General features: G+C 55.8%; 49 protein-coding genes, 1 tRNA gene and 1 other RNA gene (1 of these 51 only partly in view). 29 read left to right on the forward strand and 22 right to left on the reverse strand.

Going from position 1 to position 56,504, the window contains the following annotated elements; genetic code table 11:
• Both AC1RSM_RS11490 and hda read right to left on the reverse strand, forming a co-directional pair.
• A protein-coding gene (locus AC1RSM_RS11490; RefSeq protein WP_492932601.1) for an HAD family hydrolase crosses the window boundary here: on the reverse strand, positions 1-188 show its 5' end (the start). Its footprint begins 514 nt before the window's first position; 188 of the gene's 702 nt are visible here — the first part of the coding sequence; the start codon lies at positions 186-188; its stop codon lies off the left edge, out of view.
• A 3-nt stretch (positions 189-191) separates the two neighbouring features.
• Positions 192-890, reverse strand: a complete 699-nt coding sequence (hda, locus tag AC1RSM_RS11495) for a DnaA regulatory inactivator Hda (RefSeq protein ID WP_492932603.1) — start codon at positions 888-890, stop codon at positions 192-194.
• Positions 891-944: 54 nt separating this feature from the next.
• On the opposite strand from hda, the gene purM reads away from it, so the two are divergent.
• Positions 945-1,994, forward strand: a complete 1,050-nt coding sequence (gene purM, locus AC1RSM_RS11500; protein WP_492932605.1) for a phosphoribosylformylglycinamidine cyclo-ligase — start codon at positions 945-947, stop codon at positions 1,992-1,994.
• 337 nt (positions 1,995-2,331) lie between these two features.
• Positions 2,332-3,792 (forward strand): NCS1 family nucleobase:cation symporter-1, encoded by a 1,461-nt coding sequence (locus tag AC1RSM_RS11505; RefSeq protein WP_492932607.1) that lies wholly within the window; start codon positions 2,332-2,334, stop codon positions 3,790-3,792.
• Between the two features lie 62 nt (positions 3,793-3,854).
• Here AC1RSM_RS11505 and miaA read toward each other — a convergent pair whose 3' ends face one another.
• Positions 3,855-4,793, reverse strand: coding sequence for a tRNA (adenosine(37)-N6)-dimethylallyltransferase MiaA (gene miaA / locus AC1RSM_RS11510; protein WP_492932609.1), 939 nt, complete (start codon positions 4,791-4,793; stop codon positions 3,855-3,857).
• On the reverse strand, positions 4,790-6,658 hold the full coding sequence (gene mutL / locus AC1RSM_RS11515; RefSeq protein WP_492932611.1) for a DNA mismatch repair endonuclease MutL: 1,869 nt from the start codon (positions 6,656-6,658) through the stop codon (positions 4,790-4,792). The genes miaA and mutL overlap by 4 nt, the downstream gene beginning before the upstream one ends.
• A gap of 145 nt (positions 6,659-6,803) precedes the next feature.
• Here mutL and AC1RSM_RS11520 point away from each other — a divergent pair, with 145 nt between their 5' ends.
• Positions 6,804-7,454, forward strand: coding sequence for a VTT domain-containing protein (locus AC1RSM_RS11520; protein WP_492932613.1), 651 nt, complete (start codon positions 6,804-6,806; stop codon positions 7,452-7,454).
• 138 nt (positions 7,455-7,592) lie between these two features.
• Here the strand turns inward: AC1RSM_RS11520 and AC1RSM_RS11525 are convergent, their stop codons facing one another.
• From AC1RSM_RS11525 to AC1RSM_RS11535, 3 genes are read right to left on the reverse strand one after another with little or no spacing between them, the layout of a single operon-like run.
• Positions 7,593-8,957 (reverse strand): N-acetylmuramoyl-L-alanine amidase, encoded by a 1,365-nt coding sequence (locus AC1RSM_RS11525; protein ID WP_492932615.1) that lies wholly within the window; start codon positions 8,955-8,957, stop codon positions 7,593-7,595.
• The gene (gene tsaE, locus AC1RSM_RS11530; RefSeq protein WP_492932617.1) at positions 8,921-9,421 is read right to left on the reverse strand and encodes a tRNA (adenosine(37)-N6)-threonylcarbamoyltransferase complex ATPase subunit type 1 TsaE; all 501 of its coding nucleotides are present in this window, start codon (positions 9,419-9,421) and stop codon (positions 8,921-8,923) included. The genes AC1RSM_RS11525 and tsaE overlap by 37 nt, the downstream gene beginning before the upstream one ends.
• A 10-nt stretch (positions 9,422-9,431) precedes the next feature.
• On the reverse strand, positions 9,432-10,328 hold the full coding sequence (locus AC1RSM_RS11535; RefSeq protein ID WP_492932619.1) for an AEC family transporter: 897 nt from the start codon (positions 10,326-10,328) through the stop codon (positions 9,432-9,434).
• A 208-nt stretch (positions 10,329-10,536) separates the two neighbouring features.
• Between AC1RSM_RS11535 and AC1RSM_RS11540 the strand changes: the two genes are divergently transcribed.
• On the forward strand, positions 10,537-11,469 hold the full coding sequence (locus AC1RSM_RS11540; protein ID WP_492932621.1) for a tripartite tricarboxylate transporter substrate binding protein BugE: 933 nt from the start codon (positions 10,537-10,539) through the stop codon (positions 11,467-11,469).
• Between the two features lie 71 nt (positions 11,470-11,540).
• Here AC1RSM_RS11540 and AC1RSM_RS11545 read toward each other — a convergent pair whose 3' ends face one another.
• Positions 11,541-13,829 carry an NADP-dependent malic enzyme gene (locus tag AC1RSM_RS11545; protein ID WP_492932623.1) on the reverse strand — a complete coding sequence of 763 codons (2,289 nt, stop codon included), beginning with the start codon at positions 13,827-13,829 and terminating at the stop codon, positions 11,541-11,543.
• Positions 13,830-13,996: 167 nt separating this feature from the next.
• Here AC1RSM_RS11545 and AC1RSM_RS11550 point away from each other — a divergent pair, with 167 nt between their 5' ends.
• Positions 13,997-14,974: a LysR substrate-binding domain-containing protein gene (locus tag AC1RSM_RS11550; RefSeq protein ID WP_492932625.1), complete on the forward strand. Its 978-nt coding sequence runs from the start codon at positions 13,997-13,999 to the stop codon at positions 14,972-14,974.
• 1,052 nt (positions 14,975-16,026) lie between these two features.
• A tRNA-Arg gene (locus AC1RSM_RS11555) sits at positions 16,027-16,101 on the forward strand.
• A 65-nt stretch (positions 16,102-16,166) separates the two neighbouring features.
• Here the strand turns inward: AC1RSM_RS11555 and AC1RSM_RS11560 are convergent.
• From AC1RSM_RS11560 to AC1RSM_RS11590, 7 genes are all read right to left on the reverse strand, one after another.
• Entirely contained in the window at positions 16,167-17,651 is a 1,485-nt protein-coding gene (locus AC1RSM_RS11560; protein WP_492932627.1) for an aldehyde dehydrogenase, read from the reverse strand.
• Positions 17,652-18,539: a 4-hydroxy-tetrahydrodipicolinate synthase gene (dapA, locus tag AC1RSM_RS11565; protein ID WP_492932629.1), complete on the reverse strand. Its 888-nt coding sequence runs from the start codon at positions 18,537-18,539 to the stop codon at positions 17,652-17,654.
• Between the two features lie 35 nt (positions 18,540-18,574).
• On the reverse strand, positions 18,575-19,225 hold the full coding sequence (locus tag AC1RSM_RS11570; RefSeq protein ID WP_492932631.1) for a GntR family transcriptional regulator: 651 nt from the start codon (positions 19,223-19,225) through the stop codon (positions 18,575-18,577).
• A 24-nt stretch (positions 19,226-19,249) separates the two neighbouring features.
• Positions 19,250-20,569: a TRAP transporter large permease gene (locus AC1RSM_RS11575; RefSeq protein WP_492932633.1), complete on the reverse strand. Its 1,320-nt coding sequence runs from the start codon at positions 20,567-20,569 to the stop codon at positions 19,250-19,252.
• Complete coding sequence (locus tag AC1RSM_RS11580) at positions 20,566-21,087, reverse strand: TRAP transporter small permease subunit (RefSeq protein ID WP_492932635.1); 522 nt, start codon at positions 21,085-21,087, stop codon at positions 20,566-20,568. Before AC1RSM_RS11580 ends, AC1RSM_RS11575 begins: the two co-directional genes overlap by 4 nt.
• A gap of 27 nt (positions 21,088-21,114) precedes the next feature.
• The gene (dctP, locus tag AC1RSM_RS11585) at positions 21,115-22,173 is read right to left on the reverse strand and encodes a TRAP transporter substrate-binding protein DctP (protein ID WP_492932637.1); all 1,059 of its coding nucleotides are present in this window, start codon (positions 22,171-22,173) and stop codon (positions 21,115-21,117) included.
• Positions 22,174-22,742: 569 nt separating this feature from the next.
• A complete protein-coding gene (locus tag AC1RSM_RS11590) occupies positions 22,743-23,015 on the reverse strand; it encodes a hypothetical protein (protein ID WP_492932639.1) in 273 nt (90 codons plus the stop codon).
• Between the two features lie 585 nt (positions 23,016-23,600).
• Here AC1RSM_RS11590 and AC1RSM_RS11595 point away from each other — a divergent pair.
• Together AC1RSM_RS11595 and AC1RSM_RS11600 are read left to right on the forward strand one after the other, a co-directional pair.
• Positions 23,601-24,080, forward strand: a complete 480-nt coding sequence (locus tag AC1RSM_RS11595; protein ID WP_492932641.1) for a low affinity iron permease family protein — start codon at positions 23,601-23,603, stop codon at positions 24,078-24,080.
• 267 nt (positions 24,081-24,347) lie between these two features.
• Positions 24,348-24,773 carry a PACE efflux transporter gene (locus AC1RSM_RS11600; protein ID WP_492932643.1) on the forward strand — a complete coding sequence of 142 codons (426 nt, stop codon included), beginning with the start codon at positions 24,348-24,350 and terminating at the stop codon, positions 24,771-24,773.
• A gap of 138 nt (positions 24,774-24,911) precedes the next feature.
• Here AC1RSM_RS11600 and AC1RSM_RS11605 read toward each other — a convergent pair whose 3' ends face one another.
• Entirely contained in the window at positions 24,912-25,298 is a 387-nt protein-coding gene (locus AC1RSM_RS11605; protein WP_492932645.1) for a winged helix-turn-helix transcriptional regulator, read from the reverse strand.
• A 153-nt stretch (positions 25,299-25,451) separates the two neighbouring features.
• Here AC1RSM_RS11605 and AC1RSM_RS11610 point away from each other — a divergent pair, with 153 nt between their 5' ends.
• Together AC1RSM_RS11610 and AC1RSM_RS11615 are read left to right on the forward strand one after the other, a co-directional pair.
• Complete coding sequence (locus tag AC1RSM_RS11610) at positions 25,452-26,063, forward strand: NAD(P)-dependent oxidoreductase (protein WP_492932647.1); 612 nt, start codon at positions 25,452-25,454, stop codon at positions 26,061-26,063.
• Positions 26,064-26,131: 68 nt separating this feature from the next.
• The gene (locus AC1RSM_RS11615) at positions 26,132-26,557 is read left to right on the forward strand and encodes a nuclear transport factor 2 family protein (RefSeq protein ID WP_492932975.1); all 426 of its coding nucleotides are present in this window, start codon (positions 26,132-26,134) and stop codon (positions 26,555-26,557) included.
• A 164-nt stretch (positions 26,558-26,721) separates the two neighbouring features.
• Here the strand turns inward: AC1RSM_RS11615 and AC1RSM_RS11620 are convergent, their stop codons facing one another.
• The 3 genes from AC1RSM_RS11620 to xerD all read right to left on the reverse strand — a co-directional run bounded on the left by AC1RSM_RS11620 (position 26,722) and on the right by xerD (position 29,646).
• Positions 26,722-27,945: an MFS transporter gene (locus AC1RSM_RS11620; RefSeq protein WP_492932649.1), complete on the reverse strand. Its 1,224-nt coding sequence runs from the start codon at positions 27,943-27,945 to the stop codon at positions 26,722-26,724.
• 295 nt (positions 27,946-28,240) lie between these two features.
• Positions 28,241-28,735: a Cys-tRNA(Pro) deacylase gene (gene ybaK / locus AC1RSM_RS11625; protein ID WP_492932651.1), complete on the reverse strand. Its 495-nt coding sequence runs from the start codon at positions 28,733-28,735 to the stop codon at positions 28,241-28,243.
• A gap of 14 nt (positions 28,736-28,749) precedes the next feature.
• Positions 28,750-29,646: a site-specific tyrosine recombinase XerD gene (gene xerD / locus AC1RSM_RS11630; protein WP_492932653.1), complete on the reverse strand. Its 897-nt coding sequence runs from the start codon at positions 29,644-29,646 to the stop codon at positions 28,750-28,752.
• Positions 29,647-29,807: 161 nt separating this feature from the next.
• On the opposite strand from xerD, the gene modA reads away from it, so the two are divergent.
• The 3 genes from modA to AC1RSM_RS11645 are packed head-to-tail and all read left to right on the forward strand — an operon-like array spanning position 29,808 to position 31,951.
• Positions 29,808-30,557: a molybdate ABC transporter substrate-binding protein gene (gene modA, locus AC1RSM_RS11635; RefSeq protein ID WP_492932655.1), complete on the forward strand. Its 750-nt coding sequence runs from the start codon at positions 29,808-29,810 to the stop codon at positions 30,555-30,557.
• 18 nt (positions 30,558-30,575) lie between these two features.
• Positions 30,576-31,256, forward strand: coding sequence for a molybdate ABC transporter permease subunit (gene modB, locus AC1RSM_RS11640; RefSeq protein WP_492932657.1), 681 nt, complete (start codon positions 30,576-30,578; stop codon positions 31,254-31,256).
• Positions 31,253-31,951 carry a sulfate/molybdate ABC transporter ATP-binding protein gene (locus AC1RSM_RS11645; RefSeq protein ID WP_492932659.1) on the forward strand — a complete coding sequence of 233 codons (699 nt, stop codon included), beginning with the start codon at positions 31,253-31,255 and terminating at the stop codon, positions 31,949-31,951. Before modB ends, AC1RSM_RS11645 begins: the two co-directional genes overlap by 4 nt.
• Here AC1RSM_RS11645 and AC1RSM_RS11650 read toward each other — a convergent pair.
• Positions 31,941-32,753, reverse strand: a complete 813-nt coding sequence (locus AC1RSM_RS11650; RefSeq protein WP_492932976.1) for a TOBE domain-containing protein — start codon at positions 32,751-32,753, stop codon at positions 31,941-31,943. The two genes, AC1RSM_RS11645 and AC1RSM_RS11650, sit on opposite strands and share 11 nt — an antisense overlap.
• Positions 32,754-32,861: 108 nt before the next feature.
• Between AC1RSM_RS11650 and AC1RSM_RS11655 the strand changes: the two genes are divergently transcribed.
• From AC1RSM_RS11655 to AC1RSM_RS11695, 9 genes are all read left to right on the forward strand, one after another.
• Positions 32,862-35,510, forward strand: coding sequence for a PD-(D/E)XK nuclease family protein (locus tag AC1RSM_RS11655; protein ID WP_492932661.1), 2,649 nt, complete (start codon positions 32,862-32,864; stop codon positions 35,508-35,510).
• On the forward strand, positions 35,510-38,812 hold the full coding sequence (locus tag AC1RSM_RS11660; RefSeq protein WP_492932663.1) for a UvrD-helicase domain-containing protein: 3,303 nt from the start codon (positions 35,510-35,512) through the stop codon (positions 38,810-38,812). Before AC1RSM_RS11655 ends, AC1RSM_RS11660 begins: the two co-directional genes overlap by 1 nt.
• Positions 38,813-38,828: 16 nt before the next feature.
• An RNA gene (gene ffs / locus AC1RSM_RS11665) (signal recognition particle sRNA small type) lies at positions 38,829-38,926 on the forward strand.
• 115 nt (positions 38,927-39,041) lie between these two features.
• Positions 39,042-41,306 (forward strand): DNA polymerase III subunit gamma/tau, encoded by a 2,265-nt coding sequence (locus AC1RSM_RS11670; RefSeq protein WP_492932665.1) that lies wholly within the window; start codon positions 39,042-39,044, stop codon positions 41,304-41,306.
• 41 nt (positions 41,307-41,347) lie between these two features.
• A complete protein-coding gene (locus tag AC1RSM_RS11675) occupies positions 41,348-41,674 on the forward strand; it encodes a YbaB/EbfC family nucleoid-associated protein (RefSeq protein ID WP_492932667.1) in 327 nt (108 codons plus the stop codon).
• Positions 41,674-42,285 (forward strand): recombination mediator RecR, encoded by a 612-nt coding sequence (recR, locus tag AC1RSM_RS11680; protein WP_492932669.1) that lies wholly within the window; start codon positions 41,674-41,676, stop codon positions 42,283-42,285. The genes AC1RSM_RS11675 and recR overlap by 1 nt, the downstream gene beginning before the upstream one ends.
• A 103-nt stretch (positions 42,286-42,388) precedes the next feature.
• Complete coding sequence (locus AC1RSM_RS11685) at positions 42,389-43,429, forward strand: ABC transporter substrate-binding protein (protein WP_492932671.1); 1,041 nt, start codon at positions 42,389-42,391, stop codon at positions 43,427-43,429.
• Positions 43,422-44,228 carry an ABC transporter ATP-binding protein gene (locus AC1RSM_RS11690; protein ID WP_492932673.1) on the forward strand — a complete coding sequence of 269 codons (807 nt, stop codon included), beginning with the start codon at positions 43,422-43,424 and terminating at the stop codon, positions 44,226-44,228. Before AC1RSM_RS11685 ends, AC1RSM_RS11690 begins: the two co-directional genes overlap by 8 nt.
• A 1-nt stretch (position 44,229) precedes the next feature.
• Complete coding sequence (locus AC1RSM_RS11695) at positions 44,230-45,024, forward strand: ABC transporter permease (RefSeq protein ID WP_492932675.1); 795 nt, start codon at positions 44,230-44,232, stop codon at positions 45,022-45,024.
• A 195-nt stretch (positions 45,025-45,219) separates the two neighbouring features.
• Here the strand turns inward: AC1RSM_RS11695 and tal are convergent, their stop codons facing one another.
• The gene (gene tal, locus AC1RSM_RS11700; RefSeq protein ID WP_492932677.1) at positions 45,220-46,182 is read right to left on the reverse strand and encodes a transaldolase; all 963 of its coding nucleotides are present in this window, start codon (positions 46,180-46,182) and stop codon (positions 45,220-45,222) included.
• Positions 46,183-46,350: 168 nt separating this feature from the next.
• Here tal and carA point away from each other — a divergent pair, with 168 nt between their 5' ends.
• The 5 genes from carA to AC1RSM_RS11725 all read left to right on the forward strand — a co-directional run bounded on the left by carA (position 46,351) and on the right by AC1RSM_RS11725 (position 53,240).
• Positions 46,351-47,520 carry a glutamine-hydrolyzing carbamoyl-phosphate synthase small subunit gene (carA, locus tag AC1RSM_RS11705; protein WP_492932679.1) on the forward strand — a complete coding sequence of 390 codons (1,170 nt, stop codon included), beginning with the start codon at positions 46,351-46,353 and terminating at the stop codon, positions 47,518-47,520.
• Between the two features lie 14 nt (positions 47,521-47,534).
• Positions 47,535-50,777 carry a carbamoyl-phosphate synthase large subunit gene (gene carB, locus AC1RSM_RS11710; protein WP_492932681.1) on the forward strand — a complete coding sequence of 1,081 codons (3,243 nt, stop codon included), beginning with the start codon at positions 47,535-47,537 and terminating at the stop codon, positions 50,775-50,777.
• Positions 50,778-50,919: 142 nt separating this feature from the next.
• Entirely contained in the window at positions 50,920-51,816 is an 897-nt protein-coding gene (gene lpxO, locus AC1RSM_RS11715) for a lipid A hydroxylase LpxO (RefSeq protein ID WP_492932683.1), read from the forward strand.
• Positions 51,817-51,830: 14 nt separating this feature from the next.
• On the forward strand, positions 51,831-52,601 hold the full coding sequence (locus AC1RSM_RS11720) for an SDR family oxidoreductase (RefSeq protein WP_492932685.1): 771 nt from the start codon (positions 51,831-51,833) through the stop codon (positions 52,599-52,601).
• Positions 52,602-52,607: 6 nt separating this feature from the next.
• Positions 52,608-53,240: a LysE/ArgO family amino acid transporter gene (locus tag AC1RSM_RS11725; protein ID WP_492932687.1), complete on the forward strand. Its 633-nt coding sequence runs from the start codon at positions 52,608-52,610 to the stop codon at positions 53,238-53,240.
• A 10-nt stretch (positions 53,241-53,250) separates the two neighbouring features.
• Here AC1RSM_RS11725 and AC1RSM_RS11730 read toward each other — a convergent pair whose 3' ends face one another.
• The gene (locus AC1RSM_RS11730) at positions 53,251-53,889 is read right to left on the reverse strand and encodes a histidine phosphatase family protein (RefSeq protein WP_492932689.1); all 639 of its coding nucleotides are present in this window, start codon (positions 53,887-53,889) and stop codon (positions 53,251-53,253) included.
• Between the two features lie 319 nt (positions 53,890-54,208).
• On the opposite strand from AC1RSM_RS11730, the gene AC1RSM_RS11735 reads away from it, so the two are divergent.
• Entirely contained in the window at positions 54,209-55,534 is a 1,326-nt protein-coding gene (locus AC1RSM_RS11735; protein WP_492932691.1) for a solute carrier family 23 protein, read from the forward strand.
• Positions 55,535-55,931: 397 nt separating this feature from the next.
• Entirely contained in the window at positions 55,932-56,408 is a 477-nt protein-coding gene (gene greA, locus AC1RSM_RS11740; RefSeq protein ID WP_492932693.1) for a transcription elongation factor GreA, read from the forward strand.
• The last annotated feature ends 96 nt before the right edge of the window (positions 56,409-56,504 follow it).

Consider the following 56,504-nt stretch of genomic DNA (forward strand, 5'->3'; position numbering starts at 1 on the left):
GCCGATTCCTCGGCCGTCAACAATCCCTGGTTATATCGGTCCATCAGCTCTTCATTCAGGCGGACGGCTTCGGCCGGATCGCCGACACGGCCAGTACGAGCCAGAAAGTCAGCCCACTGGTAGTCGCTGTCTAAAGGAAGCAGGGTGTGGTCGAGATCAAAAAGGGCAATAAAAGAGGAAGCAGTCATGACTCAGCTAGAAGATTGGGTCTGGCTGTTGGCCAGAAGTTCTTTGAGCAGGGGTAAAGTGATGGGGCGTTTCTTTACCAGTGAAAAATTGTCCAGCGCATCGATCAGTGCGCTCAAGCGGTTCATATCGCGATCGTAGTGAGTCAGTATCCAGCTGAGCACTTCGGTTTGCAATTGCAGGCCTCGGGCGGCGGCCCGTTGCTGCATGGCCTCGGCCCGGTGGGCGTCGGACAGGTATTCCAGTCTGAATACCAGATCCCAGCCCAGTCGTGTGCGCAGGTCCTCGCGTACGGACATGGTTTTGGGGGCTCGGTCGCCGGAGACAAGCAAAGTAAAGGCGTCTGGCCGGGTGGCTGACTCGCGCCAGCGATTGTACAGCGCAAATACGGCAGCCTGTCCTTGCGGGTCAAAACGTTCTATATCGTCGATGGCCAGCAGGCTGGGAGGGGCCTTGTCATCCGTGGCAATGTCAAAGATGGGCTTGGAGGGAGTATCTGAACTAAAATAGCGGCTGTCGTCTCGACTGGCCATCGCCCGCAGCAGATGCGTTCGTCCTGCGCCGGGCGGTCCCCACAGGTAAACCGCGCGTCCTGGACTGCACTGACGCAGAGCCTGCAACGCAGCCTGATTCGCTCCGGCAACAAAGTTGTCCAAAGAGGCAGGCGGTGCTGGAGATATATCCAGAATCAGTTGCTCGGTCATGTGTCGTACAATTTCGTCCAACTCGCAATTTTTACATATCCCACGGCTTTTCCCATGAAAAACACTACTTCTGTTTCCTTGACCTACCGCGATGCAGGCGTGGATATCGACGCGGGCGATGCCCTGGTCGATCGTATTAAACCACTGGCTGCCAAAACCATGCGTGCAGGCGTCATGGCTGGAATCGGAGGCTTTGGCGCTTTGTTCGAAGTGCCTACCCACCTTAAAGAGCCCGTTCTGGTGTCCGGCACCGACGGTGTTGGTACCAAACTACGCCTGGCCTTTGACTGGCAGCGTCATGACACTGTGGGTATAGACCTGGTGGCCATGAGTGTCAACGACATTCTAGTCCAGGGCGCTGAACCCTTGTACTTTCTGGATTATTTTGCCTGCGGCAAGCTGTCGGTGGACACTGCAGCCCAGGTTGTTGGCGGTATTGCCAAAGGCTGTGAGCTTTCCGGCTGCGCCCTGATTGGCGGCGAAACGGCAGAAATGCCCGGCATGTACCCCGAAGGCGAATACGATCTGGCCGGTTTTGCAGTTGGTGCGGTTGAAAAAGCACGCATCATCGACGGCAAATCCATTGTTCCCGGCGACGTGGTACTGGGTCTGGCCTCCAGCGGTGCGCACTCCAACGGTTACTCGCTGATCCGCAAGGTTTTGAAGCACGCCAATGCCAAGCCAACTGACGAGCTGGATGGCCGTCCTTTGGCTGACGTGGTCATGGAACCCACTCGCATCTACGTGAAATCCGTATTGGCCGCCTTGACTGCCCACGGTGCGGACATCAAGGGCCTGGCTCACATCACGGGTGGTGGCTTGCTGGAAAACGTGCCCCGTATTCTGCAAAAGCACTTGAGCGCACGTTTGAAGCGTGACTCCTGGACCATGCCTGCCCTGTTCCAGTGGCTGCAAGAAAATGGCAATGTGGCCGACGAAGAAATGTACCGTGTCTTTAACTGCGGTATCGGCATGATCATCATTGTTCCTGCTGATAAAGCAGAAGCCATCAGTGCGACCTTGTCCGAGCAAGGCGAGACGGTTTACTCCCTGGGTGAGATCGTTGAGCGTCAGGAAGGCCAGGCGCAGACTGAAGTGGTCTAAGACCCCGATCCTGTCGTCATGAAAAAGCCAGCTCAATGAGCTGGCTTTTTTTATGTCCGGACCCCACAGATTCGAGCCGAAGCAGCTTTGTTTTTTTGCAGAATCCCTAAGAGTTTCAGACCTGATCTGCCATGTGGTATTGCCATAGCGAATTCACTGTATTTGATTTTCAAATAAAGGTTATATCAATCTTCTTATATTGATTTTCGAGGCCATCCGAACTTGGATATTACTCGTACATTCCATGATGTTCCTTGTCCCGTAAGGCTCCTACATTAAAGGCAGAAGCGTAGAAATATCAGCTGAAATGTTAGAAGCAATTTCTGAGGGGAAGGACATGGAGCATTTGGATTTATCGTTAAAAGACCCACACCCGTCTTTACACAATGAAGACTTGGCACCTTTGCCACGTAAAAAGCGTTTGTGGGGTTGGTTTGAGATTTTCAATGTGTGGTCCAACGACATACAAAGCCTGTTCGGCTATACCTTGGCCGCCACCTTGTTTATCTCGTATGGGCTAAATGGTTGGGCGGTATTTGCCGGGATTTTGCTGGCTGGTTTTATTGTGATGGGGCTGGTCAATTTAAGTGGCAAGCCCAGTGTCTTGTATGGCGTGCCTTACCCCGTTATTGCCCGTATCAGCATGGGCGTGAAGGGGGCCAAGTTTCCTGCGCTGGTGCGTGGGATTGTGGCTATTTTCTGGTACGGCGTGCAGACCTACTTTGCCTCTACTGCCTTGGCGCTGTTATTCAATGCCCTGCTGGATCACCCAGGGGGAGCACTGTTTCTAGGTCTGGACTGGGTGGGTTGGCTGTCTTACGTGCTGGTCTGCGTGATGCAATTGGGCATTTTTTTGATGGGCATGAAGTGGATTACCCGTTTTCTGAACTGGGCCGGTCCTTTGGTGTATCTGGTGATGTTCGCGCTGCTGGCCGTCATCTGGTACAAGGCGGGCGGTGGCCTGCTGGACAAGGTGGGCGAGATTTTTGCTGGTAAAGGTACGTACGAAGGCGGGCCATTGATGGCCTTTGGCGCTGTGGTCGGGACAATGGTGGCGTACTTTGCCGCGGTCGTGATCAATTACGGAGACTTCTCGCGTTTTGTAAAAGACGAGCGCAGCATGCGGATCGGTAACTTCATGGGTCTGCCTGTCAGCTTGGCCATATTCTCTTTCCTGGCTTTGTTCATTACCGCCGGCACTGCCGTGCTGTTTGGCGAGACCTTGACCAATCCCACTGATATTGTGGATCGCGTCGATAGTCTGGCGCTGACCGTGATTGCGGCTCTGACCTTTTTTGCGGCCACTGTCGGCATCAACCTGGTAGCGAACTTTATCCCTCCCGCTTTTGACCTGGCCAATCTGAAGCCTGAGCTTATTTCCGCCAAGATGGGAGGCATTTTGACCGCCGTAATTGCATTTTTCATTGGTGCCTTGTGGCTGCCTTTGATCAGCGCGATTGGCATTACCGGCTTTGTAGATACCTTGGGGGCGTTGCTGGCCCCGCTATACGGCATCATGATTGTGGACTTTTATCTGATCCGTAAGCAGCGCGTGGTGGTAGCGGATCTGTTCAGCCTAGAGGAAAGTGGTACTTACTACTTCCAGAATGGCTGGAACAAGCGTGCGATGGCGGCTTTTTTCCTGGCTGCCGTGTTCTCGGTAGCCACCGTGTGGGTGCCTGCCTTGGCCAAGCTGGCTGGCTACGGCTGGCTGATTGGTGCGTTGCTGGGCGGTACCTTCCAGTATCTGGCGATGCGTGCCCAGATAATGCCTAAGCTGGGTGGCGCCTCCGCTTAGTTTCAGAAATAAGCTGAACAAAAAGGCCGCCTTTTACGGGCGGCCTTTTCTGTGGGGGCGTATCAGCGGGGCCAGTATTGCCCTGCGGCCTGCACAATCTGCTCGGCAGCCTGTGGGTCTTGGCAATTAAACTGCAGCCGTTCAGGTTCTGAGCGCAGCCAGGTCAACTGGCGCTTCGCTAACTGTCGAGTGGCGGCAATGGCTTGCTCGACTGCTTCGTCCAGCTTCACTTGTCCCTCCAGATACGACCACAACTGCCGGTAGCCCACACAGCGGATAGAGGGCAGGCCGGTATGCAAGTCAGGGCGTTGGTGCAGTTTTTCCACCTCGTGCAGCAGCCCTTGCTCGATCATGTCGCGATAGCGAGCCGCAATGCGTTGGTGCAGCCAGGACCGGTTCTCAGGTTCCAGGCTTAGGGTGATGTAGCGATGACTGCCTTCTTGCGGCTGCGCCTTCTCTTTTAGCCAGTCGCTCATGGTCTTGCCGCTGATGTGAAAAATCTCCAGGGCGCGTTGAATGCGCTGGCTATCGCGGGGGGCCAAACGGGCAGCAGTAGTCGGATCGATACGGGCCAGCTCTTCGTGCATGCCTGGCCAGCCAATCTCCTGCGCCCGCTCGTCCAGTTGCTGGCGGATAGCAGGATCAGCCTGCGGCAAGTCATTCAAGCCTTCACGCAGGGCCTTGTAATACAGCATGGTGCCACCGCACAACACCGGGTAATGCCCGCGCGACTGGATTTCTTGAATCAGGCGAGTAGCGTCCGTGGCAAACTCGGCGGCTGAATAGCTTTCCGCCGGGTCACGTATATCGAGCAAATGGTGGGGGATGGCGGCCTGCTCCTGGGCGCTGGGCTTGGCGGTGCCTATGTCCATGCCCCGGTAAATAGTGGCCGAGTCCATCACAATCACTTCAATAGGCCAGTGTTGAGCCAGGGAGTGCGTGGTCGCGCTTTTGCCGCTGGCGGTTGGGCCCGCCAGACACAGTATGGGTAAATCGTTCATTGTCCACGCATAAAAAGTTTGTCCAGCTCGCTCAGCTTCCATTGGAACCAGGTGGGTCGGCCGTGGTTGCACAGGTCGGCCCGGTCGGTTTGCTCCATTTTGCGCAGCAAAGCGTTCATCTCGGGAATACTTAGGCGGCGGTTGGCACGAACGGCACCGTGGCAGGCCATGGTGGAAAGCAGCTCGTTGCGCTGTTCGTCCAGATGGCGTGACGAGCCCACTTGAGACAGATCGCGCAGCACAGCACGGGCCAGCGATTCTATATCGCCTTGGGCTAACAGGGCGGGGACAGCCCGTACTGCCATGGTGGTAGGCCCAGCGGGGTTCAAGCTTAGACCCAAATCGGCCAGTGTTTCTTGATGCTCATCCAGCAGGGCAATATCGCTTTCCGTGCAGCTGAAAACCACTGGCACCAACAAGTCCTGACGGGGCAGTTCACGGCCATCCAAGGCTTGCTTTAATTGTTCGTAGACCACGCGTTCATGGGCGGCATGCATATCCACCAGAATCATGCCTTGACGGGTTTCTGACAAGATATAGATGCCATGCAGTTGGCCCAGCGCCATGCCGAGCGGAAACTCATCTGAGCTATTGTCCGCGTCGCTTTGATAGCTGGTCACGGGCGTAGTGCTGGAAACCGGCTCAATAGTGCGATACATGGACTTCCAGTCCACATTGCCACCAGTAGGTTCGCGTAGGGCGAAGCTGGACTGCCAGCCCTGCCGAGCCGGGTGGCTGTAGGGCATGGCGGGTTCGCTGCTGGTGTAAGAGCCGGCTGTGGAGCCTGAAACTTGGGAGGGATAGGACGCCCCCGGCATTTGTGGCTGGGGGGCTCCTTCAGGCAGGGGCATGGCTGCTACCGGCGTTTCTCCGGCCATGCTTCCTTGAGCCAGGGTCTGGCCCACGGCTTGCAGCACAAAGCGATAGACGGCCCCACTGTCCCGGAAGCGGACTTCGTGCTTGGCAGGGTGTACATTCACGTCCAGGGTTGAAGGCTCGATGTCCAGAAATAGGGCATAAGCGGCTTGGCGGTCCCCATGCAGGACGTCTGCATAGGCGCTACGTATGGCGTGGGAGACGGTGCGGTCACGCACAAAGCGGCCATTCACAAACAGGAACTGCTTGTCCGCGCTGGGGCGCGCGTGTGCCGGGTGAATCACCAGACCGCGCAGGCCGATCAAACCTTGTTCTTGAGCCACAGGTAGGCTTTGGTCGATAAAGTCCTTGCCCAAAATATCCAGCAGGCGTTGCTCCAGCGTGCCGCTGCGCCAGTGGCGTTGTGGCTTGTCATTATGAAACAGCCGAAAGGCTATCTGCGGCTGTGCCAGGGCGATGCGCTCCAGCGCGGTGATGCAGTGCCCGTACTCGGTGCCTTCAGTACGCAAAAATTTGCGGCGTGCTGGGATCTGGTCAAAGAGCTGACGGACATCCACGTTGGTGCCAATCTGCCCAGAAGCGGGCTGTGGCTCGGCCTGACCTAGCGAGTATTCCCAGGCGTGCGGGTCTTCCTGAGTGCGAGAGTTAATGGTCAAGCGGGCGACTGAGGCAATCGAGGGCAAGGCCTCGCCCCGAAAGCCCATGGAAGCGACTGATTCCAGCTCGTCCAGCGAGCGGATTTTGCTGGTGGCATGCTGCTGCAGGGCCAAGGGCAGTTCTTCCTGGGCGATGCCGTGGCCATCGTCGCTGACAGAGATGCGGCGTATGCCACCGCCATCCAGGCGGATCTCGATAGCACTGGCTCCCGCGTCAATGGCGTTTTCCAGCAGTTCTTTCAGGACAGATGCCGGGCGCTCGATAACTTCACCGGCTGCAATTTGGCTTACAAGCAAGTCGGGGAGTGGGATAATACGGCGTCTTGATGACATAGGGCGGCTGGCCTTGTGTGTATTCAGTGTTGGACTGTGCAAGTTCAACGGGTTTCAAACGGTAGCGGCTTATTTTAACCGCTTGTTCTATGGTGTCGGTCTGGTCAGTATCGGACTGGCTGGTTTGTTATTTTGGTGTGGAACTATGCCCGATTTACTCAGCATGATCCTTCATATTGACCAATACCTGGGGGTGTGGGTTGAGCAGTATGGAGCCTGGATATACCTTGTTCTGTTCTTGATTATATTTGGCGAGACCGGGCTTGTGGTTTTGCCCTTTTTGCCGGGTGATTCCTTGCTGTTTATTGCGGGTGCCTTTGGGGCGTCCGGCATGTTGGACCCAGTCATGTTGGGTGCCATTTTGATCGTGGCCGCTATCTTGGGTAATACCGTCAATTATTATGTGGGCCGGTATATAGGACCGAAAGTCTTTACGCAGGAGTCCCGGTTCCTGGATCGCCGCGCCTTGGTTAAAACCCATGCTTTTTACGAGAAGCATGGCGGCAAGACCATTGTAATTTCCCGTTTCCTGCCCTTGTTCCGCACCTTCGCGCCCTTTGTGGCCGGTGTTGGCCATATGAATGCCATGCGCTTTCAGGCCTACAACATTACGGGTGCTTTGCTGTGGATTTGCAGCTTGATTACGCTGGGCTACTTCTTTGGCAATGTGCCTTTCATCAAGGCGCATTTGAATACCATTGTGCTGATCGGGATTGCAGCGGCAGCGGTACCTGTCGTGGCTGGAGCCTTGTGGAAGATCTTCAAGCGAAAAAGCAACAGTGATGCGGCTTTGTAAGTGGCCGTGTTTGGGCTAGGTAGTCCGTAGCAAGGAGGGGCGCAGTTAGCGCCCCTTTTTAGCAGGTGTTGTAAGTATTGTGGACACAAAAAAACGCAGCATTAGATGCTGCGTTTTTTTTTTGATCCCGCCAGAAGCCTAGCGACTGGCTAGAGCCGGAAACTCGGCAAAATATCCCCGGATACCGGTCAAAATGGCCTGGGCGATCTTGTCCTGATGCGAGGCGCTGCGCAGCAAGCGTTCTTCCTCAGGATTACTGATAAACGCCGTTTCGATCAGAATCGACGGGATATCGGGTGCTTTCAGCACAGCAAAACCGGCGCGTTCCACGCTACGTTTGTGCAGGCGGTTGATCTTGCCGATTTCGCCTAGCAGGTGTGCACCCACTTTGACGGAATCGTTAATTTGCGCGGCGGTAGACAAGTCCAGCAGGATTTGTGCGACCTGACGGTTATGGGAGCCCAAGTTCAAGCCGCCAATTAAGTCGGCATCGTTCTCTTTCTTGGCCAGCCACCGGGCGGCCGAACTGGTTGCACCGTTTTGGGACAAGGCGTAGATAGACGATCCGCGCGCGCTGGGCTTGATCCAGGCGTCAGCGTGAATGCTGATGAACAAGTCAGCTTTGACTCGGCGCGCTTTTTGCACACGTACTTGCAGCGGCACGAAAAAGTCCGAGTCGCGAGTCAGGTAAGTACGCATATTGGGCTGAGCATCGATCAGGCGCTTTAAGCGTCGGGCAATGTTCAACACCACATCTTTTTCGCGGGTGCCACCGGGGCCGATAGCACCGGGGTCCTCGCCACCGTGGCCAGGGTCCAGCGCAATCAGCAAGGGGCGATTGGGTGTACCTGGGGTTGCTGCCGGTGCAGGCGCACGTGGCGGGGTGGTGACAGGGGGCGGATTGTTGCGCACCACGGGCGGCAAGGTTTGACCTTGCACCGTAGGCACGGGAGCATCGGGCTGGTTTTGCGCCAGGCTCTCCAAGACGGAAGCCAGGGGGTCATCATCCTGGATTTGCAGAGCCAGCAGAGGGTCTTGTGCCATGCGTGGGTACAAGTCCAGCACCAGGCGGTACTTGTATTCACCCACGGGTTTCAGCGTAAAGATCTGGGGGGCGACGGCTTGCTTTAAGTCCAGCACCAGACGCACCACGTCGGGGCGGTTCTGGCCCACACGCACGGAGCGGATGTAGGGATCGTTGGGGCGGACTTTGGAGACCAGTTCCTCGATGGTGCGGTTCATGGTCAGGCCCTGGATGTCCACTACCATGCGGTGTGGATTTTCCAGTGTGAAATGTTCGGCCTTGAGCTCGCTGTCCATCTCCAGGGTGACGCGGGTGTATTCGTCAGCGGGCCAGGTGCGAACCGCCACAATCGTGCTGGCGTTCGCCAGACGGGGAATGACAGGAAGCAGGAACAGGGTAGTGGCCGTAGCGACGAATCGGCGACGGGCCTTGCCGGCTGGCGCTACTTTTGCTGGCTGGGGGCGAGTGTCGTAATCCATAGCGTTCCTTTGGCGCTGCGTGCATCCAGGGTGGCCAAGCGACCGTCACCACAATAATCCAGGTGTAAATCCAGATCGGGCTCGGGCAGTAAATTCCCTGCTTTTTCAGGCCATTCGATCAGCACAACAGCAGTGTCTTGCAAAATATCGCGAAAACCAGCATCGACCCATTCACGTGGATCGCTAAATCTATAAAAATCAAGATGATAGAAGTATAAGCTAGAAACTTTATAACTTTCAAGTAAAGCGTAGCTAGGACTTTTGATACGACCGGTAACGCCGCAGGCCCGCAGCAGGGCTCGCACGAAGTGAGTTTTACCGGCGCCCAGGTCCCCATGCAGGTGAATTCGGCCGCCTGTCGGTACTCCGGGCACCTGCCCGCCAAGCAGCGGGGCCAGGCGTTCGGCCAAGGCAGTGGTGGCATCCTCGTCAGGCAAGGACAGGGTCAAAGTGTGCTGGCTCATAAGAAGCGACTTAGGTAGCGAGGGTTAACCACAGTGGAATGGTCAAGCCCGCTAGTATAGTGCCGATCGACATGGTCAGCGCGACCAGACGACTGTCGGCACCCATGCGGGCGGCAAGTACGTGGGCGGATGATGCGGTGGGCAAGGCAGCAAAGACCAGGAGCATTTGCCGCTCCAGCAGGCTCATGTCCAGCAGCCAGGCGATCAGCAGCGCGGCAAGGGGTAGGGCCAGCAGCTTAATAGCCGTAATCCAGCTGATCAACGCCCCGGACTGACGTGAGCCTTGTAGAGACAATGTGGCGCCTACACACAACAAACCGATGCCCAAGGCGCAGGCACCCAAGCGACTTAAGGCCAACTGAACTGGACCCGGCACCGGCAAGCCCGCCAGATTCCACGCCAAAGCGGCCACGGTGGACAGGATCAAGGGGTTTTTAAGCAACTCGATGGCGATACGGCCTTGTTGTCCGCGTGCCAGCACCGTCACAGCCACCATATTGGCCATCGGAACAGAAAAACCCACCAGCAACGCCATGACTGCCACGCCGGAAGGCCCAGCAATGGCACTGGCCAAAGACATCCCTAAATAAGTATTGAAGCGAAACGCGCATTGCGTCAGAGCCGCGTGTTGCAGGTGTTCAGGTTTGAGGACAGGCAGGGCCAGCCAAGCCAGGGCGGTGCCCACCGCAATCAGCGCAGCGGCAGCCACCAGCAGCGGCCAGGTATCGCCAAGGTTCAAGGGGATACGGGTAATGGAGTCAAAGAGCAGGGCGGGGAACAGTACGTAATACACCAGCTTTTCTGCGCCCTGGAAAAACTCCCGGCTGAAATGAAAACGATGCAGCAGTAAGGCGCCCAAGGCTATCAACAGGAAATCGGGCAGAATCAGCGGGAATATTGTGGCCATGATGACTGTAAATAAAGGGAGATATAGGTATATCCCCTGTAAGAATCTACTTTCAGAATTAACAATTGCTGGGGTTTAGCTGAGCTATTATTGATTAACTCCCCTTACCCAGGGGCTGGATCTTCAAAAGAATTAAAGAGGAGATGTTCCCATGATAGAGAAGTTTCCCAAGAAGTTTGCGCTGCTAACCCTTTGTGCAAGTTTGTCTATGATCGGTACAGTCGCCCAGGCTCAGGCGGATTACCCCACACAGCCTATCCGGGTGATTGTGCCGTTTGCTCCAGGTGGCTCCACGGATATCGTGGCGCGTATTGTCACCAAGGGCATGAGCGAAGTGCTGGGCCAGTCCATGGTGATTGAAAACAAAGGTGGTGCGGGTGGTGCCATTGGCGCTGCTGAAGCGGCGCGAGCCAAACCCGACGGCTACACCTTGTCGATTGCCACGATCTCCACCTTGGCAGTGAACCCGGCTTGCCGCCCGAATGATCTGCCCTACGACCCTCTGAAAGACTTCATGCCGGTCAGCAACTTTGCCAACCTGCCCAACGTGATTGAGGTCAATCCCAAATTCCCGGCACAGAACTTCAAAGAGTTTGTGCAGCAGTTGAAAGACAACCCCGGTAAATATTCCTACGGTAGTTCGGGTACTTGCTCGGTTCTGCACTTGTTTGGTGAAGCCTTCAAACTGGAAACCGGGACGGATATCGTCCACGTTCCCTATCGTGGCGCAGGTCCGGCGGTAACCGATGCCGTTGGCGGCCAGATCAATGCCATGTTTGATAACCTGCCATCCTCCATGGGCCAGATTCAGGCCGGGAACTTGCGTGCCTTGGCCATTGCCTGGCCCGAGCGCTTGCCCGCCCTGAAAGATGTTCCTACCTTGGCTGAAGAAGGCTATCCACAGTTGAACAGCCCGGCCTGGTACGGCTTGCTGGCCCCTAAAGGTACGCCACCTGAAATTGTTGCCAAGCTACATCAGGCAGCAGCCGAGGCCTTGAAGAAGCCTGAAATTATTGCAGCCCTGGAAAAACAAGGCGCGACACCATCGGGTAATTCGCCCGAAGAGTTCGCCAAGGAAATCAAAGAGCAATACGACTGGGCACATGACGTGGTCAAGAAAGGCAATATCAAGCTGGAATAAGCCGTTAAGGCTGTAAGCCAAGGATAAAAAAACCGGCCTGTATGGCCGGTTTTTTATTTCAGCGCGCCGCTTTATGTGCGGTTCGCTTGCAGTACTGTCAAGGCTGTCATGTTGATAATGCGACGAACAGTAGAGCTGTAGGTCAGGATATGCACGGGTGCATTGGCGCCCATCAGGAACGGGCCGATGGCGACGTTGCTGCCAGCAGCGGTTTTCAGCAGGTTGTAGCTGATGTTACCTGCATCCACGTTCGGGCAGACCAGCAAGTTGGCCGAGCCTTTCAGCAAGGAGTTGGGCAAGGTGCGATTGCGCAGGCTTTCGTCCAGGGCGCAGTCAGCGTGCATTTCGCCGTCCACTTCCAGGTCGGGCGCTTGCTCTTGAATCAAACGCAGAGCTTCGCGCATTTTGGGGCCGGAAGCCGCCGAATCCGTACCAAAGTTAGAACGCGACAGCAGGGCAACCTTGGGCTCCAGGCTCAGCGTGCTCAACATGCGAGCCGCTTCGATGGTGTACTCCGCAATTTCCTGTGCGTTCGGGTCGTCATTGACGTGAGTATCGGTCAAGGCCACCGTGCGTTCGCCCAACAGCAGAATGTTCATGGCGGCGTAGACGCTGGAGCCAGGCTTGCGGCCGATCATCTCGTCGATGTAACGCAGGTGGTTGTGGTAGGAGCCGATTGTGCCGCAGATCATGCCATCGGCATCGCCCAGGTGCACCATGGTGGAACCAATCAAGGTCAGGCGACGACGCATTTCCACGCGAGCCATTTCCTTGCTGATACCGCGACGGCACATTTTTTCCCAGTACGTTGTCCAGTACTGGTGGAAACGGTCATCGGATTCTGGATTGGTCACTTCCACATCCACACCCAAGCGCAGGCGCAGACCAAACTTCTTGATGCGGGACAGCAGCACAGCAGGACGGCCAACCAAGATAGGCTGGGCCAACTTCTCGTCCACAATAACTTGCACGGCACGCAAGACGCGCTCTTCTTCACCTTCGGTAAAGACGATGCGGGCTTTGCCACCTTCGCGTACCAATTGCTTGGCAACAGCGAATACAGGCTTCATGAATGCGCCCGAGTGGTAGACAAACTGTTGCAGCTTGGCGATATAGCCTTCGAGATCCGCGATTGGGCGTGTTGCCACACCTTCTTCCATCGCGGCCTGGGCCACGGCGGGGGCAATACGGGTAATCAGGCGTGGGTCAAAAGGCTTGGGAATCAGGTAGTCAGGGCCAAAGCTCAAGCCGTAGCCACCGTAGGCAGCGGCAACCGCTTCGTCCTGCTCTTCTTCGGCCAGAGCCGCAATGGCACGAGCCGCCGCTTTTTCCATGCCACGCGTAATGGTGGTGGCGCCCACATCCAGCGCACCGCGGAAGATGTAGGGGAAGCACAAGACGTTATTGACCTGGTTGGGGAAGTCAGAGCGGCCGGTAGCCATGATGACGTCATCACGAGCGGCTTTGGCCACTTCGGGCAGAATTTCCGGAGTGGGGTTGGCCAGTGCCATCACGAAAGGACGGTCTGCCATTTTTTGCAGCATTTCTGCTTTCAGTACGCCACCAGCAGACAGGCCCAGGAACACGTCGGCATTTTCAATCACATCGGCCAGCTTGCGGGCCTCTGTTTCTTTAGCAAAGCGGGACAGTTCAGGAACCTGATGACCGGGGCGGCCTTTATAGACCACGCCGTCAATATCCGTAACCCAGACGTTTTCTTCAGGCAGACCCATGTCTACCATCAAGTCCAGGCAAGCCAGGGCAGCCGCGCCCGCGCCGGATGTCACAACTTTGATCTTCTTGATGTCTTTGCCCACGACCTTCAAGCCGTTCAGGAAGGCGGCCGTCACACAAATGGCGGTACCGTGCTGATCATCGTGAAAGACCGGGATATTCATGCGCTCACGCAGTTTGCGCTCGACTTCAAAACACTCGGGTGCCTTGATGTCTTCCAGGTTGATACCACCAAAGGTAGGCTCCAGACCGGCAATAATATCCACCAGCTTGTCGGGATCGGTTTCGTTGATCTCGATATCGAACACGTCCAGGCCAGCAAACTTCTTGAACAGAACGGCTTTGCCTTCCATCACCGGCTTGGAGGCCAGTGCGCCGATATTGCCCAGACCCAGCACAGCAGTGCCGTTGGAGATCACGCCAACCAGATTGCCTCGGCCGGTGTAGCGGAACACGTTTTGCGGATCAGCAACGATTTCCTCGCATGCAGCGGCAACGCCGGGCGAATAGGCCAGGCCCAGGTCACGTTGGCTGACCAAAGGTTTGGTCGCGGCAATGGTGACTTTGCCGGGAATGGGGAACTCGTGGTAATCCAGGGCGGCTTGTCGATCTACGGGTGAACTCATCGTGTCCTCTTGCTCAGGCGCCAAACAGGTGTTTGGTGAAGTCTAGGGAAGGCGTGGCGTAAAGCACGCCAGAGCCGGTTTTCAACTAGTGTAGATAATTAAACAGGGCTGGGTATTAGGGCTTATTATTACCCCATTAGTAAACACTTATAGATAGGTGTAAAGGCTTGGAAACAAACGATATCGCCCATAGATTGGTGCAGCGACTCAAGCTGCGTCATTTGGCCTTGCTGATCGAGATTGATCGCCTGGGTTCCCTGACGAAAGTGGCGGATTTAATGGCAACGAGCCAACCTGCCGTGACTCAGGCCTTGGCCGAGGTCGAGCAGGTATTTGGCACTCCGCTGTTTTTACGATCATCCCGTGGCATGGAGGCCACAGCACAGGGGCAGATCGTCATTTCAAGAGCCCGCGCCATGGTGCAGGACATGGAGTTGCTGAGCCTGGATTTGCAAGCGCATAGCATGGGACGGCAGGCGCACCTGCGTTTGGGCGTGATTCCATTGGTGTCCGGCAAACTTGTCTCCACCGCCTTGCGGGCAACCCGGCCACAGGGGCAGCCTGTGTCGGTCAGCATTACAGAAGGTTTGACGGAGACACTCTTGGAGCAATTGCGCGACCACGCTTTGGATGCGGTGGTGGCGCGTAGTTCCCCAGATCTGAACATGAAAGGCTTGCGTCATGAAGCACTTTACGCGCAGCAACCCCGGCTGATCGCCAGCCGGGAACTGGCAGGGCGTCTTGGACGACGCAAGCTCGATTGGGCGCAGCTGCAGGATCTGGACTGGATACTGGGCCCGCGCAATACGCCTATGCGGCGGCAGGTCGCTAACTTGTTTTTAAGGGCGGGTTTGCTGGAGCCAGTCCCTAGCGTGGAAACATCCTCGCCCAAGCTGATTGGTGAACTGATCGTGAACCATCCCCGTGCCGTGTCCGTGGTCCCCACCGAGATCGCTGAAGAGCTGGTACGCGTATCAGGCGTGGCGATCGTGCCGTATTCCTTTGAGTGGGGTTTGTCGCCTATCGCCTTGTTTACCCGAATGGCAGGACCACAGCGGCCGGTAGACAAGTTGTTTGCGCAAGAGCTCAAGCGTGTGTGTACCGACAAGACCGTGCCGCTGGAGCGGGGGGCGTTCTTTTATTGAGCCCAGTAGCTCCCATCTACAGGGAGTCCGATAGGGAACTGGTCGTTGGGCAAGGTGTTTGGAATTCAAGTTAAAAAATAAAGCGGTTCTTATTGTTTTTGATGAAAAATATAGTTTAAAAATTAATGGATTTTTTTAAATAATTTTTATTATTAGAAAATAAAAAATAATAAAAACGGAAACGATAGAAAGAAGAGACGTAATAACTTGAAGGGCGTAGATAGTCACTACTACCGGCGTGTCTCGACGCTCATCCCAACTTCTTCAGGCTATGCCGCTCAGAGTACAGGTCAGGAAGAAGAAATAGGCCGACAAGCTGAACGGAATCATGATGATAGATCATCGCCCGGAAACAGGCTCGCTGTGGCATAGGAAAGGGAAATCAAGGATACCCCGCCTATACAGGTAGAAAGGTGTGCTATTCGCCAAAGCTCCGTCACGGCTGCTGGCTGCCGATTTTTGGACAGACCATGAGGCAAACCGAGCAGAGTTCAAAAAGAAAATAAAACTAAACCCAAGGCGATATAAGTCATGGTGTGATGGGTTTAATCGATTTCAAGGCGCTTAATCAGATTTAATCGATGGATTCTGGCCCGGATAGTTTTGGTGGCTAGTTATTAAAATTTAAGGTCTAAGCCAAAAGTTATTACGTACCGGTTTTTTTTACTCATGCAGGGGGCTTGACCGCCTGGCCCCGCTCTTGGGGAAGTAACAGCGCTTTTTTGCATCGCCTGGCTTGTGGCCGAAAAGCCCATGCTAGAGCAGCACAAACGCCGTCCATGCAAGAGCGTATCCAGACTTTCGCTGCCACCGTCTAGCTGATAGACTTACGCCCTGCTTTCTAGATCTGAGCGTGCCCATTCTCCTTTGTTGGGAACTGGGGCTTAGTGCTTCCCAAGCCTGCGCTCAGTTTGTGAGTTTGCCTAGGTGATAGTTGATAGCTCAGAACAGGAGGTGTGGTTGGCTTGCTGCTGACAGCAGCCGTCTTGGCTGACCAATGCCGCTCCAGCTGCCGCTTCGATAGCTTGGTCGAACTCCACAGAAAGCGCGACGGGCCCATAGTTAAATGGATATAACTTCCCCCTCCTAAGGGGAGATTGCAGGTTCGATTCCTGCTGGGCCCGCCATTCTCTAGCCTTTTTAAGTCTGATTGCTGGGCTCTTCGCTCAGGCAATATCAAGGTCTCAGACGTTTACTGATTCACATACCAGATGGTCTTGGTCTGTTGATATTGGTCCAAGGCTTCCATTCCCTTGTCTTTACCGCCAAAGCCAGACTGCTTGAAGCCGCCAAAGGGCGCGGTAATATCCCCTTCGGAAAAGCCATTGATCGAGACTGTGCCTGCTTTGATCTTGCGCGAGACTCGCTGCGCTCGACGTACATCGTGGGTGTAGATAGATGCTGCCAGGCCATATTGGGTGTCGTTGGCCAAGGCGATGGCCTGCTCCTCGGTATCGAAGGTACTCACTGCCAGCACAGGGCCAAAGACCTCTTCCTGAAACAGCCGGTCTTCAGGAGTAATCTCATCGAAGATGGTGGGCTCGATGTACCAGCCGCTACCGAGCTCGGTGTGAATTCGCCCGCCATGGACCAATTTGGCATTTTTCCCTGGATTCTTCAGAAAGCTGGCCACTTTTTCAAAGTGGGCTTGCTCAACCATGGGTCCGATAGACACATCAGGATCAGTGGGCAGACCGACCTTCCAAGCACTGAGCCCCTGTTTAAGTTTTTTCAGCAGGCTATCTTTCAGACTGCTGTGGACCAGCAAGCGGGACCCGCAGCTGCAGTTCTCGCTCATGTTCCAGAATGCAGCAGCCAAGATAGAGGGGATGGCTTCATCCAGTAGGGCGTCTTCAAAGACGATCTGAGGACTTTTGCCGCCGCACTCCAGAACGACTTCTTTAAGATTACTGTCGGCGGAGTACTTCAGGAACAGGCGACCGACTTCGGTGGAGCCCGTAAACGACACCATATCCACGTCTTGGTGCCGTCCCAAAGGTTCCCCCACCTGCTCGCCTGTACCGGTAATCAAGATAAGCGCCCCTTCCGGAATGCCAGCTTGATGGGCCAGTTGTGTCATACGGTAGGCGCTAAGGCTTGTTAACTCGGATGGTTTAACAATCACCGAATTGCCACATACCAATGCGGGGGCGACTTTCCAGGCATACATCTGCGCAGGGAAGTTCCAAGGTAGTACGGCTGCGACGACGCCAATGGGTTCTTTCACGATTAAACCCAATGCATCCGAGCCGGTTGGAGAAATGCGACCAAAGCATTTATCGGCTGTTTCTGCATACCAACTGAAGGTCTCAATCGTGGCAGGCATATCTGTATTCAGGCATTCGGTGATGGGTTTGCCCGCATCGACACAGTCCAGCGCTGCCAGTTCTTCCGCGTGTTGCTCCAATAGGGCAACCCACTTGAGCATGGTTTTTTTGCGATCTGCTGGCGACAGAGCAGACCATTCACCCGATTCAAAGCTGGTACGGGCAGCCTTGACGGCTGCTTGAACGTCAGAGGCCTCACCGGCTGCAACTTTGCCAATGACAGCCAGGTCGATAGGGCTGATGTTGTCGAACTGAGCTTGGCTGATCGATTGATGTCCAGGAATCAGGTGCGAAGCGTGCAGCTTTCCGGCGCGGGCTAACTCAAATACGGTTTCTTGTTGCGTGGGCATTCAGGCCTCCTGTTCAATTTGGAATGCATTGATCTGTGCCAGAAAGTCGTCGCGCTCTTTTTGCTCGACTGGGAGCAGAGGCAAACGTACTGAGCCCACATCAATGCCGTGGCGTATGCAACCCAACTTGGCCTTCTGGTTGTAATTGCCCGACTCCATCGCGGTGATCGCTGGCAACATGGTGCTCATCATGCTGCGCACGCTTGCCCAGTCCCCACGTTCGGCTGCTTTGAGCATCTGGACTTGTTCAGCGGGAAATACGTTGGCACCACCACTGATCCAGCTACGCACACCCCAGAATAAAAAGTCGGCGGCTTGGTCATCACAGCCGCACACGACCTGAAAATCTTCTAGCTTGGCATTGACCATCGCAACGACTCGACTGAAGTTGCCGCTGCTTTCTTTGATGCCCACAATGTTTTTGACCTTAGCCAGCTCGTAGACGGATTCCAGCTCAATTTGTATGCCAATCCGTGCGGGGAAGTTGTACATGACAATAGGCAATTCGGTCGCGGCGGCGACCTCTTTGAAATAGGCCACTACTTCATTTTGTCCGGGCAGACTGTATGGGGTGGGGGAGAGCATCAGGGCTCCGTATCCCAATTGCTCTGCTTCACGAATCCGACTGATGGCCTCGGCGGGTGACAGGGAGTTCACGCCTGCGATCAGTGTGGTACGGCCACGCCCTGTTTGCGCGACGATCTCCAGCACCCGGCGGCGCTCTTGCGCGCTCAAAGCGTAGTATTCGCCTGTGGTCCCGCAGGCCACAATTCCCCCAACGCCTGCCTCAATAAAGCATTCAACCAGGCTCTCCAGCGCTTTTTCGTTCAATTGATTGTTGGCATCAAACGGGGTGACGATGGGCACGAGAATTCCGTTCAGGTTCATGATGTCTCCAAATTATTAGTGGTGGATTTAAGTAGTTATTCAATGACTTTGCGGGTGAAGGCGCTCAGGTACGCCATCAAGGCTTCTGATCCTTGCAAAGCCATCTCGGGGTTTCCATCCTGGATCCCTTCCGCCAGGGTCAAATGTGCTTTGGCCCCCGCTTCCAGGTCGCCTTCATATTGATAGGCATACCAGAATCGTCTGCACTGAACGATCATGGGAGCGACCGCTTGCACAGCAAACGTGTTACGGCAGGCTTGATGTATGACTTCGTCCAAATGTTGGTCTGCCAGCATATAGGCCTCTATATCCTTGGCATTGGCAGCATCCACCATGGCCTGCGCATGGGCGAGCAAGGTGCTGCGTTGTGCCGGGGTAGCCCATCGGGCCGCCCCTTGCACAATTAGGCGTTCCAGGACTCGACGCGTTTCAATGAGAGTCAAATGTTCGGCCACGCGGATTTCGCTGACACGCAGGCCTCTGCGTGGTTGTTGTTCAATTAATCCCAGGGCCACCATACGCATCAGGGCTTCACGTAAGGGGGTGCGTCCCAAACCTGTCATTTCCACCAGATCACTTTCCACGATGGCCTGGCCAGGCTCCAGTTTGAGTGTGGCAATTAACTGCTCAATCGCTTGGTAAGCGGTTTCAGCGGCACGAGAAGAAGGGATGGGGGCGCTACTCACAGAGACTCCAATATAAAAAGTGCGTTAAAAGCCGGATACTTGCTGAGGCAACCAGGTTGCAATCGCGGGAAACAAGGCGACGATCAACAAGGTCAGCAACTGGGCAAGAATAAACGGCACAACACCTCGACAAACTTGTCCATATGTCATGTCTTTCGGGGCAATGGACAGAAGGTAGAAGATGGATGAGGCTAAAGGCGGCGTCAGGTAGCTGGTTTGAATCACGACAATTACCATCACGCCAAACCACAAGGGGTCTAGGCCCGTCGCTACAATAAAGGGCAGGAACAGCGGGACGCAAATCAGCACGTTAGCCGTCCAGTCCAGCACAAAACCCAGCAAAAACACAATGCCCAGGAACAGGATGATTGTGCCGGTAGGGCCTAGGCCCAGATCGCTGGTGAGCATTTGCACTAGCTTGGCGCCACCATTGGCTGCGAAGGCACCGGTAAACATGATGCCTCCGGCCACAATCAGCATAATCATTGCCGTAATGCGCACGGTGATGCGCAAAGCTCCACTGAAAACCTCCCAGTTGAACTGACGGTAGAAAATGCACAGGACGGCTGCCGCTGCTGCTCCCAAGGCGGCGGCCTCGGTAGGCGATGCAATACCCTTCATCAAGGAACCCAGAACGGCAATGATCAGCAGCATCATGGGGACCAGGCCACGCATCGTAATACTGATTTTCTCACCCAAAGGCCGGCGCATATCCTCGCCATCTGCTCTTGGTCCCAGCTCGGGCTTGAGTGTGGTGGCGATCAGGATATAGGCCACAAACAGCGAGGTCATCAACAGGCCGGGAAAGAGCATGGCAGCAAACAGTTCTCCCACCGGAACCTGTGCCAGAGAGGCATAGACGACCGCGACCACGGAGGGAGGGATCATGGTGCCCAGCGAACCGCCTGCGCAGATCGTGCCTGCAATCAGCGAGTTGTTGTAGCGAAAGCGCTTCATGGCCGGGATAGCCATCAGCCCCACCATGATTTCTACGGCTCCCACTACGCCTGCTGCAGCGGCAAAAGTGGCAGCCATTGCGATTGTGGCAATGGCCAGCCCGCCTGGCAGCCCGCCCAGCCATAACTGCATCGTGCGAAACAAGCGTGCCGCAATGCCCGAACGCTCCAGCAGTGCTCCCATCAAGACAAACATGGGAATCGCTGACAGGATATGGTTGGTAGCTGCGCCATACAGGGCGCCATACATCTGATCAAAGACCATAGGGCCAAAGGCGTACCAACCGGCCAGAAAGGCGGGCAGGATCAGCGCAAAAGCCACGGGCATGCCCTGAAAAATCAGCAGGAACAAGCCAGGAAACATCAGTCCGGCGATCCATAAATTCATGGGTTCACCTCAATCTCAGCGTGGCTTTCTGCTTTGACCGCACAGCGCAACCCGTGCGCCAGCAGTTGTAAGGTAAAGGCAATCAGACCAATGGCAATGCAGGCATAAAAAGGCCACATCACCGGAGCCCAGGGGCTGACCATCTCGACCTCGTTAAGTTTCCAGGCCATCCAGGCTTTGTAGATGCTGACTTTGCTTAAAACGGCAAACAGAGGAAACAGCACCAGCAGATACAGGACCAGGTCTGAAATACGGGCAAAGCGCTTTGGCAAGTGCTTGCGAACCACGTCGATACTGATGTGCTCGTTCTGACGCATCACCCAAGCCATACCCAATAGAAAAATAGCCCCATTCATCATGTACGCCACATCAAAGGCCCAGACCGTGGGGGCATGGAGAACATAGCGAGCAAAGACTTCCCACACCATGGCTGTGACCAGGATTGCCGCAGCCATTTCCGCCAATCGGGAGCTTGCAAGGGCGATAAAGTCGATCAGTTTTGAAATAGGCTGCAGCATGGCAGCTCTCCTTCAGATAGTAGGATTTCAGTCTCGGATCAAATAATCGCTTTCGCTGCGCCAGCGGCTTAAGAAACCGTCGTAATCAGTCAGCAAGGTTTTCATGTAATCGTTGCCTGACTGGGCCTGGGCATCCGCTTTCTTGTGTATCCAGTCATTGCCTGCTTCGGCCAACTGCTTGATGAAGGCGGGGTCCAAGGTAATGATTTCGTTGCGGCCCTGGCGATACTTTTCCATGGCTTTGATGTCGGCGTTGTAAAAGTAGTCCAGCGATTGATGGGTAGTCAGTTCAGCAGCGGCCTCGATCAATTGCTGCAAATCGGCTGGTACTTTGTCCCACGTTTCTTGCTTGAGGACGACTTCCCACATAAAGGTGGGTTGATGCACACCAGGCACCACTATGTACTTCGCGGCTTGATGGAAACCTTCTGGTGTATTGGAGGAGGGCGTGGCCCACTCCACCGCATCCACCCCTTTACGTTGCAGCAGGGTGTAGGTATCCCCAGGTGGCACTACCGTAGGCACAGCACCGAAGTAGTCTTTCATCACATCGGCCCAGGCGCCGGAGGTGCGGTATTTCAGTCCCTTCAGGTCTTCTGCATTACGAATCGGGGTGTTTGAGTGAGCCATGACTTCGGTCGAACCCAAGCCAACAATCATGGTTTTCAGGCCATTCTTGGAGCGCAACTCCTGCAGCTTTTCTTTGCCTCCCCCTTCGTAAAGCCAAACTCGGTAAGCATCTGGCCCCATGCCGCCCGGATAGCCAGCAAAAATAGCATTTGCTGGATCTTGGTTGACCAGATAACTGGAGGTGGAGTGCCCGGCCTCTACCACGCCTGTCTCTACCGCTTCAAAAACCTTGAGGGCCGGAACAATGACACCTGCTCCGAAGGGCTGGATTTCAACGCGATCGCCCGTCATGAGTTTTACGTTTTTTGCGAAACGCTCCAGGAAGTTCTGATAGAAGGGGGAGCCTTCGGGTACAGAGGTCGGTACGCGCCAGCTGATGTCCGCGGCTTGTGCCGAGGCCATGCCGCATAACAAAAACAAACCAGCAATTCGTGATGCACCAAGTTTGGATTTCATGTTTGTCTCCGGTGGTTTTTTTATAGTCCAGCTCTGTAAACGGCCGGTGGCCGGGATGTGAGCATGGAATGGATGTTAATATTTTATAAATATATTAACAACATATTTAGATTGGGGTTTGTCCTAGAGACGGCTGGAGCGCGCTTGTTTGGCTGGCGTGAGGCGGTTGGCTCAGGCTGCGATCGAGAGCGTGCACTCTGTTGAGTGCTTGGATGTTTTGGTGTGGTGATGGCCGCAGGGGGCTTGGGGCAGCCTGACGTTGAGGAAAGGCTAAGACTTGTTTTTGGCCTGCTGATGACGGAGCTGGGAAGACAGTAGGGCGGTTTCTGCTCTTTTGTCCGTGCCGTCTGACTGATGGTCTTTGCGGCTGTTTTTATACGGGTATAGCGCGGTCAGTCAGATTACAGGAATCTGCCCCCCTGTCCGCTAAGTGGCTGTTTACTTGCCTTCGGCTTTTTCTGGCTGCGACACGGCTGGGTGTATTTGTGGGTATTTTGCTTGTCCAGCCTTGTCCTCAGAGGGGCAAGGGCAAGGCTGTCACGCCAGTCGTCTATGGAGCTTTGGTACGCCTAAAGGCGTGTGTAGGCCGAGCCGGGTACGTGGGGCGGATGACTGATCAAACCGGTGTACGGGCTGGCGGAGTGCTGCTTGTCGCCCAGACTGCTTAGAACGGGCTTTTTGCTTGCCAGATAATCATCCAGGCTCCCTGTCCAGAGCTTGAATCCCAGGCAACTGTTCCATTTATCTTGTTGGTAAAGCCAGTGGGTTTGGCAGACCGAGCAGCAAAATAGACTTTGCTTGCCTTGCTCTATGAACTCCTCTTGCGCAGTGAGGCGCTGCATATATGTGTGCTTTTTTGTGTGTGGCTTAGACAGGGGGAGGGTCTGACACAAAATGCACATGGTCTTATGGTCAATCTTGCCCATTTCTTGCTCCTCTTTAAATGGTGGCTATGGACATAGCGTGTTTTAAAAAAAAGATAGCAATGCGCTGTGGCTATCCTCACTCCACGCAGATAGCCTGAGCGCATCTTACAAATCTTGAATAATGTTGGGTAGTGTTAAAAGAAACAAAAAGTTTCTTGAGCAAGAATCCGTAAATCATAGTCAGGGAAAAGCGGCGGGTTTGCGGAGTCTTGTAAGCCCAATCCACTGGCAAGGCGGCCGATCTGCTGGGGGCCGCAGGTCAAGTAAAGACGGGGTTTGGCCGCGTTTTTAAGTGATCGCGCTTAGTGAGGGTTCTACCAGCTATGACTGTCTTTAGCGCCAATCAAAAACGACCTGCTGATACGGGCCGTTCCTGTGCGGCGTAGAAGATAGCGGCCTGTACGCCGCCCTGTCTTCCATCCTTTTGCCCAGTTTCGTTTTCATTTGAAATACTTAGGCGAACCCCATGATTACACTGCTTTTATTTATGAGGGACTCGCCATGGATAAGGCTAAAAATTCTCCGAATAACGAAGAGGCTGTTTCCTCTGGGCGTGGCAAGCAAGATCCCCCTTTGGTGGAGCCTTGCGCCCCGGATTCCTTCGACTCGTTTTTTGATCGATTCGCGAAGTCGGTGACTCGCTTTGCGGGTTCGCCCGTCATGTTTTCAGTGGCAGTGTTGGCGGTTCTGTTGTGGGCCTCATCTGGCCCGTATTTCGACTTTTCAGAAACCTGGCAACTGGTCATCAATACGGGCACCAGTATCGTGACTTTTTTGATGGTCTTTTTGATCCAGCAAAATCAGAACAAGGACAGTAAGGCGCTGCATATCAAGATGGATGAGCTAATCATCTCTTTGACGGACGCGAACGAGCGCTTGATTGATGTTGAAGAGCTGGACGAGAAACAATTAAAAAAGCTGGAAGCCTACTACTCCGCAATTGCGTCGAAGGCACGGAATCGCTTGGGGGGCGATAAGTAGCCGCCAGGACACATCCTGGATCTGGAGGCTGGTCTACACCTTGGTCGCTAAGCCTTCACCCCCCTTGATTGTGGGTTTGTATGCTGAAAAGGCCTATTGGCTGCTGCTGAATAAACCGGCGGGGCGCTGTGGTAGGATTGTGCGCTTTAGCGCCGTACCCGGGCATCAAGACGTTTTTTGCCGGGTCAGCGACTTCATTTTTCAACGCATCATTTTGTCCGGCTGGAGATCTTCCAGGGCCGGCTGGTGCACCGCAGCAGGTTAGTTATGACACTCCAGGGTTGGAAGCGCCGCGTCGTTTACGTGGGCGTATTTGAAATTTTTGCGATTATTTTTTCTTCGTTTTTGCTGGCTTTTTTTGCCGGTGGTACGGCATCAGACTCCGCGCCGATTGCGGTGGCGATCTCAGTGATTGCCATCACCTGGAACTACGTGTTCAACACCATTTTTGAGTATTGGGAGTCTAAGCAGAGCGTCAAAGGGCGTAGCGTGCTGCGCCGCTGTGTCCACTCCATCAGCTTTGAGGCCGGTTTGATTATTTTTATCGTGCCTTTGTATATGTGGTGGTATCAGGTGGGCTTGATCGAAGCGCTGCGTATGGAAGTGGCGATTCTGGTGTTCTTCCTGATTTACTCCTTTATCTTCAGCTGGACCTTTGACCGGGTGTTTGGCTTGCCAGCCAGTGCTGCCTAAGCTCTATTAAGCTCTGTTAAGTTCCAGAAAAAAGCCGCGTTATGCGGCTTTTTTTTTTCTCCGGTGATGGGCATGCGGGACGGTCTTTTCGATTTTTATACATGGCGCAGCGGCCGCGGGAGGCGCACGCCTTCGCCCTTATTCGGTTTGTGAGTTCCTGCGCGCCTGGCAGATTTGCCCGTGATGGGTATCGGCCCATTGCACCAATGCCTTCATGGGCACCAGAAAAGACCGCCCTAGCTCGGTCAGCGTGTATTCCACGCGCGGCGGTACTTCAGCGTACAAAGTACGATGGACAAAGCCATCCGTCTCCAGCCGTTTAAGGGTGCGCGAGAGCATTTGCCGGGAAATATCACCGATCTCCCGGCCCAGCTCGTTAAAGCGTTTTGTGCCGGGGGCCAGGGATTCCAGAATCAACAGACTCCATTGATCACCAATACGATCGAGCACATCCCGAATAGGACAGGGCTGTTCAAATTCTTCTACAGGGCTTGTAGCCAATACGTTTGCGCTTGAAGAGGGCATGTTTTTTCCTGCCTTGCGATATTCAATAGTCACTTCCGTGTGACCTGGTATGGTCCGCGTGACTTCTTGTGGAGTGACAAAAAACTGTCTAGCATCATGCTTAATGGTCTACTTAATAGACCAGGTCTTTATTTGAGCACACAAGGAGCTATTATGTCTCGCATTGCATTGATGGGTGCCTCCGGCGAAGTCGGTTCGCGCCTGCTGAAAGAACTCTCTGATCGTGGTCATACGGTGACAGCGATTGCCCGCCACACTGACAAGATCGCCAGCCTGCCTAATGTCACTGCCGTGCAGGGGGATGTGAATGATCTGGATGGCTTGATCGCCCTGCTGCAAGGGCACGATATTGCCATCAGTGCTGTTCGTTTTGCGTCTTCTGATCCCTCCAAGCTGATCACTGCGGTGCGCGCCGCTGGCATCAAGCGCTATTTGGTTGTGGGCGGGGCTGCCAGTTTGGAAGTCGCCCCTGGCCAGCGCTTGATTGATCAGCCTGCTTTCCCCGATGCCTACCGTAGCGAGGCTTTGGGTGGGATTGAGTTCCTGGATCAACTGCGTCAAGAAAAAGAGCTGGATTGGACCTTTTTGTCTCCGTCTGCTGAGTTCGGCCCGGGCCAGCGTACCGGCAAATTCCGTCTTGGCAAGGACAGCTTGCTGGTATCGGATCAGGGTAGCCAGATTTCGTACGAAGATTATGCGATTGCCTTGGTTGACGAGATCGAGCGCCCCAGCCATTCGCGTCAGCGTTTCACCGTTGGTTATTAACAGGAGCCAGGCTGATGAAAATCACGTTTTCTTGGATTTCCCCGGTGTTGTTGACCGGCGCTTTGTTAATGAGCACGGGCATTGCCTCGGCTGCGGCTCCTGCGGCGCGTGATGTGGCTCAGGAAGAGAGTAATCGCCAGTTAGTGCTGCAGTTTTATGACCGCTTTTTTAACCAGCACGAGGTTCAGCAAGCGGCCCAAGTTGTGGCGGATGACTATATCCAGCACAACCCGCAGGTGCCGGACGGAAAAGCGCCTTTTGTGGGCTATTTCGGAACCTACTTCAAAGACAATCCGCAGTCCCGTGCAAAGATAGTACGTAGTGCCAGCGATGGGGATCTGGTCTATCTGCACGTGCATTCGACCAATGGCAAGGCGGATCGCGGGCAAGCGGTGATTGATATCTTCCGTGTGCAGGACGGCAAGATTGTTGAACACTGGGATGTCATCCAGGCGGTGCCGGAGCAAGCGGCCAATAGCAACACCATGTTCTAGACTTGTTGCTTGTTCAGGCCGATGCTGATCGCCGTCTCGGTAAGCAGAGGATGTATGCGTAAGCTAACAAAACGCCCGTCATAGCTGTGTAGCCTCCAAACGTTTGGGGTTTAACAGTGATGACGGGCTTTTTGATTGTGTAGGGGCACTCCTTGCCGAAACCTCTATGCCGTTTGGATTTTTGCCTCGCGTATAGGCAAATTGACGATCGCCGCGACGATGGCCAAAACGATATCAGCCCACCACATCCAGCTGTAGTCACCAAAGCGGGTCAGGGCAATGCCGCCCAGCCAGGCACCTAAAAAGCCACCAATCTGGTGGGAGAACAGGGCCAGCCCGAACAAGGTAGCCAGATAGCGTGTACCAAACAGTTTGGCGACGATATTAGCCGTGGGAGGCACGGTAGCCAGCCAGGTCAGCCCCAGGCCGATGGCAAAAACATAAAACACTAGATCGGTCTTGGGCATCATCAAATACCACAAGATCAGGACGGCTCGGGAGGCATACATCAGCGCCAGCACGTACTTGCTGCGCCAGCGTGCAATGCACGAGCCTGCCACGATACTGCCAAAGATGTTGGCCAGCCCGATCAAGGCCAAAGACCAGCTGGCAACCGATGGGGGCAGGCCACACAAATCAATCTCACCTGGCAGGTGCGTGACTAAAAAAGCGATATGAAAACCGCAAGTGAAAAAGCCCAGGCTCAGCAGCAAATAGCTGCGATCTTTCATGGCTGCTTTGACGGTTTGCGCCAGTCCCGGACCGCTGACAGCGGGCGCTGAGCTGGGGGCGGTAGCGGCTTTTGCTGCACTGTTGCCGGGACTGAGTTTGCGAATCAAGGGCAAGGTCAGCAGGGCGGTTAAGGCCAGTACCCAGAAGGTGGACATCCAGCCCACCATAGCGATCAGTTTTTGCACCAAGGGGGCAAAAACAAACTGGCCAAAGGAGCCGCCGGCGTTGATCAAACCAGAGGCCTGTCCGCGAGCGTGATCCGGAATGCGTTGAGCAGCAGCCCCAATCAAGGTGGAAAAACTAGCCGCGCCCGAGCCTATATTGGCCAGCAGGCCCAAGGTCAGCGTCAAGCCCAGGCCAGTGCCAATAAAGGGAGTGACCGCGCAACCCAGTGCCAGCACCAGCAGACCGGCAATCAGAACGCGGTCCGGGCCCCAGCGATCAGAACAAGCACCGGCAATGGGCTGGATTGCGCCCCAGGCCAGTTGTCCTACTGCCATGGCAAAGCTGATGGACATGATGCCCATGCCGGTCGCTTTATCAATCGGGCCAATGAACAGACCAAAGGATTGGCGTATCCCCATGGTGACCATCAAGATGCCGGCGGCTGCCAGCGTGACCGTCATCACGGCAGGCTGGCGCAAGGATTGAAACATGGGGCCCCCTCTTATTATTCAGGCTTGAATTATCTGGCGAAATAGTAAGTGGGTGCAATCATTTTTGTCTTGTGACAAGCGACTTTCTTGCTATGCCGATGGGGAGCGGTATCAGCTCTTTCGCTGGTGCCACTTGGCTAAACCTCGCGGCCTATGCCGCACAAATCTGTTCTCAATCTGTGCATGCTTGTGGGCATTGCGCCTTGCCTGGCAAAACACCCCACAAAGTGGATGGCTGTCCACTTTGTGGGGTGTTGCTCAAAACGGTTCGTTTTTATAAACACTGCGAAAGGCGTCAGCCTTTTTCCAGGCCCGCTTGTACTGTGCGTGCGCCCAGGCTGTCGATCAAAACGTGTGGATTGATACCCAATAAATAGCCGCGTCGCCCACCGTTGATATAAATCGTGTCGAACTCCAGCAGCTCTTCCTCCACCCAGACGGGCATGGCCTTGCGCGTCGCAAAGGGGGAGGTGCCGCCGACCAAGTAGCCGGAGTGGCGCTGGGCCACATCCGGTTTGCAGGGGGCGATCTTTTTAACGCCGGTCTGGCGGGCCAGGTTCTTGGTGGAGACTTCGCGGTCGCCGTGCATCACGATAATCAGCGGCTTGGCACTTTCATCTTCCATGATCAGTGTTTTGGCAACCCGGTGCAGATCCAGCCCTAATTGGGCTGCCGCTTCCATGGCCCCACCATGGTCAACATAGTTGTAGCTATGCTCGGTAAAACTAATGCCTTTTTTACGCAGCCATTGCGTGGCTGGAGTTTCGCTGACGTGTTTTTCTTTAGCCATATCTGAAGGTGCGCTCAAGCGCGTGGATGATGGGCGGCGTGCAAGGCTTTCAAGCGTTCACGCGCCACATGAGTATAAATCTGTGTAGTGGAAATATCGGCGTGTCCCAGCAGCATCTGTACCACGCGTAAGTCTGCCCCGTGATTGAGCAAGTGTGTTGCGAAAGCATGGCGCAATACATGGGGCGAGAGCGGGGCCAGAATCCCGGCCTGAACAGCGTATTTTTTAACGATCAGCCAAAAAGATTGCCGACTCATGCAGGTGCCGCGCCCGGTGATGAACACAAAGTCACTGCGTCGCTGCCCCAACAAAGCGGGGCGCGATTCTTGCAGATAACGCTCGATCCAGTGCAGGGCCTCCTGGCCTAGAGGCACTAGCCTGTCCTTGCCGCCTTTGCCTTGGTCGATGCGCAAGACGCCATCGCTCAGGCTCAGATTTTGCATCGGCAGTTCAATTAGTTCGCTGACACGCAAGCCGCTGGCGTACAAGGTCTCCAGCATGCTGCGATCCCGCAGTCCCAACTCATTGTGTATGTCGGGTGCGGCCAACAGGCGCTCGACCTGATCTTCGGACAAAGTGTGCGGTACGCGGGGCGCTTGGCGGGCACTGCTCAATTCCAGACAGGGGTCGTCCTGACGCAGACCCTCTTGTACGGCCCAGCTGTAAAAGCGGCGCAAGGTTGCCAGTCTGCGGTTAGCCGTGCTGGCTTTGCTGCTGCCGGACTGGCTGCTCATCCATTCGCGTAGGTCGCTGGCATCCAGTTGTTCCAATGCTTTGTCCGCTCGCTCTGCCTGCACCCATTCGGCCAGGCGTTCCAGGTCCTGCCGATACGCCTGCTGCGTGTTGGCGGCCAGGCCGTCTTGCAACCACAGCATGGTGATGAAATCGGAAATCAGACTGGCTTGCGTCATGGGGCGGGGGGCTTTATTCGACGGGATCGGAGCGGGAAAGTCATCATGCTATCACTCCGAGGTGATGAGCTTCATTCAGGCGCGAGCGCAACTTTCGGTATATACCTATATATATTTCCTGATTATACTAATTCGTTACACCTGTCCCGGAGGAGAAAACAATGTTTAAACGTGTCGTATCGGTAGCTGCCTTATCCCTGTTCTTGCAAGGCACGGCCCAAGCTGATGAATTGGTGGTAGCCGCTGCTGCCAGCTTGACCAACGCCTTCAAGGAACTGGCAGGTCAGTTTGAAGCGGAACATCCTGGCACCAAAGTTCTGACCAGTTTTGCGGCTTCGGACGTCTTGCTGCAACAGATCGTCAATGGTGCGCCGGTGGACGTGTTTGCCTCCGCAGACCAGAAGGCGATGAACAAGGCAGAAGAAGCCAAGGCGGTGGACCCGGCTACTCGCAAGAATTTTGTGCAGAATCAGGTGGTACTGATTGTGCCTAGCGACAATCCTGCCAAAGTGAGCAACGCCGGTGACCTGGGCAAGCCAGAAGTCAAACGCGTGGCCTTGGGTAATCCGGCGGTTGTGCCTGTAGGACGTTACACCCAGGCTGCGCTGGAAAAAGCCGGTCAGTGGGATGCGGTTAAAGAGCGCGAAATTCTGGGGCAGAACGTGCGTCAGGTGCTGGATTACGTCGCTCGTGGCGAAGTAGAAGCCGGTTTTGTGTTTGCTACTGACGCTGCCATCATGAAAGACAAGGTGGAAGTGTTGGAAGTGCTCAAGACAACGGAACCTGTCACGTACCCCATCGCTTTGGTTCAGCGTGAAGGTCGCAATGACAAGGCCCAGGCTTTCCAGGATTTCGTTATGTCTGAGTCCGGTCAAGAAGTGCTGGCAAAATACGGTTTTGCCAAGCCTTGATCGGATTTTGATAGCAGGATGACTTCACTTTGGATTCCCTTGTGGTTATCGCTCAAGGTCGCCGCTTGGGCGACCTTGTTCGCCTGTGTGCTGGGCATAGGCATTGCCTATGCCTTGTCGCGCTGGCAGTCGCGCTGGTGTGACCTGCTCGACTCCATCTTGACCTTGCCTATGGTTTTGCCGCCCACAGTAATTGGCTATTACCTGTTGGTGTTGCTGGGTCGGCGCAGTTCTCTGGGGCAGTGGTTATCGAGCATAGGTATAGAACTAGTCTTTACCTGGCAGGGGGCGGTGGTGGCGGCCACGGTGGTCGCTTTCCCCATGATTTTGAAAGCGGCGCGCGCCGCTTTTGAAGATGTGGACACGCGCCTTGAAAATGCTGCCAGCGTGCTGGGCCTGAAGCCTTTGGCCATTTTTTTCCGAGTCAGCCTGCCCTTGGCAGCGCGCGGTATTATGGCCGGGGTTTTGCTGGCATTTGCACGGGCCTTGGGCGAATTTGGGGCTACCTTGATGATTGCGGGCAGTATTCCGGGACGCACCCAGACTATGTCCATTGCTATCTACGAGGCGGTGCAGGCAGGCGAGGATCAACAGGCTTTGGTGCTGGTGGCCATTATTTCAATTACCTGCGTCCTGGTTCTTTGGAGCACCAGTGCACTGTCGCCGCGTCACGTGCGTCGTAAAAGAGGGATGTCATGAGCCTGAACTTACAGATTCAACGCACCGTTGTTAGCGAGGCCCGTCATTTCAAGCTGAATATTCAGATTCAGACTGATGCTCGGCATATCGCTTTGTACGGGCCTTCGGGCTCGGGCAAATCTTTGACGGTGCAAAGCGTTGCCGGTTTGCTGCGGCCCGATCACGGCCGAATTCAAATTGGCGATCAGGTCTATTTTGACTCCGAAACCGGCGTGAACTTAAAGCCCCGCGAACGCCGCGTGGCGTATCTGTTTCAGGACTATGGCCTGTTCCCTCATTTGACGGCGGCACAGAATATTTGCTTTGGTCTGAATACCGGCTTGTTCAACCGCACAGTGCGAGATTTGCCTGCGGCAGCCCAGCGTTGGGTGGAAGCATTCCAGCTGGAGTCCGTGTTGAGCAGCTATCCTGCTCAGCTATCGGGTGGGCAAAAGCAGCGCTGTGCTTTGGCTCGTGCGCTGGCAATCCAGCCGCAGCTGCTCTTGCTGGACGAGCCGTTGGCGGCTCTGGACCAGGATTTGCGTACCCGTTTGCGTGCCGAACTGGCTCAATTGCAGAGCCAGATCGACATTCCCACGATTTTGATCACGCATGATCCTGAAGATGCCAGAGCCTTGGCCCAAGAGGTCTATCGCATTCGCGATGGTCGCATTATCGAATGCTGCACCAGCGCTGATCTGGAAGTTACAGCGTAGCGATCATTACGCTGGATGCCTTAAATAGCGCATAGGCGGATTGGCCTGCTTCCAGGCTCAAACGCTGTGTGCTGTCCAGCGTGATGCTGGCGGTTATCACCAGTCCTTGCGGCAGTTCCATGCGGACTTCGGCGTTCACCGCGCCACCAATCACATCTGTAATTGTGCCGGGCAATTGGTTGCGGGCAGACAGGGAGTTGCGTGTGTCGCCTGTGCCGATCATGATTGAAGACGCTTTCAGAAAGGCCAGCACTTTTTGACCTTCGCGCAGGCCCAGGTTCTCTGTGCTTTCACGGGTAATGGACGCCACAACGGTCTGGCCCTGGCCAATATCCACATGAATTTCGTCGTTAACGGCACCCGTTTTGATCGTGGTGACTGTGCCGGGCAGTTGGTTGCGAGCGGAAGTTTGCATGATCATGGTTTGGAGTAACTCCATTTGAGTGGCCACTGAAGGCATTAAGCGACCGATGCGACTCATGAAACGCTGATGCAGCCGGTCATAGGTTTGGTACAGCTCAAGTAACTCGACCGCCTTGGGGGTCAAGGTGGCGCCACCACCACGATGGCCACCCGTGCTGCGTAGCACCAAGGGTTCGCCAGCCATATTGTTCATGATGTCGATGGCATCCCAGGCGGCTTTGTAGCTGATGCCAATATGGCGGGCAGCAGCAGAAATCGAGCCCTGCTCGGCAATAGCGGCCAGCAAAGCCATACGGCGTGCGCTGCCCCAGGTATGTTCACCCGTACGCAGAGACAGGCTACCGGTCAATTCGGGATTGGGAGTGTGTGAATTAGGCATGGTGATAAGTGTAAGGGCGGGAGCGGACAAGGTATAGAGCGCCAGTACAATGGCCTGATCCGTGCCGCTGGCCATTCTGTTTTCTTGCAACCTTAACTGGTTTTTTCTATGTACGACACCCCCGCTATTTCCATGGCTCAATTGCAGGAGCTCAATAGTGCCGAGACGGTCGTTCTGACTGTCAACAAGCGCTACGCCCGTCGCTTGCTGGGGCATCTGTCCGCCAGCCTGGCAGGTGCGGGAGGGACGGTGGCCGTGCCTGAAATCGTGCCTTTGGGAGCCTGGCTGGCTCAGGCCAGCGATCAGCTCTGCTTTTCCGAGCAGTGGCAGCCGGCGGCGCACCAAATGGATCGCTTCGCCGCCCTGCAGCGCTGGGAACACAGCATCGAGCAGTGCGAGGAAGAGGGCTATTTTCTGGATGTGGGGCAGGCGGCGCGTCTGGCCTGTGAAGCCGATACCTTGCTGGATGAGTGGCATATTGAATTGAAGCCCGGTGAAGCCAGTGTGGATTTTGAACGCTTCATGCAGTGGCGCTCTCATTATCGACAAAGCCTGGCGCAAGCTGATCTGGATGATGCCAATCTGGCGGCAGGGCGCGTGCTGGCGGCTGTGCGGCAGGGCGCTTTACACATGCGCCATCGCCATATGGTGCTGCATGGTTTTCATGAATATTCGCCGCGCCTGCAAGCCCTGCTCAGTGGCTTGCAAGAGGCCGGGGTGGAGATCTTGCGCCTGGAGCATGAGGAGGCCGCAGCCACTCAAGTACATCGGGTGCAAGCCCAGGACGCAGATACCGAATGGCGTTTGGCCGTGCAGTGGGCACGTCGTCAATTGGACGAAGACCCAGACCGCACGGTGGCCATTGTGGCTGCCCAGCTGGAGACTCAATTGCCCTTGGTGCATCGCCTGTTGCGGCAGGCTATGCACACTGATCAAGGCGCCTTGCCCTATAACGTGGCGGCTGCCCGATCCTTAGCGGAGTGGCCCGTGGTAGAAGCGGCCATGGCCTGGTTGAAAGCTTTGTTTACCTTGGCGACCAAAGCCCAGGCAGAGCCCGCCATGCTGGGCGAGGCTTTGCGACTGGGGGCGTGTCAGGCCGAACAGTCTGAAGCTGGGGGACGTGCTCGCATCGACAAGGCGTGGCGTGACAACCGCATCACTCAAGTGGGGCGTAAAGAGTTTGAAGACATGCTCAGCTTTCACACACCCGAATTGGGCTTGGCGTGGGACAAGGCAATGGAGCGCTTCAATGCCGTGTCGTCTGGGGCACAAGGGGTAGACACCTGGGCGTCGGTCATGCGCCAGTGTTTGGAAGCCTTGGGCTTTCCCGGGACCAACCGCCTGGACAGTGCGCAGTTTCAGACACTGGAGGCGTTGGAAGCCTTGCTGCTGCAACTGGCACAGCAAGCGCCGGTGCTGGGGCGTATCAGTGCCTTGCAGGCGCAGAATGCGTTGGCTCGCATGGCGCGTGAAAACCTGTTCCAGCCGCAGCGCGATCCGCGCTCCCGTTTGGATGTGCTGGGCTTTCTGGAGGCTGAAGGCGGGCGTTGGGATGCGGTGTGGGTTCTGGGGCTGACAGATGAAATCTTGCCTGCCGCTGTCAAACCCAATCCTTTGATCCCGGCCCAGGTTTTACGCCGAGTGCAGGCGCCGCGCAGTACGCCGGAGCGCGAGCTGGAGTGGGCACGCTGGATGCTGGCGGCGCTATTGCGTTGTGGGGATCAGGTGCTGCTGAGCGCGCCTTTGCATCAAGGTGAGCAAGAGCTTAGGCCCAGCCCCTTGATTGCGAATTGGCCCTTGCTGGACACGCCGTGGGCTGTGCAGGCCGAGCAGGCCGCTGCGCAGGAAGCCTTGCGAGATGAGCGGGGCCCACCGCTGCAGATGGACGAGCGTATTCGTGGCGGCATCAGCGTGCTGGATACACAGGCTCGCAGTCCCTTATGGGCTTTTGTGAAATTCCGTTTGCATGGACAGGCTCTGCCGGACTATGCCCGTCTAGGGGATATGAATACACGCGGGATGTTTTTGCACCGTGCCGTTGAGCTGTTCTGGCTTCAAGTGCGGGATCAGGACCGTTTGCATGAGCTGATTGGTGAAGACACGCTGGTGCAGGTCGTGCAAGGCTGCGTGAACCAGGCCGCCCAAGAGGAACTGCCCGATTACGGGCCTGTACTGCGTGGCCTGGAAATGGAGCGCGGGATGGCCGTGCTGACCGAATACGCTCATCAGGAAGCGCAGCGTCCTCCCTTTGCTTTGGGGGCAACTGAGCATGAATTGAGCTGGAGCCGTGGCTTGCTGCGCTTAAATCTGCGTCTGGACCGTTTGGATGATTTGGCGGGCGGCGAGCAATTGCTGCTGGACTACAAAACCGGTATCGGCGAGCTGCGCCCCGATAAAGACTGGCTGCGGCCCCGACCGGTCAATTTGCAACTGCCGTTTTATGCAGCCGCCTTGCACGATGAAGGCCGTGCGGTCAGTGGTCTGGCTTTTGTGCGTTTGCATGCCCGTCAGGTGGGGTTGAGCGGTTTGGCCGCACCGGGCATGGATATTGAAGGGCTGACCGAGCTGGAAACCGCCCAGCAGTGGACAGCCCAGATTGCGCAGTGGAAGCAAGCGGTGGAAGGCTTGGCTGACGAGTTTTTGCAGGGGCAGGCCGCCAATCAGATCTGGAATCGCAATGACCTGCTCTATTGCGATGTCTTACCCTTTTTACGATTGTTCCAGGAAGACCTCCAGGAAAATGGAGGAGAAGCGTGATGTTTACTATTCCTAGCGATAGTCAGGCCCGGGCTCGGGCACTGGACCCTGATGCCTCCTTTCTGGTGCAGGCACCAGCCGGTTCTGGAAAAACCGAATTATTGACTGACCGAATTTTGGCCTTGCTGGCGCGTGTACAGCGGCCAGAAGAAATTGTTGCCATCACCTTTACCCGTAAAGCGGCTGCTGAAATGCACGCTCGCGTATTGGAGAAACTGGCTGCAGCCGATCAAGAGCGACCGGCAGAGCCTTATCGCGTTCGTAGCTGGGAGCTGGCTCGCGCTGCCATGCAGCGTAATCAGGAGCAGCAATGGGACTTGTTGGCTTATCCGGCTCGTCTAAGCATCCGGACGATTGACTCCTTGTGCGCCCATCTGGTGCGTGCGATGCCCTGGATCACCGGTTTGGGCGGTGTGCCCGCCATTACTGATAAGGCGCAGGAACACTACGAAGCGGCGGCCTGGGCTACCTTGGAAATGGCGGAAAGCATTCCTAGCGTGGCGCGCTTTCTGGAGCATATGGATGTGAATCTGCTCCAGGCCCAGGCGCTCCTGGCTGGCATGCTGGCTAGCCGGGATCAATGGTTGCCTGCCATGGGGCAGGGGGGCGATCTTGCTCTGTTGCAAGACAGTCTGCGCGAGGTGGTTGAACAGCAACTGCAGCAGTTAAGCGAGAGCTTGCCGCCGGGCTGGTCCACCACTTTGGCGCCCCTGGCCTGCTTTGCTGCGTCCAACCTGGATGCAGGAGACGTGCTGGCCTTGGCCGATTGGCGAGGCGATACCCTGGCTCCGGTCATGGATGACTTGCCCCGCTGGCGTGGACTGGCGGCGCTATTGCTGACGGATAAAGGCGATTTGCGTAAAAGTCTGACGGTGCGCAATGGTTTCCCTCCTAAAACAGCACAAAAAGAAGCCTTGAGTGAATGGCTGGGGAATTGCCTGGGTACTGAATCCTGGGTCTCCCGTTTGGCGAGCGCCCGGCTCTTGCCCGCTCAGTATTCCGAGCAGCAGCAAGAGGTGTTGTCGAATTTGATTCAGGTGCTTTGGTTGGCCGCTGCACAGTTAAAACTGCGTTTTGCCGAAAAAGCCGAGGTCGATTTCACGGAAATTGCCCAACGAGCGCTGCAAGCCCTGGGGGATGCGGACGAGCCGGGGGAACTGCTCTTGCGCATGGACCGCTCTATTCGCCATCTCTTGGTGGACGAGTTTCAGGACACGAGTCAGTCACAAGTGCAGTTGTTGGAACGCTTGACCAGTGGTTGGGAGCCGGACGATGGGCGCAGCCTGTTCCTGGTGGGCGACCCGATGCAATCCATCTACCGCTTCCGTAAAGCGGAGGTGGGCTTGTTCTTGCAGGTCTGGCAGGCCAAGCGCCTGGGTGAGGTGGAGCTGGAGCCGTTGAACCTAAGCAATAACTTCCGCTCGCACCCACGTTTGGTGGAGTGGGTGAATCAGGTAGGCGCTCAGCTCTTTCCGCCGCGTCCTGATCCGGACTTGGGCATGGTGACTTACGAGCACTCCACCGCCTTCAAACCTGATGTACCACAGTGGGCGGTGCAGTTTCATCCCTCCTGGCATTTCCGGGTGGCTCGCGGCGAAGATGCGGTGCCGTCACAACAGGCGGCTCAAGAACGAGCCGTGGACGATGCCGTCCAATGCGCGGCACAAGCTTTGCAGCGCTACCAGGACAGTGAGCATCCAGTCGCTATTTTGGTACGGGCGCGTTCTCACTTGCATGGTCTGGTACGCAAGTTGGGTGAGCAGGGCATACCGTGCCGTGCAGTAGAGCTGGAGCCTTTGCAACAGCGCCCTGTGGTCGCTGACCTGGTGCAATTGGTCCGAGCCTTGGCGCATCCGGCTGACCGTCTGGCATGGTTGTCTGTGTTGCGTTCTCCTTTGATCGGTTTGCGTTTGGACAGCTTGCACCGTTTGTGCGCCTTGCATCCCACACAAACCCTGGCCGAGTTAACGCAGGGTCAGGACTTCAATGATTGGGAAGCGGACGAGCGTGCTCGTTTGCTCTTCGCGTGTCAGATTCTGCTGGATCGGGGTAATCGCAGTGGCTTGATGCCTTTTGCAGCTTGGGTGCAGGAATGCTGGTTGCGCTTGGGTGGGCCGCAGGTGTATCCCAGCTTGGCCGATCAAGCGGACGCGGAGCAGGTTTTGCGTTTGCTGGAAGAACTGTGTCCTTACGGGCCACCGGATCAGCAGCAGCTACAGTCCCGAGTCGAGTCCTTGTACGCCACCCCGCAAGGGACCGGCAAGGCTGTAGAAGTCATGACGATTCACAAATCCAAGGGTCTGGAGTTTGAAACCGTTATTTTGTTTGGGCTGCATAAGCAGTCTGCGGCTGACTCTGAACCCTTGATTCGTTTGGAACATAGCGCCGAGCGATTGATTCTGGGGCCGATCAGCCATAAGGGCAGCGAGCAGCGCGACCCCGTCTCGCAATTTCTGGCGGCTCGGGAGCGTATCCGTGCCGAGCAGGAAAGCCATCGCCTTTTATACGTGGCGTTGACCCGTGCGCGTCAGGAACTGCATTTGTTTGCAGAGTTGAGCATTACGCCCGATAAAGGACTGCGCGAGCCGGATGGCCGCTCCTTGCTAAGTCGGGTGTGGCCGGTGCTGGAGCAACCGTCTGCCCCTGTGTGGCAAGCCGAGCAAAATGTGCGGCAGGAGGAGGACGGGCAAAGTTCCGCTGCGCTCTTGCAGCGTGTTGTGAGCGTGCCTGCCCTTGCGGCGGCGCCCCTGCAGTCAAGCAATCCGCAATATCAAAGCTGGCAGTGGTCCTTGGATACCACTCATGAAAAGGCGATTGGTACGGTTGCTCATGACTGGCTGGAAAAACTGGGGCGTGAAGGTTTGGATCAATGGCCGGTGGAGCGCTTGCAACAAGGCCGCGCCGTCATGCGTCGTCAATTGCTACGGGCTGGCGTGCCTGCGGCCTATTTGGATGAAGCGGCGCAATCTTTGTTTGAAGCGATCAAGGCAACAGTAGAAACCGAGAGGGGCCGATGGTTGCTGGGCGTCAGCCGGGCGTACCGTGAATGGTCTTTGCTGGATGTCAGCGGCCGCGTATCGATTATTGACCTGGCCATTTCACAGGAAGACCATTGGCTGGTGGTGGATTACAAAACCGGGCGGCCTGCCGAGCATGAAACTCTGGAGGCTTTTGCCGAGCGTATGCGGGAGCGTTATGCCCCTCAATTGGAGCGATATTGCGAACAAGTACAGGCTCTGGATGGGCGCCCTGCGCAGGCTGCGCTTTATTTCCCCAGGGCCGATCTTTGGCTGCCGTATTAATGCTACACTACTTGTCGGCGGGCCCCTCCGCATGGTTCGGCGGTGAATCTGGTCAGGTCGGGAACGAAGCAGCCACAGCCGTGCAGAATCAGTGCCGGAGTCAGGCTCGCCACTTCATTTGCTTGCTGGGCTTCTCGCGCCCAGGCTATCTTCTCCCCTCCAGCACCGAATCCGGTACACTTTTCCTTTCGCTTATTTGTATTGATGGTTCACGCCGTCCGGAATTCGCATGACCTATCTCGTTCTGGCCCGCAAGTGGCGCCCCCGTTCCTTTGACACCCTGGTTGGTCAGGACCACGTGGTGCGCGCTTTGACGCACGCCCTGGAAACCCAGCGCCTGCATCATGCCTGGCTGTTTACGGGCACCCGCGGGGTGGGCAAGACTACCTTGTCACGCATTCTGGCCAAGTCGCTGAACTGCGAAACCGGGATTACCGCCAAGCCCTGCGGGGTTTGCCAAGCGTGTACGGAAATTGATGCCGGACGCTTTATTGATTATGTAGAGCTGGATGCCGCCTCCAATCGGGGCGTTGAAGAGATGACCCAGTTGCTGGAGCAGGCGGTGTATGCCCCGAGCTCCGGCCGCTACAAGGTCTACATGATTGACGAAGTTCACATGCTGACCGGGCACGCGTTCAACGCCATGCTCAAGACGCTGGAAGAGCCTCCCGCGCACGTAAAATTCATTCTTGCTACCACGGACCCGCAGAAGATTCCGGTCACGGTGCTCTCACGATGTCTGCAGTTCAATTTGAAGCAGATGACAGTGCCGGCTATTGTCGGGCACTTGCAAGAAATCCTGACTGAAGAAGGCATGCAGTTCGAGGTTCCAGCCCTGCGCTTATTGGCTCAGGCGGCTGACGGCTCCATGCGGGATGCCTTGTCGCTAAGCGATCAGGCCATCGCCTATAGTGCTGGTGATCTTAGCGCCCAAGCGGTGCAAGCCATGTTGGGCACGATCGATCAGCGCCATTTGGCGCAACTGCTGCAAGCACTGGTTGCTTACGATGCACAGTCCATCATGGCGGTGGCAGACGATCTGGCCTTGCGTGGCCTGTCCTATTCGGGAGCCTTGGCGGATCTGGCAACCTTGCTGTCCCGGATTGCCATTGAACAGCGCATTCCCGGCACGATTACGGATGATGATCCTTTGGCAGAAGCGGTGCGGCAATTAGCGCCCACGCTGTCGCCTGATCATGTCCAGCTTTTTTATTCGGTAGCGGTGCATAGCCGTCAGGAGCTGTCATTGGCTCCGGATGAGTATGCCGGTTTTGTAATGGCTTGCTTGCGCATGCTGGCCTTGTTGCCCGAGCCCGTACCGGCTCAGCCTGTGCCGCCATCGGGCTCAGGGACGGCGGTAGCCAGTTCCAGTGCGGCCACTGTGGCGCCTGCCACGGCACCCGCAGCGGCTCCGGCAGCAGTGGTGGACGCTGTTGCTGCACCAGCAGCCGCTTCCGCCCCATCAAGACAGCAAGCGGCCCCGTCGGTATCCGCACAGCAAGCTGAGACTCAGGCCGCAGCGCCTGTCGCTGCTGTTGCAAATGCCAATCCAGCCCAAGCTGAGCCTGTTAGTGAAGAAGCCCCAGCACAGGCTGAGGATTTTGTTCCTGCTTGGGAAGACTCCCCGCCGCCTGCTGTCGCACAGACGCCCGCTTTGACAGAGTCCAGCCCAGCGGTGGATCAGGCGCAGGCAATTGAAGCGGCTTCGGCCACGGGCAGCGCTGCTGTTGATGCAGTGGAATCTGCGCCAGCCTCAGAGTCATCCGCCGACCCTGAAGTTGCCAAGCCGCAAACTAAAAACACGGCTCAGCCCTTGATGGCTTCCCAAGCTCAAGCGGCAACACGCGTTGACCCGGTGGCGGAAGAAGCGCCGCCCGCCGCTCCGGGTCCGGCAGGCCAGGAAGAGCCTGCCTGGTTGTCCGAGGGCATGGACGAGGAATTCGAGAATTACCAGCCTTTGGATATGGATGCGGCCCTTGCCGAAGAAGAGGGCGATGTGCCGTCTGTATCCATGTCTGATCGCTATATGCCCGACACGGATTTGGGTCTGCCGGTGCCGCAAAGCGGTTCGGCAAGCCCGCGTTCCGTCCGTTTGGGTGGCATGAAAGCAGAAACCTGGCCTGACGTGGCCGCTAGCCTGCCCTTAAGCGGCTGGGCCGCTGAGCTTGCCCGCCAAAGCGAATGGCTGGGCGTGAAAGGACAGGAAGTTCACCTGCGTGCCAAAATCAAGGCAACTGAAGGCAGCCAGGGCAAAGCGCGTTTGCGTACCGTTTTGTCGGAGTACTTTGCCCAGTCCATTCAGTTGGTGATTGAATACGGGGATACGGGTGATGCCACCGCGCATGCCGTGGAGCAGGCCAAGCTGGCAGAACGCCAGCGACAGGCCGAAGAGCAAGTCACCCAGGATCCCTTTGTCTTGAGTCTGATTCAGGATTTTGGCGCCAGCGTCAAACCGGGATCGGTTAAGGCCACACCTTTGGTTCGGGCCGCCTGAATGGCCCCTTGTCAATTTATATCAATCAGGAAAACCAAACCATGATGAAAGGTCAAATTGCCGGCTTGATGCGTCAGGCGCAGCAAATGCAGGAAAACATGAAAAAGGCGCAGGATGCCTTGGCCGATATCGAGGTCGAGGGCGTTTCCGGTGGTGGTCTGGTCAAGGTCACCATGAACTGCCGCCACGATGTGCGCCGCGTCTCTATCGACCCCAGCTTGCTGGAAGATGACAAAGACATGTTGGAAGATTTGATTGCTGCCGCTTTTAACGACGCGCAGCGCAAAGCCGAGGCAACGTCGCAGGAAAAAATGGCGGGTGTGACCGCTGGCCTGCCACTGCCACCCGGTATGAAGTTCCCGTTCTAATGAACGAACCGCAGATCACTGAGCCCGAACCACTTCGGGCTCTGATCCAGGCTCTGCGTCGGTTACCCGGTGTGGGCGAGCGCAGTGCTCGCCGCATGGCCTACCACTTGTTGCAACACGACTTGGTAGGCGCCGACCAATTGAGCCGCGCTCTTGAACATGCCACAACGGCACTGCAGCACTGTCAGCGCTGCAATGGGTTCACTGTCCAAACTATTTGTGAAACCTGTGCCAATCCCCGCCGTGATCCGGCGTTGTTGTGTGTGGTGGAGACGCCTGCCGATCAAAACATGATCGAGGCTACGCATGGTTACCGAGGTCTTTACTATGTCCTGATGGGGCGTTTGACGCCGCTGGAAGGCATAGGCCCGGATGCCTTGCAATTTGACCGCTTGCTAGAGCGAGCTGGTGATGGCCAAGTGCAGGAAGTGATTCTAGCGACTAATTTCACCGCAGAGGGCGAAACCACCGCCCATCATCTGGCGGAGATGCTCAGCAGCCAAGGCTTGAAAGTGACTCGGTTGGCACGCGGTGTGCCAGCGGGCAGCGAGCTGGAATATGTTGATCCCAGCACGATCGCCTGGGCCTTGATGGAGCGTCGCGCCACCTAATCAGGTTTGACCGCTTAGCGGACAAGGGGCGTACTGCCCCTTGTTTTTGGGTATAAGTATCAAGCCTATATAGTTTATGACCAACAACAAGAAGGGGATTGCCATGAAACTGACTCGTCGTCATGCGCTCAAGCTGGTTGGAGCATCGGGATTAGCGTTGTCATTGCCATCGCTGGGCCGTGCGCAAGAGATTGAAAAAAAGAACATTACCGTAGCCGTCGGTGGCAAAGCGCTGATTTACTATCTGCCTTTGTCCATTGCAGAGGTTAATGGCTACTTTGAAGACGAAGGCCTGAAGGTCAAGGTTGCGGACTTTGCCGGTGGCTCCAAAGCGCTGCAAGCGGTCGTAGGTGGTAGTGCAGACGTGGTGTCGGGTGCTTTTGAACACACGATCAACCTGCAGTCCAAAGGGCAGTTCTATCGAGCCTTTGTGCAACAAGGACGCGCACCTGCCATTGTTTTGGCTGTGTCCAACAAGACGATGCCTAACTATCAGTCGCCAGCCGACTTGAAAGGCAAGAAAATTGGTGTGACCGCACCGGGCTCCTCGACCAATATGATGGTCAACTTTTACTTGGAACAAAACGGTCTGAAGCCATCGGATGTCGCCTTTATTGGCGTAGGTGCAGGCGCTGGGGCAGTCACTGCCATGCGTACTGGCCAGATTGATGCCATGGCTAACCTGGACCCGGTTATCGGCACCCTGCTTAAAGAAAACGAAGTGCGCATTATTGCCGACACTCGTACCGTGGCCGATACCAAAACCATTTTCGGCGGCAATATGCCATCGGCGTGTTTGTACGCGTCCGAAGAATTTATTGAGAAAAACCCCAAGACTGCCCAGGCTTTGGCTAACGCCATCGTGCGCGCAGACAAATGGATTCAGGCCAATGATGCCGAAACCATTGCCAAGACCGTGCCTGCCTCCTACCTGTTGGGCGATGTGGAACTGTACAAACAGTGCCTGGACGCCAACAAAGAATCGCTCTCGCTGGATGGGCGAGTCGATGAGGACGGTCCCGCGACTGCGCTGAACGCCCTGGCTGCTTTTGTGCCCAATCTGGACGCGTCCAAGATTGATATCACTAAAATCTTCACCAACGAATTTGCCGACAATGCCAACAAGAAGTACCCCAATGTCTGAGGCAGCCCTGTCTTTGGATAATGTCAGCTGTGTATTTGCTTCTCGCGATGGCAAGGGCACCTACACAGCAGTCCGTGATGCCAGCCTGTCCATTGCGCCGGGCGAGTTTGTGTCTGTAGTCGGGCCCACGGGCTGCGGTAAATCCACCTTGCTGAACGTAGGGGCCGGCTTGCTGAGCCCCTCGTCAGGCGAGGTCCGTGTGTTTGGCAAACCTTTGCAAGGTGTCAACGAGCGCGCGGGCTACATGTTCCAGGGCGAGGCTTTGATGCCCTGGCGCAGTGCCGAGTCCAACGTGATGGCCGGACTGGAGTTTGCCGGCGTCCCCCAGGACGAGGCCCGCGCCCGCACGCAAGAGTGGTTAAAGCGGGTGGGTCTGGGTGGTTTTGGGGATCGTTACCCGCATCAGATGTCCGGTGGCATGCGCAAACGCGTCATGCTGGCCCAGACCCTGATTCGTGACCCCGACATCATCCTGATGGACGAACCCTTTTCGGCGTTGGACATTCAGACCCGTCAGTTGATGGAAAACGAAGTACTGGAGATTTGGATGGCGCAGCGTAAAGCGGTGCTGTTCATCACGCACGATCTGGACGAAGCCATTGCCATGAGTGACCGTGTGGTGGTGCTGTCGGCCGGACCGGGCACGCATCCTATCGGTGAATTTCATGTCGATCTTCCACGTCCCCGCGACGTGGCCGAGGTACGCAATAACCCCCGTTTTGTCGAATTGCATGCGGCAATCTGGGCCGTTCTGCGTGATGAAGTCTTGAAGGGTTATGCCCAGCAAAAGCGCGCCTGATATGTCTAAGTCTATTACTCGATCCAAGCTGGCCCTGCGCGGCTGGCAAATCTCGCTGCTTGTGGTCATGTTGCTGGCCTGGCACTTTTTGACCCTGGACCCTAAGGCGGCGTTCTTTTTTGGTCAGCCTTTGGAAGTGGTCAAGGTGATCTGGGCCTGGTTTGTCACCAACGGTGATATTTACCTGCACCTGGGTGTGACCTTGAGCGAAACCTTATTGGCCTTTGCCATCGGTACGATTGCAGGCCTGGCTTGCGGTTTGTGGCTGGGGCTATCGCCTCGTGCAGCTGCTTTGCTGGACCCTTATCTGACGGCAGCTAACTCCATGCCACGCGTTATCTTGGCGCCGATTTTTGGCATGTGGTTCGGTCTGGGCATCTGGTCCAAAGTTGCGCTGGCTGTAACTCTGGTGTTTTTCATCGTGTTCTTTAACGTGTACCAGGGTGTGCGTGAAGTCAGCTCCACGCTGCTGGATAACGCCCGCATGTTGGGTGCCAGCCGTCGTCAATTGCTGCGCCACGTCTACATTCCCTCGGCAACCAGCTGGGTGTTTTCCAGCTTGCATACATCGGTCGGTCTGGCCTTTGTGGGGGCTGTGGTGGGTGAATACCTGGGCTCGGCCAGCGGGGTGGGCTATCTCATCTTGCAGGCCGAAGGCACGCTGGACGTAAACACGGTGTTTGCCGGCATTGTCGTGCTAACCGTATTTGCTCTGATTCTGGATGGTCTGGTCAGCGTATTTGAAGACCGGCTCCTGGCCTGGCGACCTCAAAGCGGCGGGACAGAAAAGCTCTGATCGTGTCGCTTGCAGTCAGGCAGCGACCTGACAGGGCACACTCTAGAACCGGCTCCTTAGACAAAGGAGCCGGTTTTTTTATGTCTTTCTTTTATGTGCTTGGCGCAGATCAACTGCCCTATAAACGCTAAGGATCAACAAAAAGGGCAGGTCGCATGAGTATGCTGCCTGCCCCTTAGGACGACCAGTGCTTGCTTAGGCCTGCTGACGCGCCTGCTGAATCAGGGCATCCAGCTTGATGCCGTCAGCGGTGAACTGGCGGATGCCTTCGGCCAGCTTTTCGGTAGCCATGGCATCCTGGTTCAGATCAGTGCGGAAGGTGATTTCGTTGCTGGCACGCCATTCGGGGGCTACCGCTTTCGCTCGGGCGACATCCAGAGCAGCAGGCACTTCACCTTGGGCGGCGTCCAGTTGGCCCAGCAGCTCGGGGCTGATGGTCAACAGATCGCAACCGGCCAGGGCCTTGATCTGGCCCACATTACGGAAACTGGCACCCATGATCTCCGTGGGGATGTCATAGGTTTTGTAGTATTCGTAAATGCTGCGTACTGAACGCACGCCGGGATCATTTTCACCTTGGTGGGCGTTTTCATCCCACTCGCTGCCAGCCGATTTCTTGAACCAGTCGTAGATGCGGCCCACAAAAGGGGAGATCAGAGTGACTTTGGCCTGGGCGCAGGCAATGGCCTGGGGCAGGCAAAACAGCAAGGTCAGATTGCAATTAATGCCTTCGGCCTGCAAAGTTCGCGCAGCCTGGATACCTTCCCAGGTGCTGGCCAGCTTGATCAGCACGCGCTCGCGATCAATCCCCGCTTTTTCGTAACGTTGAATGATGTGGCGGGCACGCTCGACGCTGGCCAAGGTGTCAAACGACAAACGGGCATCAACTTCAGTGGAAACACGGCCGGGCACGATATCCAGGATCTGACGACCAAAAGAGACCAGCAGCAAGTCGCTGGTTTCTGCCAGGCTGGCATTGGGGTGGTCGCTGATGACGCGGTCAAGCAAGGGCCGATAGGCCGGCTGCTGGACAGCCTTCAAAATCAGGGACGGGTTGGTTGTTGCATCGGTAGGGCGATACGCACGCATCGCTTCAAAATCGCCTGTATCGGCCACTACGGTTGTGCACTGGCGCAGGGAGTCAAGCTGAGTAGTCATGTCTGTTACTAGTCCATCGCAAAGCCATCAAACCAATCAATTACTGTAGTCGATTTTCCAACTTTCTGTGCCTCGTTTCAGTGTTATTCCCGATAAACTACCGGAAAATCGCCGTTTGAGCATATAATCAGAAGGTTTAATATTAATTTCAGAACCGGGGTTTTTAACGTGCTGCCGTCTTTATTTCCTGAGGAGTCCCGCACTATCACTAGTGCTATCCTAGCCCTGGCGGATGGAACCCTATTCAAAGGGGTATCAATCGGTGCCGAGGGGCACTGTGTTGCTGAGATCGTTTTCAATACAGCCATGACGGGCTATCAGGAAATCCTGACAGACCCAAGCTACAGCGGTCAAATTGTTACGCTTACCTATCCGCACATCGGTAATACCGGTGTCAATCCAGAGGACTCCGAATCCACCAAGGCCCATGCTGCTGGCCTTGTTATCCGCGATTGTCCTTCTCGCCTATCCAACTTCCGCTCCACCCAGTCTTTGCCTGACTACCTGAAAGCTCAGGGCGTTGTGGCTATCTCGGGTATCGACACCCGCAAGCTCACTCGTATTCTTCGCGAAAAAGGCTCCATGGGCGCCTGCATTTTCGTGGGCGATGACGCCGAGCGCGCGTTGGAACTGGCTCGTTCTTTCCCTGGCCTGCAAGGTCAGGATCTGGCCAAAGTGGTCACCACCGACAAGATTTACGAGTGGACCGAAGGTTCCTGGGAATTGGGTGAAGGCTTTACCAAGCCTGAAACCGGCCAGTTCCATGTGGTGGCTTACGACTTTGGTGTTAAGGCCAACATCTTGCGTCTGATGGCAGACCGTGGCTGTAAAGTCACCGTCGTACCTGCACAGACTCCTTTGGCCGATGTGCTGGCTTACGAGCCTGACGGTGTGTTCTTGTCCAACGGCCCTGGCGACCCAGAGCCTTGCGATTACGCCATCGAGGCCTGCAAGGGCTTGCTCGAACGCAAGCTGCCTGTATTCGGTATTTGCCTGGGTCATCAGATTCTGGGTCTGGCCGTGGGTGCCAAGACACTGAAAATGAAGAATGGCCATCATGGTGCCAACCACCCTGTGCAGGAACTGGCCAGCGGTCGCGTGTTCATCACTAGCCAGAATCATGGCTTTGCGGTGGATGCTACAACCCTGCCTGCCAATGCCAAGGTCACGCACATTTCTTTGTTCGATCAAAGCCTGCAAGGCTTCGAGTTGACAGATCGCCCCGCGTTTTGCTTCCAGGGTCACCCCGAAGCTACACCCGGTCCGCGCGATATTGCCTCGCTGTTCGACAAATTCATCAGCCTGATGGCTGCTCACCAGGCCAATAAAGCCGCGTAAGAATAAATCGCACTATGCCAAAGCGTTCAGACTTAAAAAGTATTCTCATCATTGGCGCGGGCCCGATCATCATCGGTCAGGCTTGCGAATTCGACTACTCGGGAGCCCAGGCGTGTAAGGCCCTGAAGGCCGAGGGTTACCGGACCGTGCTGGTCAACAGCAACCCGGCCACCATCATGACGGACCCGGATACGGCCGATGTCACCTACATCGAGCCCATCACCTGGGAAGCTGTCGAGAAAATCATTGAAAAAGAGCGTCCCGATGCGCTCTTGCCCACCATGGGCGGTCAAACCGCGCTGAACTGCGCGCTGGATCTGGCTAAATATGGCGTGCTGGAAAAGTACGGCGTCGAGCTGATCGGTGCCAATGCTGCCGCCATCGAAAAAGCCGAAGACCGCCTGAAGTTCAAAGATGCCATGACCTCCATCGGTCTGGAGTCAGCCAAGTCTGGCGTGGCTCACAGCATGGATGAAGCCTGGGCTGTGCAAAAGCACATTGCTGAAGAAATCGGCACCTCGGGTTTCCCGGTCGTTATCCGCCCCAGCTTCACGCTGGGTGGTACAGGTGGCGGTATTGCCTACAACCCGGAAGAGTTTGAAACGATCTGCCGCCGTGGTCTGGAAGCATCGCCCACCAAAGAGCTGCTGATTGAAGAATCGCTGCTGGGCTGGAAAGAGTTTGAAATGGAAGTCGTGCGCGACCGTGCCGACAACTGCATTATTGTTTGCTCCATTGAAAACCTGGACCCGATGGGCGTGCACACCGGTGACTCCATCACCGTAGCGCCTGCTCAGACCCTGACAGATCGCGAATACCAGATCATGCGTAACGCTTCGATCGCGGTATTGCGTGAAATCGGTGTGGATACCGGCGGTTCGAACGTTCAGTTCGCCGTGAACCCCGATAACGGCCGCATGATCGTTATCGAAATGAACCCGCGCGTATCGCGCTCCTCCGCATTGGCTTCCAAAGCCACTGGTTTCCCTATTGCCAAGATCGCTGCGCGTCTGGCCGTGGGTTACACCCTGGACGAGCTGCGTAACGAAATCACCGGTGGTGCGACCCCTGCGTCGTTCGAGCCCACCATCGATTACGTGGTCACCAAGGTGCCTCGTTTCGCATTTGAAAAATTCCCTCAGGCTGACTCGCGTCTGACTACCCAGATGAAATCCGTGGGTGAAGTGATGGCCATTGGCCGCACTTTCCAGGAATCCTTCCAGAAAGCCCTGCGTGGCCTGGAAGTGGGTGTAGATGGTCTGAACCAGAAAACCACCGACCGCGAAAAACTGCAGGTTGAGCTGGGTGAGCCTGGTCCAGAGCGTATCTGGTACGTGGGTGATGCCTTCGCTCAAGGTCTGACCCTGGACGAAGTTCACAACCTGACCAAGATCGACCCCTGGTTCCTGGCCCAGATCAAAGAGATCGTGGACATCGAACTGGCTCTGGAACAGAAGACGCTGGCCGATCTGGACCGCGACACCTTGTTCGGTTTGAAGCGTCGTGGTTTCTCCGACCGCCGTCTGGCTTTCTTGCTGGATACCGTGGAATCGGAAGTGCGCAAACTGCGTCACCAGTTGAACGTGCGTCCTGTCTACAAGCGTGTGGACACCTGCGCGGCTGAATTCTCTACCGACACCGCCTACATGTACTCGACCTACGAGGAAGAGTGCGAATCCAAGCCTACGGACAAAAAGAAGATCATTGTTCTGGGTGGCGGTCCTAACCGTATTGGTCAGGGTATTGAGTTTGACTACTGCTGTGTGCACGCTGCTTTGGCACTGCGCGAAGATGGTTACGAAACCATCATGGTCAACTGCAACCCTGAAACCGTTTCGACGGACTACGACACCTCAGACCGTCTGTACTTCGAGCCGTTGACGCTGGAAGACGTGCTGGAAATCGTCCACATCGAAAAACCCGTCGGCACCATCGTTCAGTACGGTGGCCAGACGCCTTTGAAATTGGCTCGTGCTTTGGAAGCCAACGGCGTACCTATCATTGGTACCAGCCCAGAGTCCATTGACGTGGCTGAAGACCGTGAGCGCTTCCAGAAGCTGCTGACCAAGCTGGGTCTGCGTCAACCGCCAAACCGTACTGCCCGCACCGAAGGCGAAGCCATTTCCCTGGCTGCCGAAATCGGTTACCCGCTGGTAGTGCGCCCAAGCTACGTGCTGGGTGGCCGTGCCATGGAAATCGTGCACGAACAGCAAGACCTGGAGCGCTACATGCGCGAAGCGGTCAAGGTCAGCAATGACTCGCCCGTGCTGCTGGATCACTTCCTGAACAACGCCACAGAAGTGGACGTGGACTGCTTGGCCGATGGCGAGCGTGTCTTTGTCGGCGGTGTAATGCAGCACATCGAGCAGGCAGGGGTTCACTCCGGTGACTCCGCTTGCAGCTTGCCTCCTTACTCGCTCAGCGACGAGACCGTTGCTGAAATCAAGCGCCAGACAGCACTCATGGCCAAGGCCCTGAACGTCAAGGGTTTGATGAACGTGCAGTTCGCCATTCAGGATGGTGATGTGTATGTGCTGGAAGTGAACCCACGTGCTTCGCGTACCGTGCCGTTCGTCTCCAAGGCTACAGGCTTGCAGCTGGCCAAGATCGCAGCGCGTGCCATGGCCGGTCAGACACTGACCGAGCAGGGTATTACTGAAGAAATCACGCCGCCTTACTTCAGCGTGAAAGAAGCGGTGTTCCCCTTCGTGAAGTTCCCTGGTGTGGATACCATTCTGGGACCTGAAATGAAGTCCACCGGCGAAGTCATGGGCGTGGGCACCTCGTTTGCCGAAGCCTTTGTGAAGTCGCAGATGGCTGCCAGCGTAAATCTGCCCAAGGGCGGTTTGGCGTTCATCAGCGTGCGTGGTCAAGACAAGCCTCAAGCGGTCGAAGTGGCTCGTGGCTTGATCTCGCTGGGCTTTAAGGTCGTGGCTACTCGCGGAACCGCCAGCGCCATTGAACAGGCTGGTCTGGCTGTTCAGGTGGTGAACAAGGTTACCGAAGGTCGTCCGCACATTGTGGACATGATCAAGAACGGCGAAATCTCCTTGGTCATCAATACGGTTGAAGAGCGACGCAACGCTATTGTTGATTCGCGTACAATCCGTACACATGCGCTGGCTGCCAACTTGGCCTACTACACCACAATCGCGGGTGCTGTAGCCGCCGTTCAAGGCCTGCAGTATCTGAGTCAAGGTGAAGGCCTGAAGGTTTACGCGGTACAAGAGCTGCACGCTCTGCTCGCGAAACACTAAGTCGCACCATGCCAGAAGGGCGCACCTGTAAGGTGCGCCTTTTTTTGTCTTTGGCTCAGACAAGACCAAGCCGTCTTATTGGGGCAGCACACAGGCTACAAAGTCTGTGGAGCGCGGAAGTTTCTTCTTTGGAGATCATGTCGTGAAATGGTTCATTCTTGCCGTGTTCATTGTGTGCACGATTGTGGTGCACTTTAGGGGTCGAGTCAGACATCGCTTTTCACGCCAGTTGCTGGACCACTCCACCTTCACGGCACCGCTGAATGTCTTCATGTACGGTTTTTCGGCTGTACCTAACGAGCCGTATCTGGATCTGAAACACTTTCCCGAACTGAACAAGCTGCTGGAGCATTGCGACGAAATTCGTGCCGAAGCCGAGCAACTGTTTGGCGAAGGCCACATCAAGGCTTCGGATAAGTACAACGATGCGGGCTTTAACTCTTTTTTCAAAACTGGCTGGACGCGCTTTTACCTGAAGTGGTATGACGCTGATCACCCCTCAGCCCGTGAGCTGTGCCCGGTCACGACCAATCTGCTTAAGGACATTCCGTCGATCAAGGCGGCAATGTTCACCTCTCTGCCACCGGGTGCTCGTTTGCCTCGTCACCGTGATCCTTATGCCGGCTCCTTGCGTTTTCACATGGGCCTGATGACACCTAACAGCCCGGATTGCTATATCGATGTGGATGGCCAGACTTATTACTGGCGTGACGGTGAAGCGGTGGTTTTTGACGAGACCTTTATCCACTACGCGGAAAACAAGACCGATCAAAATCGCATCATCTTGTTTGCTGACGTAGAGCGCCCCATGCGCTACCGCTGGGCACAGGCCATCAATCATGCCGTGGGTGGGTTTTTGCTGCGGGCTGCTGCTGCGCCTAACCAGGAAGGTGACCGCACTGGTGGCATTAACCGCATTTTCGGTACGGTGTATGCGGTGCGTCGTTTCGGCAAGGCGATCAAGAAAAAGAACGAAACGCTGTACTACATCCTCAAGTGGATTCTGGTGCTGGGTATCGCTGCTTTGATCTTCCTGTAAAGCTCAAGGCAGACATGCAAACCGTCTTTATCACGGGTGCTAGCAGCGGCTTGGGCAAGGCACTGGCGCAGGAATACGCAGCGCAGGGCGCCTGCCTGGGTTTGCTGGGGCGGCGTCAGGAAGAGCTGCAGGCGCTGGCAGATAGCTTGCCCGGTCAGCACCGTATTTATGCGGTGGATGTCCGCGACAGGGATGCTTTACATCAGGCCGCCCAGGACTTCCTGCAGTTCACCGGCCAGAAAATTGATGTGGTCATTGCCAGTGCCGGAATCAGTGCGGGCACCTTGACGGAAGAGACGGAAGATTTCGCCGTTTTCAAAGCCATTGTGGACACCAATCTGCTGGCCATGGTGGCTACGTTTGAACCCTTTATCGCCACCCTGAAAGCCGCTGGGCAAGGCAGCCTGGTGGGTATTGCCAGCGTGGCCGGTATTCGTGGTTTGCCGGGTGCAGGCGCTTACAGCAGTTCCAAGGCCGCAGTCATCGCCTATTGCGAGAGCTTGCGGCTGGAGCTGTCTTTGCATGGGGTTTCTGTCGTGACGATTACCCCCGGCTACATACGTACTGCCATGACGGCCCAGAATCCATATTCCATGCCGTTTTTAATGCCAGCAGCGGATTTTGCCCGTAAAGCCAGAAAAACAATCGAGCAGGGAACCTCCTACCGAGTCATTCCCTGGCAAATGGGGATCGTGTCGCGTTTGATGCGGCTTTTACCCAACTGGCTGTACGACAGGTTGGCACGTCAGGCACCACGCAAACCTCGTCTGAAAAAAGACTCTTGACGCTTCATGTTGCACACATTTTTTAAGGGCTTCATGCTCAGCATTGCCATGATCATGGCAATCGGGGCCCAGAACGCGTTCGTGCTCCGGCAGGGTCTGCAGGGCCGACATGTTTTTCCCGTGGCGCTGATCTGTGCGCTGTCTGATCTCTTGTTTATTGTGCTGGGTGTGATGGCGGTCGGGGCCTTGATTGCCTCCAAGCCGTGGCTGGCGCTCATGCTGACTCTGGGCGGGGCCGTGTTTTTGTTGTGGTACGGCGCACGCTCGTTTTACTCAGCCTGGCGCTCCAATAGTGTGCTGGAGGTGCACAGCTCCAAGGGAATGGCAGGGGTTTGGCCTACTATTCTGGCAACGCTGGCCGTGACCTATTTAAACCCAGGCGTTTATCTGGATACCTTGCTGATCATCGGCGGCATGGGTGCTTCCCTAGCCGCTGATCAAAAAGTCGTATTTGTTGTGGGCGCTGGACTGGCATCGATACTGTGGTTCTTTGGCCTGGCCTATGGTGCCCGGCTCTTGCAGCCCTTCTTTGTGCAGCCTAAAGCGTGGCGCATGCTGGAACTGTTGATCGGCGTGATTATGTGGTCGATTGCCTTGCCACTGCTGGTAAAAGCCTACGCCTTGGCGCAGAGCCTTTAAGGGCGGCGGTTTAGCGCTGTTCGTCCAACGCAGTATTCAAATGCGGCAGTTGCCCCCACAAGGTGCTTTTCCAGTTCAGGTCGGCATCAATATTGAAGAAATTCAGGCTGGTGTTCAAAATTGCCTGGGTGCGTTTGGCATTCAGTGCTTGTTGATTGAGCTTGCGCCAAACCATATCAATCACGCCACCGTGTGCAAATACCAGCAGGTTCTTGCCGGGGTGCTCTTTCGCCAGCGTTTCAAAGCAGTCCAGGATGCGCGTTTGAAACTGGCGCAGCGATTCCCCACCCTCTACGGCGTAGTCAATGTCTACGGTATCGTCCGGCTGATCCGGGCCATGTCGGCCAGCGGCATCCCAAGCCTGTCCTTCCAAAGCGCCAAAGCCCCGCTCGCGTAGCCCGGCCCGTTCTTGGATAGCAATATCCCAGTGCTGACAGGCAATGGCGGCGGTTTCTGACGCGCGCTGTAAATCACTGCTGATCACTGCATCAACAGGCATGGTAAAGGCGGGGGAGCTCAAATAGCTTTGCAGGGCGCGGGCTTGTTCCCGGCCAGTCTCGTTCAGCTCTATGTCTTGCCAGCCCTGCAAGCGGCGGACAGCATTCCAGGCGGTTTCACCGTGACGGATCAGACAAATAGACGTACTCATGCTCGCAATCATTATCAAAGGGGGATCTGACTGCCTTAGGCAGGCCGATTGTCTATTGTAGTGTGTCAGTCAAGCTCAGAAAGATAGACGGGGTATATACCGCATATAGCGCGAGCTTCGACGCAAAAGCAGGCTTGAACTGTAGTGGCACTTGTCCTGCGCTTGGGGTTTACCGTGTACCGCCTTATTTTCAGGTGCCTTGTTCTGTCTTTCACGTTTAAAATCATGCCTCAACGAATCCGCCAGTAAGTAGATGCTTGCTGCGCTACCCGTGTGTCGCATTCGGCCGTCTTTCTTTATTCCTTTTCTGGAACCTTTTATGTCTCAGTCCTACTTTCCGCGCTGGCGCCGTGTATCCGGCAGCGAGCCCGGCGCGGTTGTGCAGCCCGACGAATGTCTGGCGACACCGCAAAACATTGCGATGGGCGCACAGCACGTGGTGGCCATGTTTGGCTCTACCATTCTTGCCCCTTTGCTGATGGGTTTTGATCCCAATCTGGCCATTTTGATGTCCGGTATTGGTACGCTGATTTTCTTTGTGTTTGTGGGTGGCCGCGTTCCTAGCTACTTGGGTTCCAGCTTTGCCTTTATTGGTGGTGTGATTGCGGTGACGGGCTATGCCGGCAGTGGTCCTAATCCCAATATAGGCGTGGCGCTGGGGGCCATTATTGTTTGCGGTCTGGTCTATACCTTGATCGGCGTGCTGGTCTGGGTCTTTAACGCACGCACCCAGGGCGGTGCGGCAAGACTGATCAACCAGTGGATGCCGCCGGTGGTAACAGGTTCAATTGTGGCCGTCATTGGTTTGAACCTGGCTCCCATTGCCGCCAAGGGCGCCATGGGCGGCGGCACCTTCGATTCCATGATGGCGTTGATGACCGTGCTGTGCGTAGGTGGCATTGCCGTGTACACCCGTGGGCTTGCCCAGCGTCTGCTGATTCTGGTCGGTCTGGCACTGGCTTGCGTCCTCTACTGGTTGTTTACCAATGTGATGGGCTACGGCACAGCGATTGATTTCAGTGCTGTGTCGCAAGCGGCCTGGTTGGGCCTGCCCAACTTCACCGCGCCCGTATTCCAGGCGCATGCCATGACGGTGATCGTGCCAGTTGCCATTATTCTGGTGGCCGAGAACCTGGGACACATCAAGGCCGTGAGTGCCATGACCGGGCAGGACCTGGATGGCTATCTGGGCCGTGCCTTTGTAGGTGATGGTGTGGCCACCATGCTGTCCGGCTCGGTAGGCGGCACAGGCGTGACAACCTACGCTGAAAATATCGGCGTGATGGCTGCTACTCGCATTTACTCCACGCTGGTATTTGCCTTCGCAGCTGTGATTGCAATCTTCCTGGGCTTCTCGCCCAAGTTTGGCGCGGTCATCCAGTCCATACCCGGTCCTGTGCTGGGTGGTATGTCTATTGTGGTGTTTGGTTTGATTGCCATTGCTGGCGCTCGTATCTGGGTGGTCAACCAAGTGGACTTCAGCGACAACCGCAATCTGCTGGTCGCTGCGGTAACGCTGATTCTGGGTGCAGGTAACTTTTCCTTGCAGTTTGGCGTGATTCGACTGGACGGGATTGGTTGCGCAACTTTCGGTGCTATTTTGCTGCACGCCTTGCTGCGTGGTCGTCGCCGCAATATGGTCTGAACGGCGCAGCGCTGAACAGGACTGGCCTGCGCCCTTTGTGGCGTCATGGCCAGTGTCAGGTCCCTTGCACTCGAAGGCTTATCGGGTCAACTTCTGTTTTTTTACACAGGGGTTAGTGGGGCTTGCTATTTTCAGGCAGTTTGCCGACAATAGATCTCACACCCCGGTTCTTCGCGGGGTTTTTTTCTGCCGCAGAATTTCTCTGTGTCGGAAAAGCCATATTGGGGCGGCCGGCAAGTTGTGGCTTGGGCAGTGTGTTGCTATGTACGCTGCAGGGTCGCTAAGACCTCAAGTCAGCATATTCAGCCTGTTTGACTGTTCGCCCCATCATCGTTATCCCCCTATCTTCCAGGCGCTCCAGCTACGGAGCGTCTTTTACTTGTTGAGCAGGAATACTATGTCTGCGATCCCATTGACTGCGCAGGGCGCACAACGTTTGCAAGTCGAATTACACCGCCTCAAGACGGTGGAACGTCCGGATGTGATTAACGCCATCGCCGAAGCGCGAGCACAAGGCGATTTGTCCGAGAACGCGGAGTACGATGCCGCGCGCGAACGCCAAGGCTTTATTGAAGGACGGATCAGCGAACTGGAGGGCACCTTGTCCAATGCCCAAATCATCGAACCAGCTACGCTGGATGCGGAAGGCCGCATTGTGTTTGGTGCCACGGTTGAAATCGAGGACCTGGAGTCCGCCAATACCGTTACCTACCAGATCGTGGGTGATGTGGAGGCGGATATCCGCGCCAACAAGATCTCTATTTCCAGCCCCGTGGCTCGTGCCTTGATTGGCAAGACCGAAGGCGATGTGGTCGAGGTCAAGGCACCTGCCGGCATCCGCGAGTACGAGATCCTGTCGATCAAGTACATCTAATGCAGGTACAACAGCAGGTTTATCCTGCTGTTGATACAAGCCGTGCAAAAGAAAGGCCCCTGTACATAGTGCCGGGGCCTTATAATTTACGGGCTT

The organism is Alcaligenes sp. GW821-FHT11D07, assembly GCF_058808495.1.

What these genes read in the sequence shown, in the direction of transcription:
- hda (WP_492932603.1), bottom strand. Translation starts at nt 890, where the DNA reads ATGACCGAGCAACTGATTCTGGATATATCTCCAGCACCGCCTGCCTCT.
- purM (WP_492932605.1), top strand. Translation starts at nt 945, where the DNA reads ATGAAAAACACTACTTCTGTTTCCTTGACCTACCGCGATGCAGGCGTG.
- AC1RSM_RS11505 (WP_492932607.1), top strand. Translation starts at nt 2,332, where the DNA reads ATGGAGCATTTGGATTTATCGTTAAAAGACCCACACCCGTCTTTACAC.
- miaA (WP_492932609.1), bottom strand. Translation starts at nt 4,793, where the DNA reads ATGAACGATTTACCCATACTGTGTCTGGCGGGCCCAACCGCCAGCGGC.
- mutL (WP_492932611.1), bottom strand. Translation starts at nt 6,658, where the DNA reads ATGTCATCAAGACGCCGTATTATCCCACTCCCCGACTTGCTTGTAAGC.
- AC1RSM_RS11520 (WP_492932613.1), top strand. Translation starts at nt 6,804, where the DNA reads ATGCCCGATTTACTCAGCATGATCCTTCATATTGACCAATACCTGGGG.
- AC1RSM_RS11525 (WP_492932615.1), bottom strand. Translation starts at nt 8,957, where the DNA reads ATGGATTACGACACTCGCCCCCAGCCAGCAAAAGTAGCGCCAGCCGGC.
- tsaE (WP_492932617.1), bottom strand. Translation starts at nt 9,421, where the DNA reads ATGAGCCAGCACACTTTGACCCTGTCCTTGCCTGACGAGGATGCCACC.
- AC1RSM_RS11535 (WP_492932619.1), bottom strand. Translation starts at nt 10,328, where the DNA reads ATGGCCACAATATTCCCGCTGATTCTGCCCGATTTCCTGTTGATAGCC.
- AC1RSM_RS11540 (WP_492932621.1), top strand. Translation starts at nt 10,537, where the DNA reads ATGATCGGTACAGTCGCCCAGGCTCAGGCGGATTACCCCACACAGCCT.
- AC1RSM_RS11545 (WP_492932623.1), bottom strand. Translation starts at nt 13,829, where the DNA reads ATGAGTTCACCCGTAGATCGACAAGCCGCCCTGGATTACCACGAGTTC.
- AC1RSM_RS11560 (WP_492932627.1), bottom strand. Translation starts at nt 17,651, where the DNA reads ATGCCCACGCAACAAGAAACCGTATTTGAGTTAGCCCGCGCCGGAAAG.
- dapA (WP_492932629.1), bottom strand. Translation starts at nt 18,539, where the DNA reads ATGAACCTGAACGGAATTCTCGTGCCCATCGTCACCCCGTTTGATGCC.
- AC1RSM_RS11575 (WP_492932633.1), bottom strand. Translation starts at nt 20,569, where the DNA reads ATGAATTTATGGATCGCCGGACTGATGTTTCCTGGCTTGTTCCTGCTG.
- AC1RSM_RS11580 (WP_492932635.1), bottom strand. Translation starts at nt 21,087, where the DNA reads ATGCTGCAGCCTATTTCAAAACTGATCGACTTTATCGCCCTTGCAAGC.
- dctP (WP_492932637.1), bottom strand. Translation starts at nt 22,173, where the DNA reads ATGAAATCCAAACTTGGTGCATCACGAATTGCTGGTTTGTTTTTGTTA.
- AC1RSM_RS11590 (WP_492932639.1), bottom strand. Translation starts at nt 23,015, where the DNA reads ATGCAGCGCCTCACTGCGCAAGAGGAGTTCATAGAGCAAGGCAAGCAA.
- AC1RSM_RS11595 (WP_492932641.1), top strand. Translation starts at nt 23,601, where the DNA reads ATGGATAAGGCTAAAAATTCTCCGAATAACGAAGAGGCTGTTTCCTCT.
- AC1RSM_RS11600 (WP_492932643.1), top strand. Translation starts at nt 24,348, where the DNA reads ATGACACTCCAGGGTTGGAAGCGCCGCGTCGTTTACGTGGGCGTATTT.
- AC1RSM_RS11605 (WP_492932645.1), bottom strand. Translation starts at nt 25,298, where the DNA reads ATGCCCTCTTCAAGCGCAAACGTATTGGCTACAAGCCCTGTAGAAGAA.
- AC1RSM_RS11610 (WP_492932647.1), top strand. Translation starts at nt 25,452, where the DNA reads ATGTCTCGCATTGCATTGATGGGTGCCTCCGGCGAAGTCGGTTCGCGC.
- AC1RSM_RS11615 (WP_492932975.1), top strand. Translation starts at nt 26,132, where the DNA reads ATGAGCACGGGCATTGCCTCGGCTGCGGCTCCTGCGGCGCGTGATGTG.
- AC1RSM_RS11620 (WP_492932649.1), bottom strand. Translation starts at nt 27,945, where the DNA reads ATGTTTCAATCCTTGCGCCAGCCTGCCGTGATGACGGTCACGCTGGCA.
- ybaK (WP_492932651.1), bottom strand. Translation starts at nt 28,735, where the DNA reads ATGGCTAAAGAAAAACACGTCAGCGAAACTCCAGCCACGCAATGGCTG.
- xerD (WP_492932653.1), bottom strand. Translation starts at nt 29,646, where the DNA reads ATGACGCAAGCCAGTCTGATTTCCGATTTCATCACCATGCTGTGGTTG.
- modA (WP_492932655.1), top strand. Translation starts at nt 29,808, where the DNA reads ATGTTTAAACGTGTCGTATCGGTAGCTGCCTTATCCCTGTTCTTGCAA.
- modB (WP_492932657.1), top strand. Translation starts at nt 30,576, where the DNA reads ATGACTTCACTTTGGATTCCCTTGTGGTTATCGCTCAAGGTCGCCGCT.
- AC1RSM_RS11645 (WP_492932659.1), top strand. Translation starts at nt 31,253, where the DNA reads ATGAGCCTGAACTTACAGATTCAACGCACCGTTGTTAGCGAGGCCCGT.
- AC1RSM_RS11650 (WP_492932976.1), bottom strand. Translation starts at nt 32,753, where the DNA reads ATGCCTAATTCACACACTCCCAATCCCGAATTGACCGGTAGCCTGTCT.
- AC1RSM_RS11655 (WP_492932661.1), top strand. Translation starts at nt 32,862, where the DNA reads ATGTACGACACCCCCGCTATTTCCATGGCTCAATTGCAGGAGCTCAAT.
- AC1RSM_RS11660 (WP_492932663.1), top strand. Translation starts at nt 35,510, where the DNA reads ATGTTTACTATTCCTAGCGATAGTCAGGCCCGGGCTCGGGCACTGGAC.
- AC1RSM_RS11670 (WP_492932665.1), top strand. Translation starts at nt 39,042, where the DNA reads ATGACCTATCTCGTTCTGGCCCGCAAGTGGCGCCCCCGTTCCTTTGAC.
- AC1RSM_RS11675 (WP_492932667.1), top strand. Translation starts at nt 41,348, where the DNA reads ATGATGAAAGGTCAAATTGCCGGCTTGATGCGTCAGGCGCAGCAAATG.
- recR (WP_492932669.1), top strand. Translation starts at nt 41,674, where the DNA reads ATGAACGAACCGCAGATCACTGAGCCCGAACCACTTCGGGCTCTGATC.
- AC1RSM_RS11685 (WP_492932671.1), top strand. Translation starts at nt 42,389, where the DNA reads ATGAAACTGACTCGTCGTCATGCGCTCAAGCTGGTTGGAGCATCGGGA.
- AC1RSM_RS11690 (WP_492932673.1), top strand. Translation starts at nt 43,422, where the DNA reads ATGTCTGAGGCAGCCCTGTCTTTGGATAATGTCAGCTGTGTATTTGCT.
- AC1RSM_RS11695 (WP_492932675.1), top strand. Translation starts at nt 44,230, where the DNA reads ATGTCTAAGTCTATTACTCGATCCAAGCTGGCCCTGCGCGGCTGGCAA.
- tal (WP_492932677.1), bottom strand. Translation starts at nt 46,182, where the DNA reads ATGACTACTCAGCTTGACTCCCTGCGCCAGTGCACAACCGTAGTGGCC.
- carB (WP_492932681.1), top strand. Translation starts at nt 47,535, where the DNA reads ATGCCAAAGCGTTCAGACTTAAAAAGTATTCTCATCATTGGCGCGGGC.
- AC1RSM_RS11720 (WP_492932685.1), top strand. Translation starts at nt 51,831, where the DNA reads ATGCAAACCGTCTTTATCACGGGTGCTAGCAGCGGCTTGGGCAAGGCA.
- AC1RSM_RS11725 (WP_492932687.1), top strand. Translation starts at nt 52,608, where the DNA reads ATGTTGCACACATTTTTTAAGGGCTTCATGCTCAGCATTGCCATGATC.
- AC1RSM_RS11730 (WP_492932689.1), bottom strand. Translation starts at nt 53,889, where the DNA reads ATGAGTACGTCTATTTGTCTGATCCGTCACGGTGAAACCGCCTGGAAT.
- AC1RSM_RS11735 (WP_492932691.1), top strand. Translation starts at nt 54,209, where the DNA reads ATGTCTCAGTCCTACTTTCCGCGCTGGCGCCGTGTATCCGGCAGCGAG.
- greA (WP_492932693.1), top strand. Translation starts at nt 55,932, where the DNA reads ATGTCTGCGATCCCATTGACTGCGCAGGGCGCACAACGTTTGCAAGTC.